We start from the raw sequence: 57110 nt of genomic DNA, 5'->3' as shown, positions 1-57110 counted from the left end.
AAGCAGGAAAAATTACCAGTGTGTGGCCTGTGTATCTATAATTGTCCCTTTGGAAAATGATCAAATCATGGTTCACGAAAATATCGCTGGTGGTATAGAACAGAAAAATAACCCATAATCGCTTATGTCATGAATGGATAACTTTTTTTAAATCAAAATTTTTAAATGGTCATCAGGAAATAATTTAGAAAAAACTATTGATAGTTGGTGAATTGGTTGGAACAAGCCAGAATATTGGTACAGGGAATAGTACAGGGTGTTGGATTTAGACCCACAGTTTACAGATTAGCCAAGAAGCTAAATTTAAATGGCTACGTTAGGAACTTGGGAAATATCGTTGAAATAATATTGGAAGGAAAAGAAAACGATATAAATCAATTCATAGTAGATTTAAAGGAAAATAAACCCCCAATTTCTGAAATAAACTCTTTAAATGTAGAATGGTTGAATGGAGATTTGACTGTTTACAATGATTTCAAGATAATTCCAAGCTCAAATAACTTTTCTGGAGCATCTGTAATACCGCCTGACGTTGCAACATGTTCTAACTGTTTGGAAGAAATGGCTGATCCTGATAATCGGAGATATAAATATCCCTTTACAGCATGCACAGATTGCGGACCTCGTTTCACAGTAATTAATTCAATTCCATATGACCGAGAACGTACATCCATGGAAGATTTTCCCTTGTGCAACGAATGTGAAGTTGAATATGAAGATCCTGAAGACAGAAGGTACCATGCAGAGGCAAGCTGCTGCGAAGTTTGCGGGCCAGAAGTGTTTCTGTACAAGGATGGGATTTTAAAAATTGAAAATCCCATTAAAAAAGCCGCAGAACTTATTGATGAAGGAAAAATTCTTGCAATCAAAGGCATTGGTGGAACTCATTTAGTTGTGAAAACCACTGAAAATGGTCCCGTTGATATTTTGAGACAAAAATTGAGAAGATTCAACCAACCATTTGCAATCATGTCCCCGAATATTGAGACTGTTAAAGGATTTGCTGAAGTGTCTGGTGTGGAATCTGATACTATCCAGTCAAGGAGAAGACCAATAGTTGTGTTGAACAAAAATTCAAACTACTCATTGGCACCATCAGTTTCACCATACCTACATAATCTAGGTGTCATGCTTCCATACTCTGGTCTTCATCATCTACTCTTCAGCTACAGCACAGAACCTGCTTACATCATGACATCAGCCAACATGCCAGGTGAGCCCATGCTCATAAACAACGAAGAAATAATTTCTAAACTGGATGGTATAGCCGATTATTTCCTCTTGCACAATCGAAGAATTATTAACAGATGTGATGATTCTGTTGTAAGATTTAGAGATGGAGAACTTGCATTTATCAGGCGTTCAAGAGGTTACGTACCAGAACCCTATGACTTTTCAGGGATAAACAAGCAACTGAAGGTTCTTGCCCTGGGTCCTGAAATAGATGTGACTTTTTCAATTTTAAAGGAAGGAAAATGTTACGTATCACAACATATAGGGGATACAACCAAGTACGACACATTCCAGTACCTTCAAAATGCCGTGGACCATATGATGGATATCACCAAGACAACTGACTTTGATGTGATTGCCTGTGATCTACATCCTATGTTCTTCACAACCAAACTCGCAGAAGAAATGGGAGACAAATTTGGTGCGGAGATCTTAAGAGTACAACACCACCATGCACATGCAGCAGCACTCTGTGTTGATAATCAGGTTGATGAAGTCATATGCATAGCTGCAGATGGTGTTGGCTACGGTGAAGATGGAACAGCATGGGGTGGAGAAATTCTTCATACTCAAGGAGCAAGTTACGAACGTGTAGCAAGTTTAATACCACAGCAATTGGTGGGTGGCGATCTAACTACCAAGTACCCAGCTAGAATGGTTATGTCAATGTTATACGGCTCCATGGATGTTGATGAATTGTCAGAACTAATGAAAACAAGCTACATCCAACAGTTCAAACATGGCGAAAGGGAAGTTGAACTGGTGATTAAACAGCTAGAAACCGGGTTTAATACCAATATCACCACCAGTACTGGAAGGGTTCTCGATGCAATTTCAGCAAGCCTTGGAATTTGCGATAAAAGGACATATGAAGGAGAACCAGCAATGAAATTGGAATCTGCAGCCTATTACAGCGAAGGCGTTGTGGATATTCCCTACGAAATAGAAAAAGACGTTTCAAACAACATGGAATATTTAAACACCTCAAAAATCCTTTTAAAATGTATTGAATTGAAACAAAATGGAGAAAATGTTAACAATATAGCATTTGGGGCCCAAAAAGCGGTGGCACTCGGTCTTGCAGATTTAGCAATAAATGCCGCGGAAAAAACTGGTGTTAACATCATCGGTGCTACTGGAGGTGTCTTTTACAACGAAGCCATATCAGTGAGTGTGCGTGATAAAGTTAAGTCTGAAGGTTACAAATTTATCCAGCATAAAAATACCTGCGCAGGAGATGGTTCTGTATCTATGGGACAAACAGCAGTTGCATCATGGAAGATGGAATGAAATAAAAAAAACAACACAACCTTCTTTTTTAAATAAATATCTAATTATCTTAAAAATTCAAATGATTTTTTATAAACTAACTTTATTGATCCTTAGATTTCTGAGACTGTGTTCCCTTATGAACTTTAACTTCAGCCAACAGTTGTTCTGCGTACTTTTTTCCATCATCATATCTTTGTATGAGATTCTCAAGTTCTTCCACAACCTCAGTTTCACCCATACGAATCTTTCCTGCAATTGCATGTAAATCTGAAAATTCTTGACCAACAACATTCATTTTAATTGCACCGGGTCCAATAAAAATTTGAATCTGTATATCTTGTGATATGTCGTAGTACTTTCTTGGTCTTCCCCTCTCAATCTTTTGGAAAGATGAACTTAAAAGTCCCAATTCTTCCATTGCCCTGAGGTGTTCTATTATGGCCTTTTGTCCCACTTCAAGTTCTTTAGAGATTTCACTCACAAATCTAGGTTCATCTGTAAGTAAATTTATGATATCTCTACGAGTTTTGCAACCCATTACATCTAATATAGCTTCTAACTCCATGATTTACCACTTACTGGTTTAATTGTTATTATATTATAAATTTGTACCCCACTTTAGTAGTTGTGCGAAAGGTTTATATAACCTTTTGTAACTATAATAGTTAAAGGTTACTATTCTTTTTATACCACACAAAAGGTGAATGAATGACTGATAAACAAGAATTAGAGAAGTTGAAAAAGGATCTGGACAGTCTTAAAACTGAAATTAAAGAGAAAGATGAGATAATTCAGAATAAAGACCAAGAAATCCAGGACTTGGGTGATAAAGCAGAAGAATATCATTCCCAATTACTGAGACTTCATGCAGACTTTGAAAATTATAAAAAACGATCCGAGAAGGATCTTAAAGAATTTATTAAGTACGCCAACGAAGAATTGATAGTTAAAATTATTGATGTCTACGAAGACCTTGAAAGAGCTTTGAAAGCAGATGATTCCCAGGACATCAAAGAAGGCGTGGTTATGATTCATAAAAAACTCAAAGATACACTAAAAAATGAAGGTCTCTGCGAAATTGAAACTTCTGGAGAACCATTTGACCCTTACAAACATGAAGCACTCATGGTTGAAGACAATGAAGATTATGAAGATGGAACAATTATTGAAGAGTTAGCAAAGGGATACAGCCTTGATTCAAAGGTAATTAAGTATTCAAAAGTTAAAGTATGTAAAAAGAAGTAACCTTTAAGATTAAATTTAAAAAATTAACAAATATTGTATTTAAGAGGTGGATATAATGGCAAAGAAAGAAAAAATTATAGGCATAGACCTTGGTACAAGTAATTCTGCTGCAGCTGCTTTGATTGGTGGTAAAGCAACCATAATACCGAGTGCAGAAGGTGCAACCCAGTATGGTAAAGCATTTCCAAGTTACGTTGCATTTACAAAGGATGGACAGCGTTTAGTAGGAGAACCTGCAAGAAGACAAGCAGTAACCAACCCCGAACATACCATTAGTGCTATAAAAAGAAGTATGGGTACAGATTACACAGTTAAAGTATTGGATAAGGAATACACACCACAAGAGATATCTGCATTCATTTTACAAAAAATTAAAAAAGATGCAGAAGCATTCCTAGGAGAACCTGTTAACAAAGCAGTTATAACTGTCCCTGCTTACTTTAACGATAACCAAAGAACAGCTACCAAAGATGCCGGAACAATAGCAGGACTTGAAGTAGTTAGGTTGGTAAACGAACCTACAGCCGCAAGTTTAGCATACGGAATTGACAAGGCAGAAGATGATGAACTTGAAATTTTAGTGTTCGATTTCGGTGGAGGTACACTGGATGTTACAATCATGGACTTCGGTGGAGGAGTATTTGAAGTCAGATCAACAAGCGGAGACACAAGTCTCGGTGGAACAGATATGGACAACGCCATCATGAACCATCTCGCAGCTGAATTTAAGAGAGATACTGGCATAGATCTCATGACAGATGATCAGGCAGTTCAGAGATTGAGGGAAGCAGCTGAAAAGGCCAAGATAGAATTGTCAACAACCTTAACCAGTGACATAAACCTTCCTTTCATAACAGCAACAGCAGAGGGACCTAAACACCTAACATCATCACTCACAAGGGCAAAACTCGAAGAACTCGTTGATCCTATCATCAAAAAATGTGCAGGTCCATTGGAACAGGCCATCAAAGACGCTAAAATGAGTAAGTCTGACATAGACAAAATCATACTCGTGGGCGGACCAACAAGAATGCCTGCAGTCCAAAAATTTGTTGAGAAGTTCATTGGAAAAACAGTTGAAACAGGAATAGACCCAATGGAATGTGTGGCCATGGGTGCAGCAATTCAGGGAGGTGTAATGGCTGGAGAGATCAAAGACCTTGTTCTATTGGATGTCACACCATTATCTCTGGGAATTGAAACCCTTGGAGGTGTTTTCACTCAGCTCATTGAAAGGAACACAACCATTCCTACTAACAAGAGCCAAATATTCACCACAGCAGCAGATAGCCAACCTTCAGTAGATATTCATGTACTTCAAGGTGAAAGGCCAATGGCTGCAGACAACACTACCCTAGGAAGATTCCAGTTAGTTGGTATTCCACCAGCCCCAAGAGGCGTTCCTCAAATCGAAGTATCATTCGATATCGATGCAAACGGATTGATAAGTGTTTCTGCAAAGGACATGGGAACAGGTAAAGAACAGAGAATAACCATCACAGCATCCAGCAAACTTTCCAAGGAAGAAATCGATAAAAAAGTCAAAGAAGCTGAAGCACATGCTGAAGAAGACAAAAAACGCCAATCAGAAATTGAAATCAAAAATAACGCAGATTCAATGATTTACACTTCTGAAAAAACCTTGGAAGAACTTGGTGACAAAGTAGATGCAGAGAAAAAATCTCAGATAGAAAACTTGGTAAAAGAACTTAGGGAAGTAGCTGCAACTGATGACTTCGATGCCATCAAAGCCAAAACCGATGAACTCACCAAAGTGGTTCAGGAAGTTGGAGCAGCAATATACCAGGAAGCTCAACAAGCCCAGGCCCAACAGGAAGCTGAAGCAGGCGCTGGTGCAGAAGAAACCAAAGAAGACAAATCTGGTGATGAAACTATAGATGCAGATTATGAAGTGAAGAAATAGGATTTATAAACGGGAACTTCTTTTCCCATCCTTTTTTTTTACTTTAATTAACTTGCAGATACAGATTTGAATAGTGGATATTATTTTATGCAAATTTACTCATACAGATTAAAGACAGATTTTTAATTAATGAATCGTTAAATAGTTTGGTTGAGATAACTTTAATTTTATTTAAAAAAAATAGTATCTAATTAAATTTAAGGAAGATTATAATGGCAGAAAAGCGTGATTATTACGAAGTCCTAGGTGTAGAAAAGGGCGCGGATAAGAAGGAAATTAAAAAAGCCTATCGTAAACTAGCAATGAAGTACCATCCAGATGTGAGCGAAGATGAGGAATCTGGAGAAAAATTCAAAGAGATCAGCGAAGCATATGCCGTTCTATCAGATGCAGAGAAAAGGCAAACCTACGACCAGTATGGACATGCAGGTATGAATGGATTCTCACAAGAAGATATTTTCAACAACGCAAACTTTGAAGATATATTTAGAGGATTTGGATTCGGTGGAGGACAAGGAAACAGACAAAGCGGCGGTTTTGAAAGTATTTTTGATCTCTTCGGATTTGGTGGAGGAAACAGGAATGGACCAGTCCAGGGAGATGATGTGTACTACGAAATGAGCATCACACTTGAAGAAGCTGCATCAGGTCTAGAAACCGATGTTGAAATTCCACATAAAAAAACATGTCCCCATTGTCATGGATCTAAAGCAGAACCCGGTACCAACACCAAAACATGTCCAGAATGTGGTGGATCTGGACAGGTAAGACAAGTTAGCAACACCCCACTGGGACAGTTTGCCACAGTTAGGCCATGCAGAACTTGTAGAGGCGAAGGTCAGATCATCGAAACTCCTTGTACCGAATGTCATGGAAGGGGTATTGTTAACCATCAGAGTACCATCCATATAAAAATTCCAGCAGGAGTGGAAGATGGAAGTAGGCTTAGAGTTCCTGGTGAAGGGGATGTCGGAGAAAAGGGCGGTGCCCCAGGTGATCTATACGTTATTATCGGTGTGAAGCAACACCAGCTCTTCCACAGAGAAGGATCAGATCTTGTTTACAATATGCCAATAAGCTTTGTTCAAGCATCCATTGGAGCCACAGTAGAAGCTCCAACACTTACAGGAGCTGTTGATCTTAAAATACCTGCAGGCACTCAAACAGGTACATCTTTCCGTATTAAGGGCGAAGGAATGCCTCATCTACGTTGGAATGGTAAAGGAAATCTGTATGTTAAGGTCAAAATCGTGACCCCCAAAAAACTCAGTCCAAAACAGAAGGAATTACTTGTTGAATTTGCTGAAGTAAGTGGTGAAGAGATCTACATCGAAGACAAAGGATTTTTTGACAAAGTTAAGGATGCAATAAATCATTGAAAATTTATTTTTTTTTAAAATTGAAAATTTGATCAATCTCCACCCCCATAAATAATGTTGAAAGCTTCTATTTTATTTAGGGTGTGGTGATGATCTACTCATTTATACATAACTATTTTTGATATAATTCAATGGCCTAGTTTTCAGTGTTGAACATCATCATCCCCTCTACATGTTCACTACACGTTTATGATAAAAAAAGAATAATTCATATCAATCCAAATTTGATTGATCCGATCCATATCAAATACAAGCCTATGGCAAGAATCACTAATCCCATTAAGATGTGTCCATTCTTTTGCATCCAAACATTGATCTTTGAGAGTAGCTTTTCAGAGCGACCTGGAAGCAAGAAGTAAATGAGTAGTGGAACTTCGCAGACCAGGAGGGTTATTAATATTAAAATTACCGAAACAGTTACTTTTCCAGTGATAGGCACAGCTGCTGTTGCTATGAGTTTTCCTGCTTCTAAAACTATTAGGGTGGTTGAAAAATTGATGAAAAACATCACAAATCCAAAAGACAGGCCTTTCAAGAACACCAAAAGGCTTGAAGAATCAGGATGTTCACCATTGAATCTGTGTTTTGGTGATTTTTGAGGGCGAAATATTCTAATGATCCCCATGATTAACAGAATTACCCCTAAAATAAGATCGATGGCAGCCAATAATGGATTTGGGTGCGGTGATTCCGAACTAACCCCATTTCCAAGTATAAAACCAACACACAACACAATCAAAACCATTAATATGGATCCGGCGTAGTAACTCATTCCAGAGATCTTTGGTTTCTTGGAAATTGATAGTAACAGAATAATTCCCATTAAAGCTGTTGGGCTCACTGCAGCACCGAATGCTAGTGGAATTATTTGTGCGAGAAGAGATACTGTTCCAGACATTCAATCACCTTGAATATGGATGTAGTTATAATTAGGTCAGCGTCTGGTTTATAATGTTTTATAATTAGTTGTATCACAAAACAGTAAGTAAAATCCTGATCAAAAAAAGATAGTATAAATTTTTCCGTTAAAATAAACATTAAATGGCATGTCGAGAGTAACCCACCTTCTGTTTTAGCAGCATTCATCTATGCGAATTACCTCTACCTCGTACAGGACTCATCAGTAGTATTTACTCTTGCATCCCGTGGAATGGCCGTTTCACCGATCCTTTTGATGTCTTCAGCATTGCTTCATTGTCATTCATCAAAAGACGTGTCGTTTCTGCTCCATTGTCACGCTTCTCAGCGCGTGCCTTATGGCACCACAGTTCTGTAGGATGGATGGAGTTTCCTCAGTTTACAAAAAACCGTTAGCTGCTCTTCGACTTGCCATTTAAAAAAGTGAAAAATAGCGGGGCCTAGATTTGAACTAGGGCTCTCGGGGTTATGAGCCCCGCGGGATCACCAGACTACCCCACCCCGCTGTACTACAACTGTTATCTTTCACAGCATATAAACCTTTGCATTGAATGGTATATTATCGAGGTATTTCTTTCTGTTTAGACAAAAATTCATTGCTTAGACAAAATATCCTTTGCTTCTTTGTCTAAAGAGTAACCCACAACGGTTCTTATTGCAACGATTACAGCAAGAACTATTACTTCGTTAAGATCGGGTCGAATAATCGTTCTTACCAGATCGGCTGCAATGAAAAATTCAAGGGCGAGAACTATCTTAGATGTAAAATCTATACGAATAGAATTGTAATCAGAAGAGTGTTTCCATAATTCAACCTTCAAAACATTGAAAATAGCTCTTAATCCCCCGTATACAATTAGAATAGCCCCAAAGATGGAAAAAAATAAGACCACATAATTGACAATATCCGAGTACATATTATCTCCTTAAAAAAAAGATTTGTAATTAGAATCTACTCTTCTGGAGATTCTAACTTATCGAGTCTTTCCTCAATTTTGTCTATTTTTTTGTTGGTGTATCCCCTGTACTCTTTGAACCTACCATCCAGTTCACCAAGATCCCGGGATACCTTACTGTATCTTTTCTCTAGATCCATCACATCATTCTTTGTTGCCAATTCCCAGTCTTTTATGAGTTGGTCACTTTTATCATCTAGGAACAGTTCTATTTTACCTGAGAGAAGATCTGTACTTTTTGGAACACCCTTTACCGTACCCTTTATCTTTTCTCCCATTCCTGCCATTTTTTCACTGACCCCATCGATCATGCTGCCGTCGATGGTGACTTTTTCACTCATTCCAGAAGTTTTAGCTGTTTCGGTTGTTCCATGATCTTCATCGGATCTGGATACTGTGGAACGTGCTTTTTCTCCTGTTTCAGCTATAATAGTACGAGCTCTTATTATGGATTGATTTCTAGAGTCTTGCATGTAGTAATAGAGCAAAACCACTATGGCACCAGCAAGAACCAGTATTGCTAGTAACTCCAAAGCAGTCATTATTTGCCTCCTTTACCCTTTCCAGATTTTTTCTCAAGTTCTTGTTCTTTTTTCTCGATGTCCATCAGTAATTTTTGGAGTTTGGCAAATTCAGTTTGGGCTTCAAGTCGGTTAACCCTCTCATTTATCTCACTGTGAAGATATCCTGCTTTATGCATCAAATCTGAAGTGTTTTCTCGTATTTGTGTCAGTTTTTCTTGTTGATCCTTTGGAAGTACTATGTCGTTCATCATTCTTTTGGATTCCAGGTCCTTCTCAACCAATTCTATCTTCTTGAGTTCCGCCTGTTTCGTAAGAAAATCGACATTTGTTTGTGCCTCCCTGACACGTCTCCACTGCATTAGTGCAACTATCAATCCAACAACTACTATGGCTGCTATTATTATATAAAATACATTTTGGTCAATTGCTACCATATTTTTACCCCTTTATTTCTAAACAAATTATGTACATAGATTTTTTTGTAAATAAACTCCAATTCATAACCATTACAATACTTTATTTCTATTTAGTCTGCTTATTCATATTCTACGTTGAAATAAGTAGACAGAATTTTTTTTGTAGTCTGATTTTTATATGATGGTTTTAATAATAAGATATTGTTCGGGATGTTATTTTAAATTTACTTTTTAAAAAATACCGAAAAGTTAGATTGTAAATTAAATTTGATAGTGTTAAATGATTATATTTTGAATTTGAGTATTATATTAAAATTTAGGTTTAGTGATTTTATGATTGAGGCGTATGAAAAGTCAGGAAAAATAGTTTCCAAGGTAAGGAAGATGGCAACAGATTACATCGAAGCCGACATGAAAATATTAGAACTCGTAGACTTCGTTGAATCAAACATAATAGAAATGGGAGCAAAACCAGCATTCCCATGCAACATATCAATAAACGAAATCACAGCCCACTACACTGCCCCGCCAGGAGATGAATCCATAATTAAAGATGGAGACCTGGTAAAAATTGACCTAGGAGCCCATGTAGATGGCTACATCGCAGACTCAGCAATAACCGTATTAGTCGGAGATAGCGACACCGTTCTCACAGAAACAGAAAACGAACTAAACCATAAACTGATACAAACAGCACAAGACGCCCTAGAAAGTGCAATAAACACCATAAAAGCAGGAGTAGAACTCGGAGAAATAGGAACAGCAATCGAAGAAACCATCACCCAAAACGGACTGAACCCTGTTTCAAACTTAACTGGTCATGGAATGGATCAGTACATTCTTCACTCGGGAATATCAGTGCCAAACATTAAGGAAGTCAATGACCACAAGGTAGAGGAGGGAGATGTGTTAGCAATAGAACCCTTCGTCACCAACGGAGTTGGTTGGGTGTCAGATATACCTGAGGTCCATATCTTCAGATTTTTAAGGGATAGGCCAATGCGTATGGTTCAGGCCAAAAAACTTCTCCACAGTATTGCAATGGACTTTAGAAATCTTCCATTTTGTCAGAGATGGTTGACAAACGAGAACAATGAAAAGCATATAAATATGGCCATGAGGCAGCTCATAAATTCCAGGGCAATTTATCCATATCATGTTCTCAAAGAAAAAAGCGATGCAAGGGTTGCTCAAGCTGAACACACTGTAATAGTAGAAGCAGATGGATGTAAAGTCATAACATTGTAATTACCCCATCTGTTACTGACTATTTTTAGAATTAATAAAATAAAAATAATAGGAAGTACAGAATTTAATCCTGTACTCAATTTTAGTTGTAGATTTTTTTTTGGATCTAGTGTTTTGTTTGTTACATTTTTGTTATTGAGAATTTACTAAAAATATAGTTGGGTGGTTACATGATCGAAGCGTATGAAAAGTCAGGAAAAATAGTTTCCAAGGTAAGGAAGATGGCAACAGATTACATCGAAGCCGACATGAAAATATTAGAACTCGTAGACTTCGTTGAATCAAACATAATAGAAATGGGAGCAAAACCAGCATTCCCATGCAACATATCAATAAACGAAATCACAGCCCACTACACATCTCCACCCGGAGATGAATCCACAATTAAAGATGGAGACCTGGTAAAAATTGACCTAGGAGCCCATGTAGATGGCTACATCGCAGACTCAGCAATAACTGTACTAGTCGGAGATAGCGACACCGTTCTCACAGAAACAGAAAACGAACTAAACCATAAACTGATACAAACAGCACAAGACGCCCTAGAAAGTGCAATAAACACCATAAAAGCAGGAGTAGAACTCGGAGAAATAGGAACAGCAATCGAAGAAACCATCACCCAAAACGGACTGAACACTATTCCAAGTCTTTCAGGTCATGAAGTGGATCAGTACTTACTTCACTCAGGCATATCAGTACCCAACAAAAAGGAAGAAAATCACCACAAAATTGAAGAAGGTGATGTGTTAGCAATAGAACCATTTGTAACTTATGGATCAGGACTTTTGAAAGATGTGAATGAAACTAATATTTTCAAATTTTTAAAAAACCGTCCAATGCGTATGGTTCATGCCAAAAAACTTCTTCATAACATAGTAAGTGACTATGGAAGTCTGGAATTTTGTCAGAGATGGTTAATAAACGATAACAATAAGAACCATATAAATATGGCCATGAGACAGCTTATCAACTCAGGGGCAATATATGCGTACCATGTTCTCAAAGAAAAAAGCGATGCAAGGGTTGCTCAAGCAGAACATACCGTAATAGTAGAAAAAGACGGATGCAAAGTCATAACATTATAATATTAATTTAAACAAAATCAGTTATTCTTTTTTTTTGAATTTAAAAAAAATAAAATATAAAGTACAGAATTTAATCCTGTACTTAATTTATTGTTTCCCTTAGACGTTTGCGAGAGGATCTTCCTTTTCGCTACTTGCCTTGAATGGAACAGGTAGACCCATTTCTTTTCGTCTGTCAATCTCCTTCATCGCTTTCTCTTTCTTCTGAGTTGCGAGTTTTGTGAGTATTTCTAGACCGAATTTGCCTGTGTCTACTGGTTTGGTTTCTATTACACCTGCTTCTACAGCTGCTTTGAAGACTGTTTCTCCAGCATCTGTTCGGGTGAATACAGTTGACCAACCGTCTGGTGAACCAACTGAACCTGTTGATACGTCTGCTAATTCAGCAACGTAGTCAAGACATACTTTACATCCGCTCTGTTCGTAACCGTGGGTTTCTTTGAGTGGGATTGAAAGTACATCATCTGCGGTGTGTACCCAGAATTTACCTTTTCCAATGTCCATTTTTTCTACTAGCTCAGGGCTAACTCCCATCTTTTCAGAAATGAATGTCTGAAGTGATGCGAATGGGAAGTTCTCCATACAGAATATACCTGTTAAAAGAGCTATTTTGTCAGCAAGGAATCTCACACCAAATGGATAAGACTGCATTTTTCTGATACCCATGGCTTGACATGGGATTGCAACGGTACCGACTTTTTCAAGTCCGTACTGCCTTACAGCTTTTTTCAGCATTAAAACGTTTGGGGAGAATGTGTATTTAGTTCCTGCTGCTGCTAATATTTCATCAGCTGTTTGAGCGACCATAGGCTCTGGTTTCCAGAAGTCCTTTCCTGGTCCTGCAACAACTGCACCATCTATGAGTTTTTCCTCGAGGGCATAGCAGAATAGAGCAGAAACAATTCCTCCGTCCTGTGCGATCTTCTGAATTTCTTTGTCAGTTGATCTTGCAGTAACAACTTCTTTGTATGTTCCTAATACCATTTTCTCGTCCTCCTATAACCCTAGATCCTGTTTTATCCTGTCTGCTGGCCACCAGCTTCTAGGACACTGGACGTAGCAGATACCACATTTCACGCATCTTGCGCTGGTGAGCTCTGGTCTACCATCGGTCATGGTTAATGCTCTGGTCTGACAGGCCATAGCACATGTTCCACATCCTATACATAGAGCTTGGTTTACAACCTTGTACTGAAGGTCGCATCCACATGCTTCTGTGTAACCAGCTAAATCTATCATTGGTTGTAGATAATCCATATCACCATTAATTACAGCAACAACTGTTTTTGCAATTATTTCTGGTGATGGTGGGCATCCTGGTATTGCACAGTCTACCTTCACAAGGTCAGCTATAGGCACGAAAGATTCGTGATCTGGGCGAGCCTGCTGTCCGCCTCTGGAATAACGAGTGAAACATCCTGTTGCTGCACAGGAACCGAAAGCTACTACTAATCCAGCTTTTTCCCTTGCTTCTTTAAGTTCTTTTACACTGTGTTCATCTTGTAGACATACGGAACCTTCAACTAATACTAGGTCCATTTCTGGCATTTCCCATACATCTGCCAGTGTTTGTCCATAAACTATATCCACCATGTTGGTGAGTAATTCGGCTAAAATGTCGTAGTTTTCACTGAGCGACATAATGTCACCGGTACATCCTGATAAGTGGACGTAACCGATTCTTGGTTTTGCTTTTTCTTCAGCCACTTTTTCAACCTCCTCTTTTGGAACTTCCTTTGGTTTTGCCCCTATCCCTAAAAATTGTTTAATTCTGGCTAACATAGGCTAAACCTCTATTTCTTTTAAAATTATTTCAATGGCCTTTGGAATTGCATTTTCCACACTTTCTGTTAAACCCAATTCTATGTTGGGGGCAGAGACCGATTCTGGTTGGACTCCAATTACCATAACTTCACATACTTTGCTAAGATCGTGCAACGGTTGGTTTACTGGCCAAGAATGCATATTTTCATACGCACCTTTAGGGAGTTCTTCTACATCAAAAACCCTGAGTGTCCCTGGTTCTGCACCGAAATCAACGATGTCCACAACGATCATCTTTTTCCAAGTTTCATGGGGTAGGGAAAATACGAAGTGTGGGCCTCCTGTTCCGGCATCTATAGTCATTGTGTTGTCAGGAAGCGGTTTTTCTTCAGAAAGCTTATCTATAGCATCTATAACTGCAGGACCAAATCCATCGTCCTGAAACAGTATGTTACCGCACCCAACAATTAATATCTCTGCTTCGTATGGCATTTTAATTCCCTTTAAATCCTGACCATTTCGTTTTTAATGACACTCCTGTCATCGTCATCCACTACTATTACGTGGGTTGCGCATGAGAGACAAGGGTCGTATGCTCTAATAACGTGAGGTCCGAATTCGTGGTGGAAGCCTTCTGTTGCAGGTCCCATGGTTGGTATGTTCCAGGTTGTTGGAACTAAACAGCTGTAGAACTGAGTTTTACCATCTGCTATCTGGGCCATGTGAACATCCATTCCTCTTGGTCCTTCGATAGCACCAATACCTAACTTGTTGGTACCAGTAACATCGTAATCAGCCATTACAGGTGCAGATGTGTCCAGTTCAGCTAGTAAATCCACAATCTTGGATACGTTGGTTTTCATTTCCATAGCTCTTGCTACGTGCTGTGCAACAACACCCTTTTCATTGTAACTACCGAATACTGCTGCCCTAGCCCTTGGGCCTACTTCTACATTCCTACCATCGTATAATGGTATGGTTGAGCATGCTCTTTTACCTACTTCAGGGTCATCGTACCATGTTTCAGGCATGATTTCAGTGAACCTGTCTAAATCGAATTTGGTTCTGTCACCGTAGAGAGGATGGGTTGCTAAAGTTGGCACGTTTACCACACCCAATCCGTCTGGTAAGTCTTTATCAGCAATTAAACCAATCATAAGGTCTACATGTGCGTCAATTTTTGGTATGAGTGCTTTGGTTCTAGCGTATAACCTTTTTCTTGCGGTTTCACTTATGTTGCTAGCCATTCCACCGATTCTTACGTCGGCTGGGTGAATTCCTTCTCCTGCAACCATATCTACTACGTACTGAACTGTTTTCCTTATTTCGGATACAGAGTTTATGGCTGTTGCCATTAAGTTTTCAGGCACAAAGTCGGTTGCAATCAAGAAGTGGTGTATTGCATGGCTGTTAACTGTGTGAGCTGCAAGTGTCATTTCCCTTAACTGTCTTGCTGCTTTTGGTATTTCAATACCTAAAGAGTCGTCTATAGCTTCTACTGATGCTAGAGTATGAGGAATTGGACAGACACCACAGATTCTCTGTACTATGACAGGTGCTGTTTCTGGTACTTTTCCAGTTACTATTTTCTCAAGACCTCTAACAGGAGTAATACTAAAGTATCGCCCCTTAGTTACGATTCCTTCATCATCGACGTCCATGACCAATTCTGCATGGCCCTCTTGCCGTGATGTTGGCGATATAACTATTTTTTCGCTCAAATGTATCACCTCTTGTTTTTAAATAATCTTTTGAACATCAATATTTCTCTTGATAATATATTATATTATAACCTTTTCTTTGAAGAGTAAAGTGCAAAATTTATATACAATGAGGAACTAATCTTCAATTTCCTTATTGAACATGTGAATTGGTGTGAAATTAAATGGTATTATAGTTATTGATTTTTGCTTAACTATAATTATACGATTTTAAGTTCAAAACAATATTACCTGCAATAGGTATAAATCCAAATAAGACAATATATTATATTAATAAATTGAAATCTGAATTTTATCAGTAAAAAGAGTTGAAACTGATGTTAGATAAAAAAATATTGATATCAATTGTTATTGTACTTGTAATTGGTGTTGCAGCAGCAAGCTACCAGGCCACGACCAAAACTCCTGGAGTTTGGCAGTCAAGTGTAGCAGAACAGCAGCTTCCGACAGAACAAGGATCAACAGGATCTGATGGTTCATCTGCACTCACATCAACAAGTTCATCATCTGGAATTGTTCAGAAGGAATCTCAAAGTTCATCGAGTTCAGGACATAGTGGATCAAATGGGATCACAACTGAACAGGCTAAAGCTTTGAGCATTGCGAAAGGCGGAATCGAAGATTCATCAGTCACAGCAGGTACCCCCGTATTAATAGGAACATCAACCTACAGAGTCACATTGTATAATGCCGATGGTGTAGATTCAGGATATTTTATTGTTGATACAAATACAGGTAAAATAACTGAGGGTGCTGGAGGTGCTCCAAATGGTTGAGATGATCGAAACTAAATCTGAATGTTGTAAAATTATATCAGAAGATGTGAAGGATGCCATTGTAATTGAAGGTTCTCCTGAGTTTGGATTAATTGGTAACATCCTAGGATGGTTACTTGTTGAAGAACTTGGCATGAAACAAATAGGTTACATTGATTCAAAGGATTTTCCACCACTTGCAGTACTTTATAAAGGAGTGGCAATTCATCCATTCAGGATATACAGTTCCAAGGGAATAGTACTTTTCCTGTCTGATTTCATTGTACCACCAGAAGTTTCCTATGATATGTCAACAGCAATAGTTGACTGGATGGAACGAAACAACAGTAAAGAATTTATAACATTTAATAGTATGGTAGTAATGGAGAAGAGTGACTCTGTTGCAGCAGCAGCAAATTCACAAGATGCTCTCAAAAGACTTGGAGATCTGGAAGTTCCAATTTTACCCTTTGGTAACATCAACGGAATATCCGGCTCTTTATTAACAAAAACAGCCACTAAAAACATTTCAGGCTCATGCCTGTTCGCTGAAGTGCTTAATCAGTATCCTGATCCTAGAGCAGCAGCAAGTTTAGTGAATGTTTTAAATAGGATGTTAGATATACAAGTCAATGCGGAACCACTCATAAAAGAGGCAGAGCAAATAGAGGAAAGACTCAAAGAATTAGCAAAACGCGTTCCAAATGAGCCAGAATCTCCAATTTACAGTTAATTCATAATGGGCCCGTAGCCTAGTTGGATAGGGCGTCGGACTTCTAATCCGAAGGTCCCGGGTTCAAATCCCGGCGGGTCCGTTGTAACTTCTTTTTAGAAGTATAGTAACTGCCATATGAGGGTTCTGTAAATTTATCATATATTCAAGGGCCCGTAGCCTAGTCTGGATAGGGCATCAGACTCCTAATCTGAAGGTCCGGGGTTCAAATCCCCGCGGGTCCGTTCTTATTTTATAATTATTCAAAAGAAGAAGTATCAAATATCTATTTTAAAAATTTATGTCCTGAATTATCAATCTTTAAAAAAAAAATAATGTGATTGATTTAATCAACTCTTAACTTCAGGTGCAACATCCTTTGAATCAGTTTCTATTCTAACTTGTGCACCAATCACTCCACCAACTACTGCCACAATTATGTAGAGTACACATGAAATTATCAGTTGTGTGGCTACGAGTCCTAAATATGCACCGTATCCATAAAGGGTATAGGTTACCACCAATATGAGGGCTACTATGAGAGCTCCAATTACTCCAAACAGTGCCCCATTTATGGCACCTGCCAAGTAATTTTCTCCGACCATGAATCCTACCAGTATTCCTATGGCTAGAAATGTGGTGATTGTAGCATCCAAGGTTGAAAGTATATTAGTAACTACATAAAATGCAATTACAGTGATTAACCCTATTATTAGGGGTTTTCTTTTGATCATTTCCTTAACCATATTATCACTCCACTTTAAGTTTATTAATACCAAATATTATCGACCATCACAATTAAATCTATACCAAAGTTGATACCAATTTTGACCAAGATCAGAACCAGTGAATACTCAATAAAAATTCCTTAGACATTAGATTACAATAAAAGAACATTGTAGAAAAAAATGGTTTTGGAGATAATAATATGAAATTGAAGTTAAAAGGTGTTCAAGAAACATTACTCATTCCACTGTGGTCAAAGGCTATGGAAGTTGAGCAACCTAATCCTATAGTAACTGATCATAAGGCAGTTGAAATTGTTAAAAATTTAGATTACAATTTTCCTAATTTGGATAAAGAATGGGCCACACAGTTGAGTGTTGTCATCAGAACCGAGTTGCTTGATAAAGCTGTTGAAAAATTTATGGCTGAACATAAAAATGGTGCTGTGATAAATCTAGGGTGTGGATTGGATACTCGATACTCAAGACTTGATAACAAAAACTATTCATGGTTCGATTTGGATCTTCCCAGCACCATCGAACTTCGAAGAAATTTTTTTGATGAAACAAACAGTTACCACATGATAGACAAGTCAGTTTTTGATTACGGCTGGTTCAATCAAATCCCTGGAGATGTTCCTCTACTGATAATCGCAGAGGGCTTGCTCATGTACTTCTCAGAGGAAGAAGTTTCAGAACTTTTTAAGGCTCTGGCAGAGAAATTTTCCGGAGCAGAAATGCTTATTGAAACAATACCATATTCCCTGGTTAAGCAAAGCCAAAATTCAAATCTCATAGAAAAACAATACAATATCAAGGCCAATTTCTCATGGGGCATTAACAATGGAAATGAGGTTGAGAAATTAAATCCTAACATTAAATATATCGAAGACTGGCATTACTTCGACTATCATAGGGATAGGTGGAAAATTATAAGATGGTTATCATTAATTCCATACTTTAAAAATAGATTTGGAAATAGAATTGTTCATTTTAAATTTTCAATGGGAACTGCATGAAAAGGGGTTCCATATTAATTTTCTAATAAAAATAAAAAAAGGGTTCTAATAAATGATCCAAAATAAAAAAATTACTGGGATTTATTAGTTCTGAGGCAAGTTTCTGCCTAAAATTTGCATCATAATTGTAACAGCTATGAATCCACCGATCATTACGAGAAAAATTGTTGTTTGATACTCCACATTATCATTTCCTTTAGATTTTATATAGACAAATGAGTGTTTATTGTTAATATGATTTTTGTTATGATCCTAGATATAATTAAAATTTCACAGATCACTACCATGAAAAAAAATTAAATTTCATCAACTGCTTGGGCACCCTTAACCATATTTATCATGGATTGGAGTTCGCTTGAAAGATTTTCAAATTCTGCTGCTGAAATTACCAGCACCACTTGGTTTTTCTCGAACATTTCCCCATCTTTGGGCACAACAACCAGCTGATCTTCGTTGTTATTTTTTAGTTTAGTACATACACCCACAGTTGCCTTGATCTCCATTTGTAACACCGTACCATAATTTTATGATCTACACAAAATATTTTGGTTGTAAATAGTTATTAAATTATTCCGGCACTATTATTTCACCGTATCTGCCGCCCCCTCCAGAACTTATTTCCAAGGTACCGTTACGGAAAGATTTTATTACAGCTGCCACTTCGGGATCAACAGCTACGACATCTTGGATAGGGGCATGGATCAATGCATTTATTTCATTTTCAAAATTGTTGATCATTTCCTTCCATATATTTTGTACAAAAACTGTAGTAACACCCTTACCATGAGTGATGCTGATTATCTCAGCCAAGGGTAATATGTGTATATATGGTGGCCTATGTGGGGGATGGTGTGGTTCTTCCCAGTTTGAAAGTTCATGTATCCTGTAATCAACACCCTTCTTTATTCTGCCACCACATGGACACTTCATCTTCATTTTAATTGCATCTTCCACAGGATATTTTACATGACATTTCGAACACGCAGTCACATGGTACTTTCCAAGTCTTGGATCAAATCCATAGTTGGCAGTTATCTTATTGTTAGCAATGGAATCTTTGATACCTGCAAATGTTAACTCATCAACATCCATTTCATTGAACTCCCTTCCAAGTCTGTGTGGCCATGGCGAATGGGCATCTGAATTTGTTAAAAATGTTAGATCCTGTAACTCCTCAATTTTATCGGCCATATCTGAATCTGCAGATAATCCAAGTTCTAGGAAATCAGGAGTTTCTCCATAACATTCTACTAAACTGTCGTGCGCTTTGTAAATACTTGTCCAAGGCGTAAATGCATGTGCAGGGCCAATGATACATCCAGTTTCATGGGCCACTTCCATGATCTCACGACCATTCATCCTTATCCTAGGCCTGCCATCAGCATCCATATTTCCCCTAAGTTTAGTTCTTGTTTCTTTAACTGCTTCGATGGACGGAAAAATAATCAGGTGATGTACCCGTTTAGTATCCTCAACCTCTGTGGTAAGTATGAACTTGGATTCAGCAGTTTCATCTTCGACTAAATCAGGTTTAATTGAAAATATTCCATCTGAAGATTCTTCAGTAGTGTCTTCAATTATCTTAAGATATTTTTGATGTAAAGCATCCCCAGTTGCCACAACATCAAGTCCCTTAAGTTTAGCTTGGGGAGCCATTACCAAAGGAGTCATATTTTTAGATGTGGCCATGGAGTAACAGCCGTGTATGTGAAGATCCGCATTGATTATCATGTTTTAGTACCCTCATTTTTTTTATAGGCCTTATATTTTTAACAGGACATAAAATTTATTAAAAAAAAATAGTAGTTGTGAAAAAAAATTGAAAAATATATGTAATGGAAAACATTTATCCGATATATCGGAGATCTTCTTCTCCTTGGACAATGTTCATCCTGTCGCTCATTTCCCTTTCCATTTGTTGAGCTTTGGATATCATTTTCCTAGTTTCTTCTGCCCTTTCTTCAAGTTTTGCAATGTCAACGTCAACATTCAATATTTTCTGAAGAATGGTTAAAACTGCCTTAGATGCTTCGGCATCAATGAAGTAACCTGGAGTTTCACCCATTAAACAAACACCGGACATGCCCTTAGACATTCCTAAACCAAGTATAAGTCCAGATGCACCAATTATCCCACCATCAGCAGTTCTCAATGTTACATCATGACCCTTTAACATTTCTGCAAGTTCAATGTTTGTTGCAGCTCCAAAAACTTTTGGTTTGTCCACAGGCTGCCCTGTACCAAGACCACCAAGGGTATAAATATTTTTAACTCCGAAATTATGGACAAAATCAATAATAGTACCACAAATTTCGTACTGTCCCTCTGGACTCAATCCCTGAGTGTTACCAACAAGAATTATGTAGTCTTGTTCAGCTTCTCCCTGGGATTTAAGATAATAAAATTCATTTTTCATTGGCTCTATGAGACCTTCCTCATCCACAAATACCTGCGGAGGGAAAGCTGGGGAATATAATTCTGCAAATTTAACTGCTCCCAATTCATGTATGAGATGTTCTGCAACTAATTTACCCACGTGCCCAATACCTGGGAGAGCTTCAATAAATATGGGTTCGCTGAGTTCTACTTCTTCTAAATTATTGATAAAAGTTTTATTCATCCAACCAACTCCTTTTAGCTCTTTGAGAGCTGTTCCTTAAGCATACGTCTATACTTTCCATACTTATCCTCAGGAGAATATTTTGGCGGATAAATAACTCCTACCTCTCCCCCGCAAGGACATTTGTCTGTGAGTGTGTATTCCCCACAGGACTTGCATTTTTTCATTTTAGGCTTCATTCGAGTTCACGTTGGAAGGTTCCCTCTCCTCCCTCTTCAATAACAACTTTTATTGCATTTTCTGCTGCTTCTTTTAGAAGAGTTTCTGCAGTAATGTAATCGGATGATTTAACCATCAGTCTGTATCTTGGTGCACCAACACACTGTACAGATATTTCATCACTGTCGATTGAACTGAGTGCTTTCTTGATTACATCCACACCATTAGGTGCGTATGATTTTAAGTCCACGTAACCTGTTATATTAACTTCAGGAGGGGAAATATTCTTTTTAGCGACTGCTTCTATGGAATTTGCCCAATCCTCATCCATTCCTCGATCTATGAGAGAGATTGCACCTTCTTCAGCTGCAGTTTCAAATGCACCGTAGAGATCTCCGAACTCTTCCATAATTCCGTAGCCAACTTCTTTATAAGCATCATCTAGGGTTTTTTCCAGACTTTTTGCAGAGAATTCCAGAAGTTTTTCAGCTTTCTGTTCAATTTTCCATTGCTGAATCTTTCTTGTACGCTGATCTTCCCTTATCCTTTTTAGTGAAACATCAACATGACCTTTTTTTGGATTAACTCGCAGAACTCTAGCCACGATTTTCTGATTTTCCCTAACGTAGTCCCTAATGTTTTTTACCCAACCAGAAGAAACCTCAGATATGTGTATGAAAGCTTCCTTACCATCATATTCTTCTAGGCTTCCAAAGGCGCCGTAGTTTAAAACTTTATGAACAGTTCCTACGACCAAATCTCCTTCATCCGGCCATTCTTTTCTCATTCTTACCATTAAAACACCTATAATATATTTACAATATATTATTTTTTAAAAAGAATTGAATTGTACTAGTTTTTGTATCGATTGATACAAAAAATAGTAACTTAATCCAAAACTTCTATGATCTGAGCTGTAATCTCAGATTTTCCGCCCTTAGGTTTAACAAGGGTCTTTCCACATATTATGCACTGTACCTGGGAAGCAGCATGATCAAAAACAACCTGCTGATTTCCACAGTCCACACACTTAACCTTTAAAAAATTACTTTTGTTAGATCTGTAGTTTGCCACTTCAATCACCCTACAACAAATTCTACTTTACCTGCTCGGAACGATGATCTCTTGATATGAGACTTTCCACATTCCTTGCACTTGTACCTGAGGTCTAATTTCTTAATTGGCTTGTTTCTTGAAGGTAATGGCCTTGGGTAACCCCTGTATCCACTTGTAACCCTTCTGAACTGCCTTTGACCCCATTTAAGTTCGCTGGCTTTTCTTCTTTTAGATTCTAATACTTCGTGAATAGTGTGTTTTTTGCAACTTGGACAATAAGTTCTCCTTTCTTTAGGAATCTTCATATAATCACCTCTTAAATGTAAAATAAGTTGTGCACTTAACTTTCTGAATTAATATGCCGTTTTTAAAACTTATTTAACGAAAATATTTATATTATTAACTTTGTACTTCTTGATAAAAGTGCAATTAATATATTAATTTGTTTATCATTAACAGTTTATTTATATGTTTGTATAAAAATCCCCTTCTTATTTTTAACTAGGATCTTTGCGTTGGGCTCGGGGATAGTAATTAAATCCTGTGGAGATACTGGCCCATATACAATTTTATCTACTCCAACTATGGATGGAAGTTCATCAAGAATCATCAAAGTTTTTATAAAAGTGCTACCTAGTTTTTCACTGGGTTTTTCTTCTTCAGCTTCGGAGGAATATTGTTCAGAATCAATGTTCTTCTTTGGTGTTTCAGCTTTATCTTCAACAGACTCAGAATCATCTGATTTGTTTTTAGCCCCTCTGGAAGGTTCTGATCCATATCTTTCAATTATCTGACTCTCAAAATCTCCATCAGGAATATCTTTAACATCGTCTTCAACTGGTTGTGGAACACCAGAAACATCAGATATAAGTGAATCTATGTCCAATGATTTTGCAGATCTCTCTGGCCTACTTTTAGATTTAACAGGCATTTTCCCATTGTTGCCATGATTCTTCTGTATGTAAGACATCAATGGAGCAGTTAATTTTCCCCTGTACTTAACAATGGATTCAACTAGTTCAAGATATAAAAATTCCTCTTCAGGAGTGGAGTTAATTGGAACTGTGATCTGATTATCAGAACTACCTTTAGCCTTTGATTCTTTGAATAGCTGATATGCTCTCTGAACGTTCATAACAGCGCTGTTGGCAATTTTATGTTCCCTTCTTTCACATATTTCTGCCACTATTCGCTGCGCATCCCTTAACAGGTATGATTCAAAGGAAAATGGATTGTCATCTATCTTCCTCATGAGCCCGTTGAGATAGTTGGAGACTTCAGTGTAGAAGTTATCTCCTACACGAGATAGACCGCTTATACTACGCTCTTTCTTTTGGATCTCCCTCAGTTTTTGGAAAAATTCATCCAACCCTATTCCTCACTTTCTATCCTTGGAGCTAGTAGGAACTTCAATTCACCATCACCTGAAACCATTTTCATGGCCAAGTTAAGGGGCATATCATTTCCAAGGCTCAATACTGCAGTTTCAGAGAATTTATCAGCCTTTAACATCTCTTTAATCTTTTCCAACGAGAACACAGACTTGGCATTTTCGTTGATCTTTTCACCATGGAGGTACTCTATCTTTGCATCACCAAATTCACCCTCAGCAGAGGCAATAAATTTGTCTGTGTCAACCATCAACGATATTTTATCAGAGACTATTCCAATATCTTGTATGGAGTTTTTAAGTAGTGAAAAGGGTATTTCGAATTCAGAGGGATAGTCAAGATCTGGTGGGCTAGGTGCCTCGTATTCTATGTCAATTAACCTGATTTTGAAGGTTCTTCTTGCTTCATCTTCAAAGGTTAGAATCAAATTACCTTCATCAACAGTTAATTCAACTAAATCATCTGATTTAGCCCTTTTAAGAACTTTCATTAGTTCTTCTGTATCTACATTGATTTTTAAAGGTTCTTCACAAGTATAAATATCAAATAAACCTGATTTAAGCTCGAGGTGTACGAATGTGATGTGGGACCTGTCAAGTGCGTCGAGCCTTAATCCATCACCGTCTGCCTTCATCTGAACTTCATCCACGATCGAGGAAATAGCTTCGAAACTTGTTTTTAATACATTTGAATCGCTTAAAACTGCTTTGAACATTTTCATCCTCCGACTTACTTTTTATCTTCTCCAACTATATTATCCTTACCATCTTCAACTTTGTTGGGATCTTTCTTTCCACTGATATCTTCAGTCTTCTCATCAGCTGCTTCGGTTTTCCCCTCTGCAATCTCCAGTTCTGAATTAATATTTTTAAGGAAGGTCTTGTTTAAAATTTTCTGTGAAAATGCACCAACAATGATCAAAAATCCCAAAAGCATTGAAAATGCTGCAAAAGATGCACCTTCACCAAAGATAACATTGTCAGCTACCTTCGTAACAGAAGCGGAAATAAGTACAACACCATAGATAATTAAAATAACTCCAATTGCAACTGCTACATATCTAAGTATTTGATCCTTCCTGGATCTGATTGATTTAAACAGATCGTGACCCATTATTTCATGAAAGTTAATTGCATGATCTTCATGATGATCCGCAGCCTTATCATGGTTTGGAGTCTGGTCAGATCCTGATTTAATATCATCTTGTTTTTCAATGATGGAAGATTTGGTTTGTGTGTCCCCATCACTCCCATTTTTTGGTTCTGAATCAGAAGCCTTGCTGGATACTTCAGATACTGTTTCAGATCCATCAACATTGTTACCAGATGAATCTGCAGTTAGTTCTGACTCTTCTTCTTTTCTTTGTGAATCTTCAACCAATAGAAAATCCTCCTACAATTTACCATGTTTTGTTAAAACATGTTTAATCATATTCCCTCCAGGTCAATGAACATTTTGTACATCTGAAAAATCTTGTTTCAGATTCATCGGCACCCCTGGTCTGGATAAGCCACCATGAAGCTTCTTTATTACCACATTTTGGACATTTAACTACTGCTGTTGGTAAGGTTTGTATTTCATCGCTTGTTACAATGATACTGTCCTTCGACTCAACTTTTTCAGAAATTTCGTATTCACTCATAGATTCTTTGGTTGCTTTGGTTGTATGTTCACAGTTTCTGCATTCAAAAATGTCACCCTTAGGAAACATCACAGCTCCACATTTAGGACAAAATTCCATTTGGTTCCCTCCCAATAAAAAGTTATAATGATTTGTTAAGATCATGTTAATAGATTAATTTTTTCATTTTGTACTACTTTCAAAATCAAAGGATTTCGCTGTTAGAATCCCGCCCAAAAATTGGGTGGTTCAACCTAGTAGTAAGTAGATATTACATCAAATTTTTAATAATTTCAAAGAGTCATGAATAATCCTCTCATGATCAAATGCCAGATCAAGCGTTTTAATTTCATTTAAATCAAAATATTTCGCATCATCTGCATCTGTTGCTGATTTGAGCATTCCTCCTATTTTACTGCCTAAAAAACAGACTGTGACAGTGTGTCCACGGGGATCCCTATCAGGATCAGAATAAACTCCCACTAATTCTTTTAATATAACATCAATACCTGTTTCTTCCTTAGTTTCTCTAACAGCAGCATCTTCCACAGTTTCTCCATACTCCACAAATCCGCCTGGTAAAGCCCATGAACCTTGATATGGATCATTTTTTCTTTTGATGAGTAGAATAGATGAATTTTGCACCACAACAGTGTCTACTGTTAAAAGAGGAGTTTTCATTGGATCACTTCCATCAAAACTTAAAATTGATGTAAAAAAATTTCATCAAGCACTTCCATGTGATTCGCCTGTTACTATACCTGCAGCTATTATATGGGCAACCCGGATTGGTTCAGGTATGGAACTTCTTGTTATGGATAGTTTAACAATTTCCATGGCATCTTCAATTTTAATTCCATGAAATTGTATGTAAATTGATTCTTTATCATCCACACGGTGTACACTTCCTGCTTCAACAACGTTGGCCCATCTATCCTTCCAGTCAGGAAATCTTTTGAGAGCCTTTTTAATGCCTTCAAAACTCGGAATTTTTCTCATTATAACTATTACTGGTACTCCTGTTGCTTCATAAAGTTCACGTATGTTTACAACATTGAACCCTGCAAATGTTATACCATCCAGCATTATGACTCCAAGCTGTCCAATATTTCTGGAATTTAACACCATCTCTGATATCTTTCGAGTGGCATCAGTACCATCTCCAAGTACGTGGGTGCTTAAGACACCGTCCAGCCAGTTACCTGCCCTGAAAACCGTGCCCACAATCATAACTTCTTCCTTGGTGTGGGTTGGAAATGGAGAATCATCCACCCCGAGGATTCGTATCTCCTGCTTTATACTTCTGAATTTTTTAATTTCAGTTCTATTTTTCATCTTCTGAAGCATTGATGAGATTTTGTAGTTCATCACATCTTGCTTTGACTGTTTCAGCAGCTAACTTAAGTGATTTTTTTGGATTTTTTGCCTTTACAACCAATTTAGGCTCACCAATAATTGGATGTTCAGTTACGTATGCTGCAGCTTCAACATCTTCATCTTCCATAAGGGTTTTTCTTATGGTGTTGCATAAAGAATGGGTTTCCCCTGTGATCTCTATCTCAAGTTCCTTCTTAGTATCCTTAATTACCTTCATATTATCCCTCATATTTTGTAGAAAGATTTCTTCTTTCTTTGTTTCCACAGTTAGGACATTTCACTTCGTTTTTACTTACTTGTTTCATGTAATGTCTGCACTTGGTACACATGGCCTTCAAAACGCCCAGTTCATCTTCAGCTGTTGTCAGGTCAACGTTGTCGACCCCTATTATTTTGGTTACCCTAGCTTCGATCAGATCTCCTATCCTAAATTCATCGGTGAGCTTGGCAACATAGCCTTTTTGAGCCTGGGATATGTGTATTCCTCCTGAAAAGGAAGTCACAAGACCCCTATTATTGTCTTTAATACTATCTAATTTTATAAGAGCTCTCTGGCCTCTTACATCTGATACCTGGCCAAACACAGCAACTCCAGATTTGAGTATTGATGGGGAACTTGTTTTAGGGACAATTGATATCTTTTTATTTTTGTTGTCCAATGAAACTGTTCCTGCAATCAATGACCTTATGCTACCATCATCTTCGTAGGTCCAGTCAGATGGAACAAACTCTTCAGTAACTCCCAGAGCATCGCCAGGTAAAACAAAATCTCCAGATTTGGTTTTCATTTATTCACCTCACTTAAAATAAGTACAGTCAACTCATCATCAAATTTTGTTAAATTCATGATTGTAGTGTAATTCAATCTCTCGTACATATCTGAGTAACTTACTATTTGGATTTCATCTTAATAAATTAGTGACATATTTAAGATTTGCATTTTTGGTTACCATTATATTTATTTGTTTTTGTTATTTAATCCACCATATTTAATTTCATCTATTTCATAGTTTTCCCATTCCCTTTTACCAATGGCAATTTCCAGCTCTTGTGGAGTTAATAAAGGTTTTTTATACCTACTAGAATCATCAATAGCTATCCTTGGACACGCAGTCATTACAAATGCATCAAGATCCATGTAGGGAAGTAATTTTTCTGGTGAAACATCATCTAAAAGAAGTATGAACCCTTCTCTTCCTTCCGCATTCAACAAATTTTTTAACTCCTTGGCAGTATCTAGCCTGTTCTGGCCCTTTTTGGTTGATACTATGATCCCGAATGTTTTAGCATCCATTGCTTTGGCTATTCTTGCAAATCGTATTCTCAGTATCCTATCCGAAAAATCAGTGATCAATCTTGCTTCATCAAGGTAGGGATCTGCTATAATTACAGGTTTATCTGTAAAAAGTGTTATTCCCAAGGCATGGAAATTACCACTTCCAACGTACAGGAAAGCCTCCACATCTAGGTTCTTTATGGATGAAAAATTGCAGCCCAAAACCTGTCCCCACGTGGTACCTGCTCCCTCATTAATAACAACTTCCTTACCATTTTGTTCTAAAAATTCAGCGACTTCTTCCAGCTGTTTAAGGTGTTGAACCGTCGTTACAAGCCCTATTTTTTTATATCCCTCTAGGAGGCTCATTGCATTCCCAACTGATCCCAGTAATTCCATTTTTGAACTTGCATCCACAAATATGACTGGCATATCATAATTGAGTGGGAGTGGTTTGTGTCCGAAGTGAACTAAAACATCAGCAACACCATTCATATCCACATCTGCCACATCGCAAGCACCGAAACATGGATCTGCAGATATTATAACTGTAGCACCTGTTTCAACTTCGATCCTCCTAGCAACTTCAACAGCGTGTAGTTTAAGTCCTTCTGGAAATTGAAGCCCAACTGTTCCTGCTTTGAGTTCCTTTACCCTTTTAATTATCTCATCTATTTCAAGTTCGTGTCCAGACATGGTAATCCTCAAACTAGTTCTCGTCACGTGATCCTTCGATCTGTACCTTTCCATCCACTACATTTACTTTAACCAGGCTTTTAACTTCGAACCCTGTTTCTCCTTCAACAATGTACTTTCCTTCGCCCTTTTCAACAATAGCAAAAACATCTACAATTTCAATGCCCATCTTTTCCATGGCCTTTAAAACTGCAATCATGGTTCCCCCTGTGCTGACAACATCATCAACCAGGATTATTTTATCTCCTTTTTTCAAACCATTGATGTAAAGTTCCCCATGGCTGTAACCCGTGATTTGATGTACGGCAACTTCACCTTCTAACCCATATTGTCTCTTTCTGATCACGACAAATGGGATGCCTGTAATTATGGACAGTGCAGTTGCAATGTGTATGCCCATTGCTTCGACACACACAATTTTATCCACATTCAAGTTACCAAATTTTTTTATCCCTTCTGCAGCCTCTTTCAAAACATCAGGATCCACGAGTGGAACTCCGTCTGTTATGGGATGGACAAAGTAGTTGTAATCGCCCTTTTTTATTATTGGTGCTTCAATTAAACTGATCTTGAGTTTTTCAAACATTCAATCCCGCCTAGTATTTCGAAATAAATTTAGTTAAACTTGATTTTCATTAGAAATAATTAGTAGCTTTTAAACAGTTCTAAAATTAACAAGCATAATTATATCTAATTTACAGTATAATACTATTAGTTATATATTGTAGTGATTTACGATCTATTTTTTTAAGTTGAATAGTAAGCAATAATAGTGAGTTTGTAAGTAGTATAATGATCAACAAAAAATTATATAAAAATTTATATAAAAAATATTAGGTTATCATGAATTCAATCAAAATTAAATGGTGAGAATAATGTTGGGCAATCTTGGAAAAAATCTTACCAAAACAATGAAAAAATTGGCAGGAATGGCCATAATAGATGAAGAAGTGGTTAAAGAAGTCATAAAAGATATTCAAAGAGCACTCATACAATCTGACGTTAATATCAAACTCGTATTAAATCTATCTAAAACCATTGAAGACAGATCTTTAAATGAAGAACCTCCAAAGGGAGTGACCCCCAAAGAGCATGTCGTTAGGATCGTCTACGAAGAACTGGTTAATCTTCTTGGTTCAAGTGCACAAGAAGTTGAGATAGATAAACGTCCCTACAAAATACTTTTCATGGGTCTTCAGGGAAGTGGAAAAACTACTTCCATAGGTAAACTTACAAAATACCTTCAGAAGAAGGGGTTCAACCCTGCAATTGTAAGCACAGACACTTGGAGACCTGCTGCTTATGAACAGTTGCTTCAGTTAACTGAGCCTATGAACGTTCCAGTTTATGGAGATCATGAAAATAAGGACGCCCTAGACCTTGCAAGAACAGGGTTGAAAGCTGCTAAAAAGAACGATGTAATAATAGTTGACACTGCAGGAAGACATAAAGAAGAGAGTGATCTCCTCGCTGAGATGGAGAGTCTCTCGACAATTGTTGACCCTGATGAAGTGATCATGGTTATAGATGGAACCATTGGCCAACAGGCAGGAGAACAGGCCCTTGCATTTAACAATGCAACCAAAATAGGGTCCATCATCATCACCAAGCTAGATGGTTCGGCCAAAGGTGGGGGTGCCCTTTCAGCAGTTGCTGAAATAGGAGCTCCCATAAAATTCATAGGAACAGGTGAGAGGGTTGAAGATTTTGAAGCCTTCGATCCAGACAGGTTCATTTCAAGACTGCTTGGAATGGGAGATATTCGAACCCTTTTAGAACGTGCCGAAGAGATTGCAGAAGAAGAGGGAGATATGGGATCTGTAGATGCCATGTTGAGTGGTAAGTTCACGTTGAAGGATATGTATTCCCAGTTTGAAATGATGAATAAGATGGGTCCAATGCAGCAAGTCATGAACATGATCCCTGGTGCTGGAGGTAAACTCCCTAAAAATGCATCACAGGTAACTGAGGAAAAACTTTCCAAGTACAAGATCCTGATGGATTCAATGACTGATCAGGAACTAGAACATCCTGAAGTGATCAAACAATCCCGTGTAAAAAGAATTGCTCGAGGTTCGGGTATGAAAAATGAGGATGTTAAAGAACTTTTAAAATATTACAACGTCACAAAAAAGGCCATGAAAGGATTTGGAAAGCGTAAAATGGGCGGCCCTCTTGGACAGATGATGAAACAAATGATGAGATAAACAGCTCATCAATTTTTTAGTGACTTTCTATTTTTTAAATTAATTAGTAGAATACTGCAATTATGGAATGATACAATATGGAAACTTTAATTCATGATAAATTAATTAGTGCAATGGACCTTACCCAAGGAAATATTTGCAACCACTGTTTAGGCAGAATCTTTTCAAAGGAGATGGAAGGTCCCGGAAATGTAATCCGTGGCGAACGCTTGAAGCAAAGCCTCGAAGATCTGGATGAAACTTATTCCAAAGAGGATAAATGCTGGATATGTGAGGATTTATTTGATAATATGGATAACATGATGCAGCAAGCCCTAAAAACCGTTGAAGATGAAGAGATAAATTTCTCCAATTTTCTTGTGGGATGTCGTGTAGATCCTGATGTTCTTGAGAGGGAAGAATACCTCCATCAAAAACTCGGGGCCAACGTTGAAAATATTAAAAAAGAAATAAACAGGGAATTTGGAAAAAAACTTGCATCAATCCTCTCTAAAGAAGTTGAATTTGACTCACCAAACCTCGTTTTTATGGCAGATTTTAAATCTGAAAAGGTTAAAATCACCATAAACCCAATATTTATCGAAAGCAAATATAGAAAATTGGTTCGAGACATTCCACAAACAAAATGGCCATGCAACCGCTGCAAAGGTCGAGGATGTGAAAAATGTAATTTCACAGGTAAAATGTATCCTGTAACAGTGGAGGAACTCATCTCAGATGTCATGATCAAAGCTGCCAAGGGGACCGGGGCCAAATTCCATGGTGCGGGAAGGGAAGATATTGATGTCAGAATGCTTGGCAGTGGAAGAACATTCGTTTTAGAGATTTTAGAACCTAAAATAAGAGAACTTGACCTCGAAACACTTCAAGAAGAAGTTAACAACTATGCAGAGAGTAAGGTGGAAATATCTGAAATGAAGTATGTTCCAAGAAATCGGAAGGCCGAAATAAAACAATCCTCCACAGATACATACAAAGTTTACAAAGCACTGGTGGAGGTGGACGATGAAATTGATCCCACAGCACTGGATTCCCTCAAATCTCTGGATATCATCAACCAGAGAACACCAATAAGAGTTTCACACAGGCGTGCAGACAAAATTCGGACCAGGAAAATAAGAAAACTTGATTATAACTGGTTAGAACCCAAAATTTTTGAGATCACACTGGAATGTGAAGGTGGATTGTACATCAAAGAACTCATATCTGGAGATGAAAATAGGAGTAAACCTAGTGTGGCTGAAGTACTTGGAACCAATGCAAGATGTGTTCAGCTCGATGTTTTGGAAGTGAATATATAAGGTATCAATGGATAGTATTATATAGTTTCAAAAAATCAAAATATATATTTACATCCCCTTGCAAACTTAATATTCAGCACGATGTATTGCTAGTATAAATTTAGTTCAAATAATCTGATTTTTCATATAAATGAATCAGGATCATGCTGAATTAAAACTGAGGATGATGAGTCAAGATCAGTGAAAAATGAATCTGATTTAAACGTTTTAGTTTAATATTTATGATATGTGACGTTAAGTCAACTCAAATTTAAATACCCAAGGGTTTTGGAGGTTAGAAATATGGTAAAAAGATCAAAAGGTTCAAGAAGTAAAACACGTTTCAAACTTAGAAAGACAATTAGGCCGGGCAGAACAAACCCAATAACCAAGAAGATACAAACTTTCGATGAAAGTGATATGGTACATATCATCATCGACCCAAGTATCCACAAGGGCCAACCACACCCACGTTTCCATGGAAAAACTGGTAAAGTGGGCGAAAGAAGAGGAAATGCTTATATTGTAGAAATAAATGATGGGAACAAACCTAAAAAATTAATAATCAGACCAGAACATCTTAAAATGCAAGAGTGATTCTGATGATTGGAAAAAAGGTAATAGAAACAGAACCCATCACTATTGCAAAAGCCAAGGATATGCTCGATGAAATTTCTGACTCGTACGAACCAACATACGAACAGAACTTAGCCATTGAGCACGTTAACAAATTTTCAAAACTCGATGCTGATAAATCTCTAGAACTTGTTAAGGAGTTAGAAGAACTCATTAAACAAACCCAGGCAATAAAAATTGCAGATCTTATGCCTGTTGATTTGGCCGATCTAAGGCTGATATTTGCAAAGGAAAGGGGTTCACATAAAAAGGAAGAATTGGAACAAATTCTTGAAATTGTGAACAAATACAGAGAGTAGATTGGACTCAGCATCTGATCAGAATTTGGACCCAAGGGTCCTTAATATATAAAAACCATCCGGGTGGTTTATAATGGAAGATAATGCAATTATCCTTGATTTTCTTCCCTTAGGTTACGTCAAGGAAGGAAAACCTTCATTTAAAAGAAAACCTATAGCTCAGGCCATAGGAACAGAAGAATTTACACTTCTTGAATTAATTCCCAAAGAACGGATTCAACTAGACATCCATGAAAGAGTTTACATCGGAGCAGGTAAGAGAGATAAGATAGCCCGTGTTAATACCAGGTTGATGTTTGATAAACTCACAGCAACTTCAAGGGTGGAGTTGGATTATGTTATTGAGGAAATAATCAAAGAAAATGAAGCCAAATTTGTTGAATTTTTCAATGAAGCCGGTCCAATATCAACCAGGTTACACCAACTTGAACTTCTTCCCGGAATTGGTAAAAAGCACATGTGGGATATTATCAATGCTACTAAAGAGGCAAAGTTTACCAGCTTTGAAGATATCAAAACTCGTGTCCCCATGCTTGCGGATCCTGTAAAGCTTATTGCAAAACGTGTTCATATGGAACTGGAAGCAGCAGGAGATAGAAGGGGAAAAATGAAGTACATAATCTTCACCAGACCACCTAAACCCCAAAAGGGCCGCTAATATCTCCATATCTATTTTTTTTATAAATAAAAAGTATTCAAATTAATATTGGTATAATAATTTTTTTTAGGAGTTAATTTATGTTGTCTGAGACCCTCAAGATTCTGAAACAGAACGGTATAAAACTTGATAAACGTAAAGGACAAAATTACCTCGTAAATCGTGATATATTATCAAAAATCATTCAAAACTCTGAACTTTCAAAAAATGACAGGGTACTCGAGATAGGCGCAGGAATAGGAACATTAACCATTCCATTGGCAAAAAATGCAGGTAAGGTATACGCAGTTGAACAGGATGGAAAAGCTGCAAATGTGTTAAAGAAACGTCTGGAAAAGTTGGAATTAGACAACGTTGAAGTGATTGTGGAAGACGCAACCAAAATGGATCTACCATCGGTAAACAAAGTCATTTCAAACTTACCTTATCAAATATCGTCACCCATAACATTTAAAATACTAGAAAATCCGTTTGAAATGGCAGTTTTGATGTATCAAAAAGAATTTGCCCAGAGAATGGTAGCTTCACCAGGAGATAGAAATTATTCAAGATTATCTGTGATGATGTACCTCTATTCAGAAGCTGAAATACTCTTCCAAGTTTCTGAAAATGATTTCTTCCCTAAACCGAAGGTAGCATCAGCAGTTATCAAAATGCAACCCAAAATTGATGTTGATATCGATCCATTCTTCGTTGATGTTACTAGGGCAATGTTCCAACACAAAAAAAAGAAGATCAGAAACGCCCTAATTGATTCGTATCATGAAATAGGAGACGTGGAAAAATCAGATTTGAAAACCATAATATCCCAATTGGATCAAACTAAGATGAATGAAAGGGTTTTTAAAATGAGTCCAGAGGATCTCTTAAAAATTTCTGGTGATATTAAGAAGTTGGTTTGACATGTTAAAGGATGTGAAGTAATGAATGAAAATCCATTTGAAATTTTGAAACAGGAATTTCCAGAAATTGCAGCTAGCTTAGGTGAACTTGTTGAGGCGCAAAAATCATTCAAGGGTATTGACAACAAAACTAAGCAGTTATTAAATCTTGCCATACAAACTGCAAACCGAAACCCCACAGGGGTTCAGTTACATGCTTCAATGGCAAAAATGGAAGGTGCCAGCCGTGAAGAGGTTTTAGGTGCTGTGGTATTAAATTTACATCATTCTGGACTTGCATCTGTTATGGAATGCTTACCAAAAGCCATTAAAGGATTTGAAAGTCATACTGAGGAACCATGAACCCCGTAAACAGTTACTCCCGGAAAATATCCAAAAAAGAAGCAGATAAAGGATTTATTTTCATATTGAAATCTAAACTATCCTATTTTCCAAAATCATCGTTTACTCTTTCAGATGGAGATATAACTGAAGTAAGAGAGATAAAATCATATCCCTGTACATGCAGAGGTCCAGACCGGCCCCATGACCATTATTATATATCATGGGACAATTTGGAAGTTGGAAATATCATAGAAATAAGAAAAAATGATTCTGGTGACTACATGATCACACAACTATGATCAAATACCAAAGAATCTGAAAATGAAGTTAAGGTAATTAAAATGATTGAATACAAAGGAATAACCATCTATACAAACGAAGAAGTTTACGAACCAGCAGAAGATACCTTTTTGTTTGCAGAAAACTTGGAACTCAACCGCAAGGATGACGTCCTTGAAATTGGGACGGGAACTGGATTGATTGCAATTTGTGCATCCCAAAATTCCAGAAAGGTAATTGCAACAGACATTAACGAAGCTGCAATTAAATGTGCCCTTAAAAATGTCATAACCCATCGCGCCTACAACGTGGAACTAAGGGAAGGAAACTTATTCGAACCAGTTGCGGAAGAAAAATTTGATTTGGTGCTGTTTAACACCCCCTACCTTCCAACTTCAGAGGAAGAACAATTGGAGGGACAAATCAACACAGCATTTGATGGTGGTTTAGATGGTAGAGAGACAATTGACGCATTCCTAGATGGTGTAAAGGATGTTCTTAAAAAAGAAGGAAGGATCCAGATGGTTCAATCTTCTTTGGCAGATAATGAAAAAACCCTCCAAAAATTGAGAGACCTAGGTTTCCAGGCAGAAATAACTGCCAAGGAAAAATGTTTCTTCGAAGAAATTGTTGTCATAACTGGAAAACTTATTTAATCTCATTTTTTTCCATTATTTCTATTTTTATTAAATCAACAGGGTAACTACCAACCCAATACTCAGCCCCATCACAATAACTGCAGTTGTGATGGCTATGAAGTTGAATAGTTTGGAGTTGACATATTCACCCATAACCCTCTTGTCGTTAATTATTAAGAGCATGAATATTAACACGAAAGGCAGTAACAGTCCATTGGCAACTTGTGACAGGTACAGTATGCTTAGAAGTGGTACATTTGGGAACATTATGATTATAACAGCCAGTATTATGAGGCCCAGGTACAAACCATGAAAAACAGGAGCTTCCCTGAAACCCTTTGAAACACCTGCTTCAAAACCTAAACTTTCACAAATGTAGTATGCAGTTGAAAGTGGAAGAATACTTGCTGCGAATAGTGAAGCATTCAAAAATCCAAATGCAAACAGTATACTTGCATATTGTCCTGCCAATGGTACCAGTGCACTTGAAACATCTGCAACATTGGATACTTGTACCCCACTAGAATAAAGAGTGGCAGCACAAGACAGCACAATGAAAAATGCCACGATGTTAACAATGATTGCTCCAAAAACCGCATCTAATTTTGAATACTTCAAATTTTTAAGGCTTATCCCCTTTTCAACAACAGAGGATTGAATGTAAAACATCATCCAAGGAGCTATGGTTGTACCAACCATACCAATAACCATGGTTATGTAAGCAGTACTCAAACTTATCTGAGGCATAATAAGACTTTTAGCAGCCATTCCCCAGTCAGGACCTGCGAGAAATCCTGCTATGATATATGAGAAGTAGAGACAGGAAGCCAGTAAAAATACCTTTTCAACACTTTTATAGGTCCCTTTAACCACAAGCAGCCATACAAACAATGCAGCAGCAGGCAATGCAAATAATTTAGGAACTCCAAAAATACCTGCACTCACTGCAATTCCTGAAAATTCTGCTAGAACATTTCCAAAGTTGGCCAGTAACAGTGCTATCATCATTAAAAATGTGATCTTGATACCTACTTTTTCACGAATGAGATCAGCCAAGCCCTTTCCTGAAACTATCCCCATCCTAACTCCCATTTCCTGAATAACAGCTAAAGCTATTATCATTGGGATAAATAACCATAGAAGATTGTAACCAAACTGTGCTCCAGCAAGGGAATAGGTGGTTATACCACCGGCATCGTTGTCCACGTTTGCTGTGATAATTCCAGGACCCATTACCGATAGAAAAATAATTATGCTCAAAAAAATAGGGCTCTTAAATAACCTACTAAACACTTTAACATCCATGGGACCACCTCATCGGCCGAACATGCGGGGAACTCTTTTTTTCCAAGCTGTGGGAAGAACAATATCGATGGCATCATCAACAGTTATGATACCCCTTAATTTGGTTTCGTCCTCAACCACAGGAAGTGCTAGGAGATTGTACTTGGCAATTGTTTGTGCAACTTCATGCTGATCTTCCAGTACATCTGCCTTAATAATATGAGTGTGCATTATTTCTGTAACCCTTGTTTCAGGATTTGAAAGTAGTATATCTCTCAAAGATAGAACACCCACCAAATCGCCATTCAATGAAATAACGTACACGTAATAAATGGTTTCAACATCGGCAGCCATTTTTCTTAGGGATTCCAAGACTTCTTTAACAGTTAACCCCTGATTAACGTAGGCAAATTCCGTTGTCATTATACCCCCCGCAGTGTTTTCGGGGTATCTAAGTAGTTTTCGCAGATCGTTGGACTCTTCAGGTTCCATTAGGTCTAAAAGTTCTTCTGCCTTTTCTTCAGGAAGATCGGCAAGTACATCTGCTGCATCGTCTGGTGACATCTCATCTAAAATCTCTGCTGCCCTCTGACTGTCCATTCCCTCTAAAATGGATACCTGTCTTTCTGGAGATACTTCTTCCAGAGTATCTGCGGCCGATTCATCATCGAGTGAGTTTAAAATATTTAATGATTCATTTAGCCCAAGTTGATCTACTATTTCAGCCATGTCTGCAGGGTGAAGTTTTTTTATTTTCTGTTTAGGAACCTTCAGTTTCACCTTGGAGTAATCGCTCTCAACAGGATCAATATCTCTCCAAGAAATGAGATCTTCGGTTGAAGTGATTCCTAAAGATTTAACAATACGATTAAGACCCAATCTCCTTAAAATACCATTAACTCCTATATCAACGCCAATTACATGGTAATGTCCATTAGTAGGCGATATTTTAATATCGTTAACTCTTCTTATTTTTTTACCCTCAATATCTACTACTTGTCTGTCCATAACATCTTTCAAAAGGAGCACATCATGTTTTTGAATTTCGTAATCCTTAATTTCCTCCAATGAACAGTTGAGCTTCACTTCCTTTCCAATTTTCTCTACACATCTCCAGGAAATATTTTTAATTTGTTTTCCTGTTACTGTTATTTCTAAAGCCTTTAGTATGGGATAGGAATGATCAGAAGAAACTACCACATCTTTCAAATTACCAATTTGTTCTCCAGATGGAGATAATACGGGTTTTTTAATGAAATCACTTAAATACAAGTTCTCACCTCCTGACTTGTGGTTAAATAATTTGAAGTTATAGAACTGGAATCACATCTTCCTTTACACGCTCTAACACTATCATCTCAGTTAAATCTTCGACTCCATCAATAGAGCGAATTTTAACGTTCATTATCTCATTGAGTTCTTCAATACCATGAGCCCAAGCTTTTATTAAAATATCATATTCTCCTGAAACTGTGTAAACTTCAGAGACTTCTTCGAGTTTAGAGAGTTCGTACTTCACATTTTCATGTTTTTCAGACTCGGTCTGTATGATTATTATGGCAGTTACAGTCAAGCCAATTTCTTCAGGGTTCACAATGAGGGTGTACTGTTTAATGACGTTATTTTCTAGTTTTTTGAGTCTGTTAGATATGGTTGCATCAGGCACATCTATTTCTTTAGACATTTGAGAGAGTGTGATTCTAGAATTCCTGACAAGGGAACGAATTATCTCCGAGTCTATATCATCCATTTCAAATTCACCACTTTACTTTATACTTAAGATTATATTGGCAGTATATATAAACATTGTGGAACATTACCACAATTTAGATGAAATTTTGGAAAATCACCCATAAATTTGAATTTTATGGGAAAAATCAAAACTTAAACCTAAAAAATTAAAATATTCCTAATTGAGATACCTAATTCCAAATTTTTAAAACGAAGTATCCCGATTTTAAACCCAAATAATTAATTTTTACATCACTTACAGGAGTTCCAGAAGGAACTCCAAGGATATACACCTTGAAGGGCATATTACGATCTGCTGATGTGTGGATGTGAAGAATCAAAACTCCATCTTTCCCCAAATCTCTGACTCTTCGTGTTACATCCATTGGACAAGCCTCAAATCTTTCTGATGTTGCAGACAAGTTATTAGGACTATCTATCATCCATAACGCCCCCTGATCCAATATGTGGGGAGGATCTGTCATTAGGTAAAAATCAGTTGAATTTAATGTATCCTGTCCAATTTTGAAAACATCACAAACCCATCCAGGTATTTTATCGTTAAAATCCGGGAGATCATGGGCGTAATGGTTAATTTCGGAATGTGGACATTTATAATGACTTTTATTTGCTTCTAAACTTTGCTCAATTGATAATTTAGAGTAAATAACGTATGAATTATAGTTATAAACAATAGTGCGGTTTGCTACGTAAATTTCTGTGTTGAAGCTATTTGTTTGGTTTACAATGGACAGTATTGGAAGTGAAGAATCAAATGGATAAATCGTAACACTGCATTTGAAACCATCCGGGATCAGTTTATCCATTAATTCTGGGTTATTTTTGAGGGCTTCAAGTTTTTTTGAGCTCAATTTATTTGTTCCTGAGCTGTTGTTGGTGTCAGCCAGTCCAGGAGATGTTCCTGAAGCTGATCTCATTTCCTCCCAATAGTCAGGAGATCCTGAAGTTTTAATGAGGATATCACACGCATCATCTGCGATTCTCTGGTGGGACTGTTCAGAATAAAAGTTATCAATTCTGTTTCCAGCAATGTCCATTGCATCGGCAGATATTCCTAAAATAAGTATCATGATCAAAAGGGATAAAAATACATCCAACGAAAATATAAAGCCTTTATGATCCATTAAATCACTTCTTCAATCACAAGGAAGTCCATATTTGTCTCTGTGCCCTTTATCAAGAAACATACCCCACTGTGGAGTATTGGAATCATAGCTCAACAGTTTTCCAAGATAAATTTCAGAAGGACTCGCCCCGAAAATAACATGATCTACAGAACAGGGAGCATATTCACAGGACAAATTTGAAGTTCCCGGCACAACAAATGTTTCAAGTCCAGTGTGATTACATACAGAGTTACCCTCAAATCTACAAAAAATACAAGGCCCAGCAGCACTTAAATGGTAATATCCGTTGTCTATACAGTTTTTAAGAGTTGAATATGAGTTTGAATGCCCGTGGAAAGGGTAGGGATCGTATGGACATCTCTTGAAGTAAAGTGGAGAACTCGCGTTATCGTAGGCCGTGCTGTTTTCTATGCCCTTGGATTTAAGGTAGTTTGAAAGTGAAGCCCCATAAAAGATCGTGTCTCCCTCTGTTTTTAAAGATCCGTAACCTTTCAGTTTAATGAATGGCAGAGGATCCTTTATTTTGCATGTTTGGGAATCTGTAAAATCTGAGCAGGCAAACTGTACATCTTGACTCATATTTTTAGCAATATACCCTTCATGGTAATTAGCGTACAAAGTGTAGTTTACACAAACTTTGTAGGGATCCTTCGAATTATCAACTGAATTTATTTTACAGGTCACATTTATTCCTGTTTCCCTTTGATATTCAAGGTATGATTCGTCAATTTTAGATTGTATCCTTGATTTGATGATGAATTTACTGTTTGGAACTGGCTCTCCTGTTCTAGAGACAGTGTCAGAAGTTTCGTTCAATATTTGAAGTGTAATTAATGAGATGTTGGACTCTACATCTCCAGATAGTTGATGGAGTTTATCTGACTTAAATGGAATTATATGGACTTCATCAGTGATAACAGCTGAAGCTAATATGTTCGCAAGGATCAAAGCAGGTATAATCAATAGAAATGCTATACCTCCCATTACATAGCCTTTGTTATCCATTGTGCTCGCTTGCCCAATTTTTGGTATTTTATATCAAACCTATTCAAATATTTTAATAGTAATATTATATTTAAAAAACTTAATAAATATTTGCAAGAAAAAAAAGAAAGTATTAAATATTCTAATAAGTATCATAAGAGTAACGTTGGAGGGTCAAAGGTTAATATATAATGAAGATTTAATAAGAATCTAAATTGAAAATATATTTTGAATTAGATCAAATTAGTTAGAACGATTTTTAAACGATTTAAAATATAGTTAACAATATATTTGTAAACTAAAGAGTTAGGAGGTTCAATATGAAAGATATCGTAAGAGGTTGGCGTCATATCCAGCAACGATACAATCTCATAGGATCGAAGTGTTCACAATGTGGAAATGTATTTTTCCCAAGTAGGGTCTTATGTCCAGAATGCAGAAGAAAGGGTAAAATTGAAGAATTTAAGTTTAGTGGTGATGGAAAGATCCACACATTCTCAGTCATACACACCCCAACTGATGAGTTCAAAACACTGGCACCATATGTGGTTGCAATAGTGGAACTCGAAGAAGGTGCAAAAATAACATCCCAGATTGTTGATTGCGATCCAGATGCCATCGAAATCGGTGATGAAGTCGAAATGGTATTTAGAAAGATCAAAGAAGAAGGCGATGACGGAGTGATATCATATGGATACAAATTCAAGCTCAAAAATTAAGACTGGTGTGATTCTGGTCGGTCATGGAAGTAGATTACCCTATGGTAAAGATGTTGTGAGTCAAATTGCAGAAATCTACCGTACTAAACAAGATTACATGGTAGAGGTAGGTTTCATGAACATGAACAAACCATCCATTCCAGAAGCAATCAACAAGTTAGCAAAGAACGGTGCAGAAAGAATTGTTGTAACTCCTGTTTTCCTTGCAAATGGAGTTCACACCACAGAAGACATTCCTAAAATACTTGGATTGAAAGAAGACACCCATGAAGAAGGACATTCCCACCATGGCCATGCACACAGCCATGATGAAGAGGAAAAAGTTGAGATCGAATTTGATGGAGAAATCATCTACACAGAACCCCTGGGTGCAGATGAAAGAATCGCAGATATCATAAACGACAGGGTCAACGATGCCCTCTGATAAACCTAAAATAACTGAACTCGGGGAGAAAAAACTCATTAAAAGACTTCTATCCAGAAGTCAAACCCCCCGAGTTAAAAATCTTTTTTTAAATAAAATACCTATTGAAAGCCTTTCAGATGATGCAGCCCTAATTGATATTGGTGAAAATTACCTTGTTCTGTGTTCGGACATGCTGATGAGATCATCACATTTCCCAGTTGAAATGTCCTTCAGACAGATTGGTCAAAAAGTCGTGGCAGTAAATGTCAGTGATCTTGCAGCCATGGGTGCTGACGCAGTGGGAATTATCATTTCCATGGGCCTTCCAAAAACCATGCTAGTGGAAGAATTTGATGACCTAGTGGAGGGAATACTCAAAGCCTGCGATAAATATGGTATGGCCCTCATAGGAGGAGATACCAACGAAGCTGCAGAATTAACCCTTAATGGTACATGCATAGGAACAGTGAAAAAAGAAAATGTTTTAATGAGATCTGGAGCACTTCCAGGAGATGTCATAGCGGTGACTGGAGATCTGGGACTTGCAGCAGCAGGATTTGAAATACTTGGATGTGACTGTCAGGATGAATTAAATGAAGAGAGTGTTAAGATCTGCCTTAAACATGCACTGGAACCCGAAGCGAGACTCAAAGAGGGAATAATTCTTTCAAAGAATGGAAACGTTAGTTCAGCAACAGATATTAGTGACGGCCTGTTAAGTGAACTGGGTGAAATCATTGATGCCAATGAATCAACCATTGGGATCACTGTACACGAAAACTGGTTTCCAATACCATCGGAAGTGTTTGAAATTGCAGAAATTACCCATAAAAATCCTTATGATTTAGCGTTGAGCTATGGTGAAGATTTTGAACTTCTTTTAACTATTTCACCGTCGGAATTTGAAAGTATCAAAACTAAACTCAAACTCAAAAAAATTGGTTTTGTGGATTCCACAGGCACAATTAAAATGATAGATAAGTCTGGAAATACAAAGGTAGTAACACCAAAAGGTTATGAACACCTCAATTAATCTAAGTTTTAAAGGATAGATTTTATTTAATTTAAACCGCTGGTGTTAAATTGAAAAAAGAAGCTATTTTATACGACAAAATTGGAAAAGGATTAAATTGTAAAGTTTGTGAAAGAAGATGTCTTATTTCTAAAGGTAAAAAAGGTTTCTGTGAAATGCGTGAAAATATTGGGGGAAAACTTTTCTCGCTAAACTACGGTGCGGCATCTTCCGTTGCCGTAGATCCCATTGAAAAAAAACCATTATTCAATTTTTATCCCGGATCAACGGTGCTGTCACTTGGATCAGTTGGGTGTAATTTTAGGTGTAAACACTGCCAGAACTGGAGCATATCACAAGCATCCCTTGAAGATATGTCTCTTCGTGAAATATTACCTGAAGATGCCGTTAAATTGGCCAAAATGTACAAGTGCAAGTCTATTGCATGGACATACAACGAACCCACCATGTGGTTGGAGTACACCATCGATTCTGCTGTACTTGCCAAGAAGCAAAACCTAAAAACAGTGTACGTTAGCAACGGCTACATGACAAAAGAAGCTTTAGATACCGTAGGACCTTATTTAGATGCTGTAAATGTGGATCTCAAGGGAATGTCCGAAGAATTTTACAAAGAACTCTGTGATGCCCGACTTCAACCAGTATTGGACAATATAAAACGTATTTATGATAAAAAAATTCATCTCGAAATAACCAATTTGATCATACCAGGCTACAACAGTTCAGAAGAAAACATCAGATCACTGGTCAGTTTCATGGTTGATGAGGTGGGTGTTGAAGTACCACTTCACTTCACAAGATTCTTCCCATATTACGAACTGAAAAATCTTCCACCAACAGCAATTGCAGACCTTGAATTGGCCTATAAAATAGCAAAAGACGAGGGTATGAAGTACGTTTATGTTGGAAATGTTTCTTCAAGTGATGGTGAAAATACTTACTGCTACAGCTGTGGCAAACTTCTCATTGGTAGGGACAGTTACACAATACAAGAAAATAATTTAAAAAATGGTCAATGTCCAGAGTGCGGAGCTGATGTTGACATCATAATGTAAAAAAAAGAGGAATTAGTAAGTTGAGGCATCAATCCTCAATTTTACTTACCCTTTCAAATTTCTCGAGTTTATCAAGAAGTTTTGTTGCATCAATTCCGACTTTTGTGGTTGTTCCATCGGGTGTTGCACGTGGATCTAATGATGATCCCCTGGCACCAGGTACTATCAACATGTCTTCATCTGCCCTGACCCTAGTTGCAATTGCATACTCGAGATCATCGGTATCAAATATGTTCACATCCTCATCAACAACAACACAATGTTTAAGGGAAGGATGTGCAGCCAATGCAGCCATTATGACATTTTTTCCATCTCCAGGAGTCTGTTTTTTTATCGAAATCGCAGCATGTAACCAGCAGCAGCCCCCCTCCGTTAACACCACATTTCTAACAGTTGGAACTGTATTTTGAACTGCTTTATATATTCTTGGCTCTTGTGGTAAGCCCTGTAATAATTTATGTTCATTCCCCGCAGGCATTATAGCATGATAGAGAGGATTTTCTTTATAATGCATCTTTTCAAGTTTTATTATGGGTTCTTGTCTTACAACATCGTAAGTATCTGTTAGATCAACAAATGGTCCCTCAGAATCCCGTTCGTGAGGTAAGATTTTACCTTCAAGCAATATTTCACAGTCAGGAACTTCTAGATCAACTGTTTCACACTTCACAAGTTTCATTTCACCATTCTGGAATGTGTTTGCTACTTCCAATTCATCAGCAGTGATTGGTATGGATGTGCATGATGCTAAAAGAGATGCCGGATTCATTCCTATAGCTATTGCAACCTCCAACGGTTCATCCATTTCTTCTGCCTTCTTGTAATAGGTGTACAGATTTCTAGGCACGATCCTAACACCGAGATGATCTTTATCCTTCACCAACATTCTGTGTATAGAAGCATTTCTAACACCTGTTTCGGGATCCTTAGCAATGATAACACCCGCTGTGATGTAGGCACCTCCATCTTTTTTGTAGTAGGTAGGTACAGGAAGTTCTCCAAGATCTGCTGATTTAGAGTAAGCAAAATTTTTCGAAATCCTTTCCACTACTTCGATGGGCATGGGTTTTTCAGTTGCTTCCACGATTCTTGCAGTTATTTCAGGTACTGTTACTGAGATGGATTTAGCAATTTTTTCCCTTGTATTACATATCCCAGAAATTATTCCCATATCACTTTCCTTTACATTGTTAAAAATTAGAACATCCTTTGGATGATCCTTCATGATCTTCGAGACTTCGTAGTGAGTGGTGACTTCATCATCAATGTTTATAACCTTAAAATCATCTTCAAGGACTTTTAAAAATTCTCTCATCGTAAACCTCCTTAGGATATTAATTCCATTAGCTTTTTGTATTATTTAGTTTAACTGACTTCAAGTTGATTTCCATCAGCTAACTTTGTCGAAGTTCTTAAACATTATAATGGGTTTTTTTATACTCGGCAGTTCATATTATCCTTAAAATTTTTCAGCGAATTTCTTATTGAAGCATCAGCCAAACCCAACATTTCAGCAGCTAATAGGGCAGCATTACTCCCCGAATCAATTCCCAAAGTTGCAACCGGCACTCCTGGCGGCATATTAACCATGGATAACAACGCATCCATCCCATCGAGTCGAATTGCACATGGCACCCCTAAGACAGGTTTTTCTGTAAAGGCAACCACCGCACCAGTTACATGAGCCGAAAGTCCTGAAATTGCAATGTAAAGTTTTACTGAGGATGATTTTTCCATGTACTCCTCAAATTTCTTTGGATGTCTGATCGGAGATATTACTGCAGAATCATATTTAACTCCCAATTTATCAAGAAACTTGGTTGTTTTGTTGGCAATTTTCATGTCTGAGTAACTACCAGCAATCACTGCTACTTCAGGATATTCTGGATCTGAATACTTATCCTCATCAGTCCTAACTGAACCTTCCAATTCGTCAATTTCAAATGAATGTCTGTTGTAGTAAGTTCCTGTCAATTTTTCTGCCAGTTTATCTTCATCATTTTTTATCTTGAAGAAAAATTCGTTTCTCATCTTCGACAGTCTGGTCCTCACTTCTGAATCATGTATTCCAATAATTTGTGATGCAAGTATGGCTCCATTTTCTCCCCTGTCAATACCTACAGTTGCAACCGGGGCTCCAACAGGCATTTGAACAGTTGCAAAAAGTGCATCTAGCCCCCCTAGTTTAACAGATACTGGAACACCTACAACAGGTTTGTATGTATTTGCAGCTATTATTCCAGGAAGATGTGCAGAAAGGCCTGCTATTCCAATAAATACTTCAACACCGTGGGCTGTAGATTCCTCTACAATTTTTTTTACCTTCTCATGTGTTCTGTGTGCTGAAGCTACCCTTACATCGTAGGAAATCTCCAGAATTTCGAGTATGTTTATGGCCTTCTCTGCCACGTCGAAATCTGAGGCGCTTCCTAATATTATCATGATCTTTGGTTCCATGGTTTCCCCCTGTGAATTTTTTAGAATCTGTTCAAAAAAATTGTATGATCTAAGAAAAGAATATATGTTAAAAATATATGCCAGTAAGATTAATAAAGTTTCTGAGATTAATTTTGCGAGATTTAATAGAAGTTTAAATACTATTTCCAACTACCCAATTTCAATAAATTAATTAGTCATTGCTTCATATAGAATATGAAAGGAAAATGAGGTGTAGCTTGTGTATTCAATTTTACTAATGTTATTCATGGTACTGGCATCAATCAAAACTGTTAGAAATAACAAGCCAATGACAGTATCAGTGATCATACCTGCATTCAACGAAGAAAAAACCGTTGCACATGTTGTTAGTGTTGTTAAATCATTGCCGTACATAGGCGAAGTAGTGGTTGTTGATGATGGATCAATGGACCAAACCTCAAAATTTGCTGAAGAAGCTGGTGCTAAAGTAATCTATCATATGAAAAATAGAGGTAAAGGAGCTGCCATTAAAACCGGGTTTAAAAACTCTAAAGGAGACATAGTGGTATTCTTAGACGCAGATCTTAAGAATCTAACACAATCCCAGGTCCGAAATATTGTAGACCCAATACTTAATGGAGAAGCAGATGTGACCAAAACAAAATTCAAAAGAGAAGCTGGAAGGGTCACAGAATTAACAGCTAAACCACTATTGAAATTCTTTTTCCCTGAGATCAAATTCGACCAGCCTTTAAGTGGTCAGTTTGCAGCGAAAAGATCATTCTTGAACAAAATTAAACTCGAAGACGACTACGGTGTGGATGTTGGTATCGTTCTCGACGCTGATGTCATGGGCATGAAAGTCAAAGAAGTTGATATTGGAAAGATCGACCATGTACTTTCTACTTTGACGGAGTTGAATGTTGTTGCAACAGAGGTTGTCAGAACCATTGTTGACAGGGCCACTGCCTACGGCAGAATAACCATGATAGATTCACTTGGCCAATACATTAGAATGGAAATTCTGGGTCTTTCACTGGCATCTATGGGTATATTCTCAATATTTTTCATACGATTTGTTTCATTCTATGTTGGCCTAGCAATTGCCATTATAGGAGTTATTATAGCAATTTATTACATCATCAAGATAGTTAGAATATCTTTCAATGTGTTTTCAAGAACTGATGGCAATATGAGGAATTTAAAGACATTTTTAAAGATGCATTCACCAATTATTGTCTCTGCAATGATACTACTTGCAATGTGCACCACATTGTTAGGTTCTGTCCATTTTGAAGGGGGTAAAGTATCAATTCAACCAGTTTCAAGAAATTTGATTATATTCAATAGCCCCACAAATAATCAAACTGTAGATGTAAGGGGGCCTTACACCGTAGACAAAGCCCTTGAAAATGAAAATACTAGTATAAGAATGCCTACTGAAGCACTTGCTACGTTAGAACTCAATTATGGCGACTCGATCTACATTAACAACGAAAAATACGTTTTAAATGTGACGCGACCTAAAGAAGATAACACCATGAGAATACCCAATGCAGCACTTACTTCCATGGGTTTAAACCCTGGTGATGTCATAAGTGACGGGGATTTGAGGAACAGATTTAACAATTTCTATGCAGAAAAGGCACTTCAAACCAATGGAAATTCCGATAACATAAACATAACCGAAGGCACGATACTGACCAACAATATGCAAAGTGGATATAACATCAATTTATATTTGAACAACACCCTTGTCTCCAGCAGTTATGGAATAATCAAAAATGGCAGTTATTCAATTTACATAAATGATGTGAAGTACAAAACCATCACTTTGAATCCGGACAATTTAAATCAACCCTACACAGTTGTTATAGGAGATGACATCTTCAAAATAGAATTTGGAACCCCTCTGATGACAGATATGGAATTTGCCAATTCTTCATCGGGAAAATTCTTAAATTTTATTTATTAAAAAATTTAAAAAAAATAATTTAATTCAATCTTTATTTTTTTAGTAGTAAACCTTGACAGCCTCTTCAAGATCGTTGTACAGACCTAGTGCTGCGAGTGCACCTATTTCACCGGGCGCTCCTGTTACTTGGATCAGTTTGACACCCGCCTTTTTAGCTACATTTTCCGCATCTTCAACAGTCATCATGGATTTTTTTGTGGCCTCACCATACTCCCTTAAAACATCAGGAACATCAAAACCATCCATAACTGCAATGGCTGTTTTATCGGACAAAGTATCTCTTTTAAGGATTTCACAAATTTTATTTATCATTTCTTCCTTCATTTCAGGTTTAACTGCAAAAACAAGTGCTATTGCGACACAATTTTGTGTTTTGTTTGGGTTGTGTGGATAAAGTTGACAGGTAACATGATCCAAATATTCAAAACCTCTTTTAGAAAGTTCAATTCCTATGTTGTTTGCCAAGGTCCACGTGGCACCTTCTTCCTTGGTATCAGTATCATCAATACCAACAATGACCTTCTGTAATTTTGGAGTTACAACTGCAGCTCTTCCTACCTTTGAACCTCCACCAATATCATAGAGCTCCACCCTTTTAACTCCTTTGGCCATTCCCCGGCACATGGCAGCACCAACACCAGCACCTGCAAGACCCGCATGGACTACTTTGACTTCATCGTCATCCACCACTACTTCTTCAATTCCCGCAGCAGAATAGCTAGGTTTGAGTTCCATATCTGCTTTCCCAACCTTGAGCTGGAAAATATGTTTATCCCCATCTCTTTTAGATTCAGTCACAAGATCACTAGTCCTCTTGTACTGGTAAACCATCCATTCAGACCCAGCTACACATGGATGGTACTCCACCAGTTCCACTCGATCCTTATCAACCATTGTGATCACCTTTTTATAAGGTGCTATCCAAGGGTCTTTAAATTTGTCTTTAAGGTTTTCAGGAGTTAATATTTCCATTTTTAATCCTCCACTATTAATTAAGAGTCATTTCTAGTTCTCTATTAATTGAACGTTTTAAAATAGTTTTATAATTCATATCATAAATCATATTATATAATTAGCAACATTTATATATATTAACTTTAAACTTTAACATTAAATTCAAACTGAGTTATATGGACATTGAACATTATTACAATAAACGAAGCTATATATTAATTTCATTGGCACTAGCACCGTTTTTGTCTAACTTTGTTATTACAGCACTTAACATAGCCCTTCCTTCCATCGCCCTGGACTTGAATATCGAAGCAGTGCCTTTAGGATGGATTCCAACATCTTATCTCATTACACTCACAATTTTTTTAATTCCCTCTGCCAAGTTAGGAGACATACATGGGCGTAAAAATCTGTTTAAATGGGGATTGATCCTTTTTACAGCTGGTTCTATAATCACTGTTTTTTCGTGGAGTTACCACTGCATCATCTTTTCTCGAATTTTACAAGGCATGGGATCAGCCATGATATTTGGCAATTTATATGCCATGATTGCTTCAATTTACATTCATCAAGATAGGATACGGGCATTGAGCATAATATTCTGCAGTATTTTCTTAGGATCATTTTTAGGCCCAATTATAGGAGGTTTATTATCTGGATTTTATAATTGGAGGGTTATTTTTGTGTTTTGCAGTTTGATTGGAATGGTGGGAATTCTACTCCTCTCCAGATTGGATGTTGAATGGTTTGGGTTAAAGGGAGAAAAATTCGATCTTGTGGGATCCTTAATGTTTGGGATCTCCTCTTTATTGATAATCCAAGGCCTTTCAAAAATCAATCAGGAATTAAACTGGATATTTTTAGTTTTAGGCATTATAGAATTAACAGTATTTATTTTATATGAAAACCAGGTTGACTACCCGTTATTTAACTTAGAAGTGTTGCATAATAGAGATTTCATCCTAAACAGTGCAGGGACCTTCATACAATATGCTCCGATAGCACCCATTGTATTCATCCTGAACATATATTTACAGAATGTGAGAGGATTTTCACCTATTCTTGTGGGTTTCATACTTGTTTTGCAGCCACTCGCAATGTTGGTTGTTTCAATCTTTTCTGAAAAACTTAATAGATTAATAAAAGCCCCTACCATGGTAACAATTGCCATGATCATAAGTTTGATGTCGGTTTTGGTATTTCTAACGTTAAAATTATCTACCCCAATTTTAGTGATCATTTTAGGACTCACACTGTCTGGAATAGGTACTTCTTTATTCTCATCCCCCAACTCCCATTTAATCATGAACTCTGTGGAAAAAAAATATTATGGGGTAGCTTCTGCATCCATCACAACAATGCGAGGTTTTGGAGGTAGTTTAGGAATGAGTATTGTTCTTGTGATACTCACCCTTGTTGTGGGAAATATTGAAATCAACCAGTTACATAGTGAAAGTTTTATAATCAGTTTAAATCTAATTTTCAGGATCTTGTGCATCCTGTACATAGCAGGCACTGTGATTATGCTTTTAAATTGGTATGATGTTAAAAATAAAAATAGAATTTAAAAAAAAAGTAATTTTATTCGAGAATTTTGTACATCTTAACAGCAGCTTCAACCGCACGTTTACCGTACTCAACACGCTGATGTGCTTCTAAACGTGTCATTCCAGGGCCAGATATGCCCAGAGCCACTGGTTTGTCGTATTCGAGTGCAAGATCTGCTATTTTCCTTGATGCATGTTGAACCACAATCTCATCGTGGGAGGTTGCACCTTCAATTACAGCACCCATGGTGACTACGGCGTCAATTTCATCGTTTTTGAGTAGTTTCTTAATGGCAAGAGGCATGTCAAACACACCCGGTACAGCTATAACTTCTGTGATTTCAGATCCCAAAAATATAGCATGCTCCTTAGCCAGTTCCAACATCATTTGAGTAATATCATAATTGAATTCAGATACAACTGCTCCTATTCTTACTTTTACCATTCATTCCACTCTCCATAATGCTAAATAAATTTACTAATTTAATTGTTTCCCAATGTTCATAAACCTTTAATGGGTAAATCATGAGTTAAATATAAGCAATAGCAATTGCTACCGAACTTACAACCATTATAAGGATTATAAAAATCGCATAGTACTGTGCTCTTTCCATATTCTAATCTCCAAAAAATTTAGAAATCTCTCTTAATGTTTCCCCGAATATCTCAATTTCTTCTACGGTGTTGTAGTAGTGTACAGATGCCCTTACTGTTCCTCCCAGTTCATAAGCACCCATATGACGGATAGCCGGAATTGCACAGTGATGTCCACTTCTAACACATATACCCTTGACTTCATCAAGTATTTTAGCTACATCGTGTGCATTCACACCATCTATATTGAAGGCAACTATCCCATAAATATTTTCTGGACTTCCATAGACTATAGTATTTTCTATATCATTTACTTCCTTGAACAGTTTGGCAGTTAGCTTTTTGCTGTGATTCTGGATTTTTTCCATTCCAATCCTTTCCAAATAATCTACAGCAGTTCCAAGTCCAATTACCCCTGCAATATTCTGAGTTCCCCCTTCAAATCTTGCAGGAACAGTTTCCAATGTAAAATCTGATTCAGTTACATCCAGAACTGTGCCTCCACCGTAGTTTGTTGGCTCTAAATCTTCAGATATTTCCTGATTACAGTACAGAAATCCTGTTCCAATTGGACCAAGCAAACCTTTATGTCCTGGAACCGAAACAAAATCTGCTTTGATATCTTTCACATCCAATGGCATGTGCCCTGCAGACTGGGCCGCATCTACGAGATATAAAACATCATTTTCATCTGCAATTTCGCCAATTTCTTTGATAGGTTGTACCGATCCAATTGCATTTGACACATGGGTGGTTGTAATTAATTTGGTGTTGGCATCAACTGCATCCAAAACATCGGAATGATCAATTATACCATACTCGTCAGCCTCAACAAGTTTCAGATTGACTCCTTTTTTCCTTAAATTTAACCAAGGAACGAAGTTTGAGTGATGTTCTATGTTGGGCACCACCACTGAGTCTCCCTTCTTGAAGTTCAACCCATTTGCAACCAAGTTAATTGCTTCTGTGGTGTTCTTGGTGAAAATTATCTCAGAGGGTTTGCTTCCAACAAATTTTGAAATTCGTTTTCTTGAGCTTTCAAATTCTTTAGTGGCCCTAACAGCAAGGTTGTAAGCACCTCGGCCTGTATTTGTGTTGTAGTTGTAGAAGTAATTGCACATCGACTCAACTACTGGTTTTGGGGTGGGAGTCGTGCTCGCAGCATCCAGGTAAATTACGTCTTCGAGCAAAGGAATATCTGCTCGTATATTAATATCTACACCATTTTCCATGTTTATGCTCCAATTATTAGCTTTAGTAAATGTACACCCATCATCATAATTTTATGATCTCTGGTTAATATAGAATATTCTAATAGAATGTTAACTATTGTTATATGTTGTTATATATAATCTGTTAAATTAAAAAAATTTTCAATAAAAATAAAAAAATAAAATAAATAGAGGTTGGTTCAAAAACTATTCATAACGCTTCTAATTTAGAACGAACCTCTTCTGCCATTTCCATTGTAGACGATTCTCCGCCAAGATCTTTGGTCACGACTTTCCCTTCATCTAAAACCTTTAAAAGGGCGTTTTCAAGTCTTCTAGCCTCATCATATTCATCAAGATATTCCAACATCAAAACAGCAGATAGGATCATTGCAGAAGGATTTGCTAATCCTTTACCTGCTATGTCTGGAGCAGAACCGTGGACAGGCTCAAATAATCCATTTGTTTCACCTATATTTGCGGAGGGTATTAAGCCCAAACCCCCAACAAGTCCTGCACCTTCATCTGACAAGATATCTCCATAAAGATTGGTGGTTACAACCACATCAAACATCTGGGGTTGGGTTATAAAGAACATTGCTGTTGCATCCACGTACCTATCATCGGTTTCAATGTGGCTGAAGTTTTCAGCAACTTTGTAAAAGCTGTCTTTGAAAACTCCATCTGTTTTTTTCAAGACGTTTGCCTTATGAACAGCTGTAACTTTACTTCTAGCTGTTTTTTCAGCGTATTCAAATGCAAATTTACATATTCTCTCAGAAGCTGCCTTGGTGATCACACGGGTTGCTGTTGCACCATCTTGAGTGTACTCTTCCAGCCCAGAGTAAAGACCCTCAGTGTTCTCCCTTACAATAACAAAGTCAAGGCCCTCAAACAGATATTTGGTTCCAGGATAGGATTTCACTGGCCTTAAATTCACGTATAAATCCAATTCTTTTCTTAATTTAACTATTACATCTGCTGCTGTTTCTCCTGCAGCCCCAAATAAACAGGCCTGAGATTGTTTAACCAGGTTCACTGTTTCTTCAGAAAGAGGTATTCCTGTTTTTTCAGCGTACTCATCACCTGCATCTGCAAAACTGTATTCAAAATCTACATTGGAGGATTCGAGAACATGCAATGTGGCCTCCATAACCTCTTTTCCTATTCCATCACCAGGTATTACTGCTATTTTGTACATATCCCACACCTTCATCTAAAATACTCATTACTCACATGATTTAATATTTTTATGAAAACTAAAGGATAATTATCCCTTAATTTCTCCAATATGATTTTTAAGATAATTTATTAAACCGCCCTCGTTCATTATTCCCAGCATAAACACTGGAAGTGGTTTAATTTCAAATTCTTCTGAAGTATCCAAATCTTTCAAAATTCCTTTATCCACATCTATTTCTATTATATCTCCCTCTGAAACACTCTTAGACACATTTTTTGCTTCAATTAATGGCAGACCTATGTTTATGGAGTTTCTGTAGAATATTCGGGCAAAGGATTCTGCAACTACGGCTGCTACTCCTGCACCTTTGATTGCAATTGGGGCATGTTCCCTCGAGGATCCGCATCCAAAGTTCTTTCCTGCAACAATGATATCCCCTTCAGACACCTTCTCGGAGAAATCAGGATCACATCCCTCCATAACACATGCTGCTAATTCCTTTTCATCCCTCAAAACCAGATATCTTCCAGGTATTATAATATCTGTATCGACATCGTCACCAAATTTCCAGACTTTTCCTTTCATTCAAACACCTATCTTTAGTTTTATTTATTAGCTCATTATTTTGGATCTGTTATTTTTCCTGTTACTGCTGATGCTGCTGCAACCGCTGCAGAGCTTAGGTAAACTTCAGCTTCTGGACTTCCTTGTCTTCCCTTGAAGTTTCTGTTGGAAGTTGAAAGGCTAACCTCTCCAGGTCCAATGAGTCCAACATGGCCCCCTAGGCAAGGTCCACAACAAGGATTACACACCAGTGCTCCAGCATCCACAAAGGTTCTTAAAAGTCCTTCGTCCAATGCCTTCGTATAAATTTCCCTTGATGCCGGAATTACAAGCATTCGAACGCCTCTGGCAACTTCTTTTCCCTTCATGATCTTGGCTGCTGTCCTCAGATCACTTATTCTTCCATTGGTACAAGATCCCAGGAAGATCTGATCGATGTGTGTGCCTTCAACTTCTGAAACAGGTTTTACATTATCAACGTTATGTGGACACGCAATTTGCGGTTCAAGATCATCAACATTGATATGTACAGTTTCCAAAGATTCTGCATCGTTGTCTGTTTTCATTATTTCATAGTTTTTGGTTGTTCTTCCCTTGAGGTAGTTTATGGTCTTTTGATCCGGTTCAACCAGCCCAGTTTTACCTCCCATTTCAATGGCCATGTTGCACATTACCATCCTATCTGATATTGACATGGCACTGGTTACTTCTCCACCGAATTCACATGCCTTGTAGGTTGCACCATCAGCACCGACTTTTCCTATTATGTTGAGTACCACGTCTTTTGCAAAGACATTGTCCTTCAGTTTACCTGTTATATCAAATTTAATTGTTTCTGGTATCTTGAACCATAGTTTTCCCGTAGCAAATACCATGGCCATATCAGTTGATCCAATACCCGTTGAAAATGCACCTAAGGCACCATGTGTACATGTGTGGGAATCAGTCCCCACAATCACTTCTCCTGGAACAACGTGTCCCTTTTCAGGGAGTACTTGATGACAAACTCCTTCTCTAACATCGTAGAAGTTGTTAATTTTTTGTTCTTCCACGAATTTTCTCATGATCATGTGATTTCCCACGGCATCTAGAGAATCTGCTGGAACTTGATGATCAAAAACTACCACAATTTTTTCAGGGTCCCAAACATCCTCCACACCTATTTTCTCAAATGATTCAACTGATAATGGTCCAGTTAAATCATGAGTCATGGCTACATCTATGTTCGCCATCACGATCTCCCCTGCTTCTACAACGCTTTTATCTGACGCTTTTGCCAGTATTTTTTCTGCCATGGTCATTCCCATCTATAATTCCTCCTAACATCAATTTATCATTAAATCAGCTGATTTGGTTGATTTTATTTACAATTTCTATGAATTTTTCGACTTCATTCTGGTCCAGTATGGTCAATATTTTCTTTATGGTGTTCCTGTGAACCTGTTTATGCATTTGCATGATCTTATCTCCTTTATCAGTGAGCTTCAGGAAATAAAACCGTTTATCTGCATCAGATTGTATTTTAAGAACTATATTTTGTTCAATTAGTTGATTTACAGCTATAGAAACTGTTGATTTTTTCAGATCAAGCATTCTGGATATTTCTGAAATACTGATATTTTCATTTTTATCAATCAATTCAATGTAGTAAAGTTGTCTGAGTGTGTATTTCTTTAATTCACCAGTTAATAGCTCCGTTTGAAATTTTTGCATGATGTTTGCAAGTTTATCCATTGATTCTACAATTTCGAGCTCCTGATTCATTTTCTTTAATCCTCCACAGAATATATAGTTTTATCTAACTAACTATTATAAAAATGTTTAGATGAGGATTGTAATAACTTATTTTAAACAAATAATACAAAATTATATTGAATACATATTGATATATAATGATAAGAAATATTTGAGTGAGGGAGCCAAATGAGCCAGGAAATTAGCCAGGAAATTAAGAGCGAATATGAAAAGATTAAGGATAAAATCTCATAC

Annotated in this window: 67 protein-coding genes, 3 tRNA genes and 1 other RNA gene (2 of these 71 only partly in view); 28 read left to right on the top strand and 43 right to left on the bottom strand. The window is 37.3% G+C overall.

Going from position 1 to position 57110, the window contains the following annotated elements; genetic code table 11:
* Both METBO_RS01185 and hypF read left to right on the top strand, forming a co-directional pair.
* Positions 1-60, top strand: partial view of a 4Fe-4S double cluster binding domain-containing protein gene (locus tag METBO_RS01185; protein ID WP_013643836.1) — the final stretch only. 636 nt of this gene lie to the left of the window's left edge; 60 of the gene's 696 nt are visible here — the last part of the coding sequence; its start codon lies beyond the left edge, outside the window; its stop codon occupies positions 58-60.
* Between the two features lie 156 nt (positions 61-216).
* Positions 217-2523 carry a carbamoyltransferase HypF gene (gene hypF, locus METBO_RS01180; protein WP_013643835.1) on the top strand — a complete coding sequence of 769 codons (2307 nt, stop codon included), beginning with the start codon at positions 217-219 and terminating at the stop codon, positions 2521-2523.
* 82 nt (positions 2524-2605) lie between these two features.
* Here the strand turns inward: hypF and METBO_RS01175 are convergent, their stop codons facing one another.
* Positions 2606-3070, bottom strand: coding sequence for an ArsR/SmtB family transcription factor (locus METBO_RS01175; protein ID WP_013643834.1), 465 nt, complete (start codon positions 3068-3070; stop codon positions 2606-2608).
* 143 nt (positions 3071-3213) lie between these two features.
* On the opposite strand from METBO_RS01175, the gene grpE reads away from it, so the two are divergent.
* The 3 genes from grpE (at position 3214) to dnaJ (ending at position 7053) form a co-directional block, all read left to right on the top strand.
* Positions 3214-3750, top strand: a complete 537-nt coding sequence (gene grpE / locus METBO_RS01170) for a nucleotide exchange factor GrpE (RefSeq protein ID WP_013643833.1) — start codon at positions 3214-3216, stop codon at positions 3748-3750.
* 55 nt (positions 3751-3805) lie between these two features.
* Positions 3806-5674 (top strand): molecular chaperone DnaK, encoded by a 1869-nt coding sequence (gene dnaK / locus METBO_RS01165; RefSeq protein WP_013643832.1) that lies wholly within the window; start codon positions 3806-3808, stop codon positions 5672-5674.
* 212 nt (positions 5675-5886) lie between these two features.
* Positions 5887-7053 (top strand): molecular chaperone DnaJ, encoded by a 1167-nt coding sequence (gene dnaJ, locus METBO_RS01160; RefSeq protein ID WP_013643831.1) that lies wholly within the window; start codon positions 5887-5889, stop codon positions 7051-7053.
* 208 nt (positions 7054-7261) lie between these two features.
* Here the strand turns inward: dnaJ and METBO_RS01155 are convergent, their stop codons facing one another.
* The 6 genes from METBO_RS01155 to METBO_RS01135 form a co-directional block, all read right to left on the bottom strand.
* Positions 7262-7951, bottom strand: a complete 690-nt coding sequence (locus METBO_RS01155; RefSeq protein WP_013643830.1) for a GAP family protein — start codon at positions 7949-7951, stop codon at positions 7262-7264.
* A gap of 146 nt (positions 7952-8097) precedes the next feature.
* Positions 8098-8383: RNase P RNA component (rnpB, locus tag METBO_RS13145), an RNA gene on the bottom strand.
* Between the two features lie 19 nt (positions 8384-8402).
* A tRNA-Met gene (locus METBO_RS01150) sits at positions 8403-8477 on the bottom strand.
* Between the two features lie 87 nt (positions 8478-8564).
* Positions 8565-8864 (bottom strand): DUF1622 domain-containing protein, encoded by a 300-nt coding sequence (locus tag METBO_RS01145; protein ID WP_227717230.1) that lies wholly within the window; start codon positions 8862-8864, stop codon positions 8565-8567.
* A gap of 59 nt (positions 8865-8923) precedes the next feature.
* Positions 8924-9469, bottom strand: coding sequence for a hypothetical protein (locus METBO_RS01140; protein WP_013643828.1), 546 nt, complete (start codon positions 9467-9469; stop codon positions 8924-8926).
* Positions 9469-9885 (bottom strand): hypothetical protein, encoded by a 417-nt coding sequence (locus METBO_RS01135; protein WP_013643827.1) that lies wholly within the window; start codon positions 9883-9885, stop codon positions 9469-9471. Before METBO_RS01135 ends, METBO_RS01140 begins: the two co-directional genes overlap by 1 nt.
* Positions 9886-10200: 315 nt before the next feature.
* On the opposite strand from METBO_RS01135, the gene map (METBO_RS01130) reads away from it, so the two are divergent.
* Complete coding sequence (gene map, locus METBO_RS01130; RefSeq protein WP_013643826.1) at positions 10201-11115, top strand: type II methionyl aminopeptidase; 915 nt, start codon at positions 10201-10203, stop codon at positions 11113-11115.
* Between the two features lie 170 nt (positions 11116-11285).
* On the top strand, positions 11286-12200 hold the full coding sequence (map, locus tag METBO_RS01125; RefSeq protein ID WP_013643825.1) for a type II methionyl aminopeptidase: 915 nt from the start codon (positions 11286-11288) through the stop codon (positions 12198-12200).
* A gap of 99 nt (positions 12201-12299) precedes the next feature.
* On the opposite strand, the gene frhB is transcribed toward map (METBO_RS01125), so the two are convergent.
* The 4 genes from frhB to frhA are packed head-to-tail and all read right to left on the bottom strand — an operon-like array spanning position 12300 to position 15685.
* A complete protein-coding gene (gene frhB / locus METBO_RS01120; protein WP_013643824.1) occupies positions 12300-13184 on the bottom strand; it encodes a coenzyme F420 hydrogenase subunit beta in 885 nt (294 codons plus the stop codon).
* 12 nt (positions 13185-13196) lie between these two features.
* Positions 13197-13982: a coenzyme F420 hydrogenase subunit gamma gene (gene frhG, locus METBO_RS01115; RefSeq protein ID WP_013643823.1), complete on the bottom strand. Its 786-nt coding sequence runs from the start codon at positions 13980-13982 to the stop codon at positions 13197-13199.
* A gap of 3 nt (positions 13983-13985) precedes the next feature.
* Complete coding sequence (frhD, locus tag METBO_RS01110) at positions 13986-14456, bottom strand: coenzyme F420-reducing hydrogenase, FrhD protein (protein ID WP_013643822.1); 471 nt, start codon at positions 14454-14456, stop codon at positions 13986-13988.
* An 11-nt stretch (positions 14457-14467) separates the two neighbouring features.
* The gene (frhA, locus tag METBO_RS01105) at positions 14468-15685 is read right to left on the bottom strand and encodes a coenzyme F420 hydrogenase subunit alpha (protein WP_013643821.1); all 1218 of its coding nucleotides are present in this window, start codon (positions 15683-15685) and stop codon (positions 14468-14470) included.
* Between the two features lie 317 nt (positions 15686-16002).
* Here frhA and METBO_RS01100 point away from each other — a divergent pair, with 317 nt between their 5' ends.
* The 4 genes from METBO_RS01100 (at position 16003) to METBO_RS01085 (ending at position 17397) form a co-directional block, all read left to right on the top strand.
* On the top strand, positions 16003-16461 hold the full coding sequence (locus METBO_RS01100) for a PepSY domain-containing protein (RefSeq protein WP_013643820.1): 459 nt from the start codon (positions 16003-16005) through the stop codon (positions 16459-16461).
* The gene (locus METBO_RS01095) at positions 16454-17173 is read left to right on the top strand and encodes a proteasome assembly chaperone family protein (RefSeq protein ID WP_013643819.1); all 720 of its coding nucleotides are present in this window, start codon (positions 16454-16456) and stop codon (positions 17171-17173) included. The genes METBO_RS01100 and METBO_RS01095 overlap by 8 nt, the downstream gene beginning before the upstream one ends.
* 8 nt (positions 17174-17181) lie before the next feature.
* Positions 17182-17255 (top strand) — tRNA-Arg (locus tag METBO_RS01090).
* A 67-nt stretch (positions 17256-17322) separates the two neighbouring features.
* Positions 17323-17397: transfer RNA gene (locus METBO_RS01085), tRNA-Arg, on the top strand.
* Between the two features lie 105 nt (positions 17398-17502).
* Here the strand turns inward: METBO_RS01085 and METBO_RS01080 are convergent.
* The gene (locus METBO_RS01080; protein WP_013643818.1) at positions 17503-17898 is read right to left on the bottom strand and encodes a DUF5518 domain-containing protein; all 396 of its coding nucleotides are present in this window, start codon (positions 17896-17898) and stop codon (positions 17503-17505) included.
* A gap of 182 nt (positions 17899-18080) precedes the next feature.
* Between METBO_RS01080 and METBO_RS01075 the strand changes: the two genes are divergently transcribed.
* Complete coding sequence (locus tag METBO_RS01075; RefSeq protein ID WP_013643817.1) at positions 18081-18896, top strand: class I SAM-dependent methyltransferase; 816 nt, start codon at positions 18081-18083, stop codon at positions 18894-18896.
* A gap of 296 nt (positions 18897-19192) precedes the next feature.
* Here the strand turns inward: METBO_RS01075 and METBO_RS01070 are convergent, their stop codons facing one another.
* From METBO_RS01070 to hpt, 17 genes are all read right to left on the bottom strand, one after another.
* On the bottom strand, positions 19193-19399 hold the full coding sequence (locus METBO_RS01070) for a hypothetical protein (RefSeq protein ID WP_013643816.1): 207 nt from the start codon (positions 19397-19399) through the stop codon (positions 19193-19195).
* A 64-nt stretch (positions 19400-19463) separates the two neighbouring features.
* On the bottom strand, positions 19464-20627 hold the full coding sequence (locus METBO_RS01065) for a TIGR00375 family protein (protein WP_013643815.1): 1164 nt from the start codon (positions 20625-20627) through the stop codon (positions 19464-19466).
* A 115-nt stretch (positions 20628-20742) separates the two neighbouring features.
* Positions 20743-21516 carry a proteasome assembly chaperone family protein gene (locus tag METBO_RS01060; RefSeq protein WP_013643814.1) on the bottom strand — a complete coding sequence of 258 codons (774 nt, stop codon included), beginning with the start codon at positions 21514-21516 and terminating at the stop codon, positions 20743-20745.
* Between the two features lie 14 nt (positions 21517-21530).
* Positions 21531-21695 (bottom strand): RNA-protein complex protein Nop10, encoded by a 165-nt coding sequence (locus METBO_RS01055; RefSeq protein WP_013643813.1) that lies wholly within the window; start codon positions 21693-21695, stop codon positions 21531-21533.
* Positions 21692-22471: a translation initiation factor IF-2 subunit alpha gene (locus METBO_RS01050; protein WP_013643812.1), complete on the bottom strand. Its 780-nt coding sequence runs from the start codon at positions 22469-22471 to the stop codon at positions 21692-21694. The genes METBO_RS01055 and METBO_RS01050 overlap by 4 nt, the downstream gene beginning before the upstream one ends.
* A 92-nt stretch (positions 22472-22563) precedes the next feature.
* On the bottom strand, positions 22564-22749 hold the full coding sequence (locus METBO_RS01045) for a 30S ribosomal protein S27e (RefSeq protein ID WP_048186304.1): 186 nt from the start codon (positions 22747-22749) through the stop codon (positions 22564-22566).
* 5 nt (positions 22750-22754) lie between these two features.
* Complete coding sequence (locus tag METBO_RS01040; RefSeq protein WP_013643810.1) at positions 22755-23036, bottom strand: 50S ribosomal protein L44e; 282 nt, start codon at positions 23034-23036, stop codon at positions 22755-22757.
* A gap of 155 nt (positions 23037-23191) precedes the next feature.
* On the bottom strand, positions 23192-24100 hold the full coding sequence (locus METBO_RS01035) for a DNA replication complex subunit Gins51 (RefSeq protein WP_013643809.1): 909 nt from the start codon (positions 24098-24100) through the stop codon (positions 23192-23194).
* Positions 24101-24102: 2 nt separating this feature from the next.
* Entirely contained in the window at positions 24103-24837 is a 735-nt protein-coding gene (gene pcn / locus METBO_RS01030; protein WP_013643808.1) for a proliferating cell nuclear antigen (pcna), read from the bottom strand.
* Between the two features lie 14 nt (positions 24838-24851).
* Positions 24852-25502 carry a hypothetical protein gene (locus tag METBO_RS12560; RefSeq protein WP_013643807.1) on the bottom strand — a complete coding sequence of 217 codons (651 nt, stop codon included), beginning with the start codon at positions 25500-25502 and terminating at the stop codon, positions 24852-24854.
* A 43-nt stretch (positions 25503-25545) separates the two neighbouring features.
* Positions 25546-25863, bottom strand: coding sequence for a transcription factor S (locus METBO_RS01020; RefSeq protein ID WP_013643806.1), 318 nt, complete (start codon positions 25861-25863; stop codon positions 25546-25548).
* Positions 25864-26019: 156 nt separating this feature from the next.
* Positions 26020-26424, bottom strand: a complete 405-nt coding sequence (locus tag METBO_RS01015) for an NUDIX domain-containing protein (RefSeq protein WP_013643805.1) — start codon at positions 26422-26424, stop codon at positions 26020-26022.
* Positions 26425-26469: 45 nt separating this feature from the next.
* Positions 26470-27078: an endonuclease dU gene (locus METBO_RS01010; RefSeq protein WP_013643804.1), complete on the bottom strand. Its 609-nt coding sequence runs from the start codon at positions 27076-27078 to the stop codon at positions 26470-26472.
* Positions 27068-27337, bottom strand: coding sequence for a DNA-directed RNA polymerase subunit L (locus METBO_RS01005; RefSeq protein WP_013643803.1), 270 nt, complete (start codon positions 27335-27337; stop codon positions 27068-27070). The genes METBO_RS01010 and METBO_RS01005 overlap by 11 nt, the downstream gene beginning before the upstream one ends.
* Position 27338: 1 nt before the next feature.
* Positions 27339-27908, bottom strand: a complete 570-nt coding sequence (locus METBO_RS01000) for an exosome complex RNA-binding protein Csl4 (protein ID WP_013643802.1) — start codon at positions 27906-27908, stop codon at positions 27339-27341.
* Between the two features lie 170 nt (positions 27909-28078).
* On the bottom strand, positions 28079-29092 hold the full coding sequence (gene dph2 / locus METBO_RS00995; protein ID WP_013643801.1) for a diphthamide biosynthesis enzyme Dph2: 1014 nt from the start codon (positions 29090-29092) through the stop codon (positions 28079-28081).
* Positions 29093-29105: 13 nt separating this feature from the next.
* Positions 29106-29678: a hypoxanthine/guanine phosphoribosyltransferase gene (gene hpt, locus METBO_RS00990; protein WP_013643800.1), complete on the bottom strand. Its 573-nt coding sequence runs from the start codon at positions 29676-29678 to the stop codon at positions 29106-29108.
* Between the two features lie 289 nt (positions 29679-29967).
* Between hpt and METBO_RS00985 the strand changes: the two genes are divergently transcribed.
* The 9 genes from METBO_RS00985 (at position 29968) to METBO_RS00945 (ending at position 36333) form a co-directional block, all read left to right on the top strand.
* Positions 29968-31299 (top strand): signal recognition particle protein Srp54, encoded by a 1332-nt coding sequence (locus METBO_RS00985; protein ID WP_048186303.1) that lies wholly within the window; start codon positions 29968-29970, stop codon positions 31297-31299.
* 77 nt (positions 31300-31376) lie between these two features.
* Positions 31377-32600, top strand: coding sequence for a tRNA pseudouridine(54/55) synthase Pus10 (locus tag METBO_RS00980; protein ID WP_013643798.1), 1224 nt, complete (start codon positions 31377-31379; stop codon positions 32598-32600).
* Positions 32601-32882: 282 nt separating this feature from the next.
* Positions 32883-33176, top strand: coding sequence for a 50S ribosomal protein L21e (locus tag METBO_RS00975; protein WP_013643797.1), 294 nt, complete (start codon positions 32883-32885; stop codon positions 33174-33176).
* A 5-nt stretch (positions 33177-33181) separates the two neighbouring features.
* The gene (locus METBO_RS00970; RefSeq protein ID WP_013643796.1) at positions 33182-33514 is read left to right on the top strand and encodes an RNA polymerase Rpb4 family protein; all 333 of its coding nucleotides are present in this window, start codon (positions 33182-33184) and stop codon (positions 33512-33514) included.
* 73 nt (positions 33515-33587) lie between these two features.
* Positions 33588-34172 carry a DUF655 domain-containing protein gene (locus tag METBO_RS00965; protein ID WP_013643795.1) on the top strand — a complete coding sequence of 195 codons (585 nt, stop codon included), beginning with the start codon at positions 33588-33590 and terminating at the stop codon, positions 34170-34172.
* Between the two features lie 80 nt (positions 34173-34252).
* Entirely contained in the window at positions 34253-35074 is an 822-nt protein-coding gene (gene rsmA / locus METBO_RS00960; protein WP_013643794.1) for a 16S rRNA (adenine(1518)-N(6)/adenine(1519)-N(6))-dimethyltransferase RsmA, read from the top strand.
* Between the two features lie 21 nt (positions 35075-35095).
* On the top strand, positions 35096-35416 hold the full coding sequence (locus tag METBO_RS00955; protein ID WP_013643793.1) for a carboxymuconolactone decarboxylase family protein: 321 nt from the start codon (positions 35096-35098) through the stop codon (positions 35414-35416).
* On the top strand, positions 35413-35697 hold the full coding sequence (locus METBO_RS00950) for a hypothetical protein (protein WP_013643792.1): 285 nt from the start codon (positions 35413-35415) through the stop codon (positions 35695-35697). Before METBO_RS00955 ends, METBO_RS00950 begins: the two co-directional genes overlap by 4 nt.
* A gap of 42 nt (positions 35698-35739) precedes the next feature.
* The gene (locus METBO_RS00945; RefSeq protein ID WP_013643791.1) at positions 35740-36333 is read left to right on the top strand and encodes a HemK2/MTQ2 family protein methyltransferase; all 594 of its coding nucleotides are present in this window, start codon (positions 35740-35742) and stop codon (positions 36331-36333) included.
* Positions 36334-36363: 30 nt separating this feature from the next.
* Here METBO_RS00945 and METBO_RS00940 read toward each other — a convergent pair whose 3' ends face one another.
* The 5 genes from METBO_RS00940 to METBO_RS12555 form a co-directional block, all read right to left on the bottom strand.
* On the bottom strand, positions 36364-37620 hold the full coding sequence (locus METBO_RS00940) for an Nramp family divalent metal transporter (protein ID WP_013643790.1): 1257 nt from the start codon (positions 37618-37620) through the stop codon (positions 36364-36366).
* 9 nt (positions 37621-37629) lie between these two features.
* Entirely contained in the window at positions 37630-38871 is a 1242-nt protein-coding gene (locus METBO_RS00935; RefSeq protein WP_013643789.1) for a magnesium transporter MgtE N-terminal domain-containing protein, read from the bottom strand.
* Positions 38872-38908: 37 nt separating this feature from the next.
* Complete coding sequence (locus METBO_RS00930) at positions 38909-39349, bottom strand: Lrp/AsnC family transcriptional regulator (RefSeq protein ID WP_013643788.1); 441 nt, start codon at positions 39347-39349, stop codon at positions 38909-38911.
* A 172-nt stretch (positions 39350-39521) separates the two neighbouring features.
* Positions 39522-40475 carry a hypothetical protein gene (locus tag METBO_RS00925; RefSeq protein WP_013643787.1) on the bottom strand — a complete coding sequence of 318 codons (954 nt, stop codon included), beginning with the start codon at positions 40473-40475 and terminating at the stop codon, positions 39522-39524.
* Between the two features lie 12 nt (positions 40476-40487).
* Positions 40488-41483, bottom strand: a complete 996-nt coding sequence (locus METBO_RS12555) for a hypothetical protein (RefSeq protein ID WP_013643786.1) — start codon at positions 41481-41483, stop codon at positions 40488-40490.
* Between the two features lie 299 nt (positions 41484-41782).
* Between METBO_RS12555 and METBO_RS00915 the strand changes: the two genes are divergently transcribed.
* From METBO_RS00915 to amrS, 4 genes are read left to right on the top strand one after another with little or no spacing between them, the layout of a single operon-like run.
* Positions 41783-42181: a Zn-ribbon domain-containing OB-fold protein gene (locus METBO_RS00915; RefSeq protein WP_013643785.1), complete on the top strand. Its 399-nt coding sequence runs from the start codon at positions 41783-41785 to the stop codon at positions 42179-42181.
* A complete protein-coding gene (gene cfbA / locus METBO_RS00910; protein WP_013643784.1) occupies positions 42153-42605 on the top strand; it encodes a sirohydrochlorin nickelochelatase in 453 nt (150 codons plus the stop codon). The genes METBO_RS00915 and cfbA overlap by 29 nt, the downstream gene beginning before the upstream one ends.
* Complete coding sequence (gene thiL / locus METBO_RS00905) at positions 42595-43620, top strand: thiamine-phosphate kinase (protein WP_013643783.1); 1026 nt, start codon at positions 42595-42597, stop codon at positions 43618-43620. Before cfbA ends, thiL begins: the two co-directional genes overlap by 11 nt.
* Positions 43621-43670: 50 nt before the next feature.
* Positions 43671-44675, top strand: a complete 1005-nt coding sequence (gene amrS / locus METBO_RS00900; RefSeq protein WP_013643782.1) for an AmmeMemoRadiSam system radical SAM enzyme — start codon at positions 43671-43673, stop codon at positions 44673-44675.
* A gap of 28 nt (positions 44676-44703) precedes the next feature.
* On the opposite strand, the gene METBO_RS00895 is transcribed toward amrS, so the two are convergent.
* Both METBO_RS00895 and purE read right to left on the bottom strand, forming a co-directional pair.
* Entirely contained in the window at positions 44704-45990 is a 1287-nt protein-coding gene (locus tag METBO_RS00895; protein ID WP_013643781.1) for a UbiD family decarboxylase, read from the bottom strand.
* 119 nt (positions 45991-46109) lie between these two features.
* Positions 46110-47132, bottom strand: a complete 1023-nt coding sequence (gene purE, locus METBO_RS00890) for a 5-(carboxyamino)imidazole ribonucleotide mutase (protein ID WP_013643780.1) — start codon at positions 47130-47132, stop codon at positions 46110-46112.
* A gap of 247 nt (positions 47133-47379) precedes the next feature.
* On the opposite strand from purE, the gene METBO_RS00885 reads away from it, so the two are divergent.
* On the top strand, positions 47380-49068 hold the full coding sequence (locus METBO_RS00885) for a glycosyltransferase (RefSeq protein ID WP_227717229.1): 1689 nt from the start codon (positions 47380-47382) through the stop codon (positions 49066-49068).
* Positions 49069-49107: 39 nt separating this feature from the next.
* Here the strand turns inward: METBO_RS00885 and mmp11 are convergent, their stop codons facing one another.
* On the bottom strand, positions 49108-50040 hold the full coding sequence (mmp11, locus tag METBO_RS00880; RefSeq protein ID WP_013643778.1) for a methanogenesis marker protein 11: 933 nt from the start codon (positions 50038-50040) through the stop codon (positions 49108-49110).
* A 158-nt stretch (positions 50041-50198) separates the two neighbouring features.
* On the opposite strand from mmp11, the gene METBO_RS00875 reads away from it, so the two are divergent.
* The gene (locus METBO_RS00875; protein ID WP_013643777.1) at positions 50199-51590 is read left to right on the top strand and encodes an MFS transporter; all 1392 of its coding nucleotides are present in this window, start codon (positions 50199-50201) and stop codon (positions 51588-51590) included.
* 13 nt (positions 51591-51603) lie between these two features.
* Here the strand turns inward: METBO_RS00875 and ribH are convergent, their stop codons facing one another.
* The 6 genes from ribH to METBO_RS00845 all read right to left on the bottom strand — a co-directional run bounded on the left by ribH (position 51604) and on the right by METBO_RS00845 (position 56885).
* Entirely contained in the window at positions 51604-52014 is a 411-nt protein-coding gene (gene ribH, locus METBO_RS00870) for a 6,7-dimethyl-8-ribityllumazine synthase (RefSeq protein ID WP_013643776.1), read from the bottom strand.
* 172 nt (positions 52015-52186) lie between these two features.
* The gene (locus tag METBO_RS00865) at positions 52187-53395 is read right to left on the bottom strand and encodes a cysteine desulfurase (protein WP_013643775.1); all 1209 of its coding nucleotides are present in this window, start codon (positions 53393-53395) and stop codon (positions 52187-52189) included.
* Positions 53396-53585: 190 nt separating this feature from the next.
* On the bottom strand, positions 53586-54575 hold the full coding sequence (locus METBO_RS00860; RefSeq protein WP_144017501.1) for an isocitrate/isopropylmalate family dehydrogenase: 990 nt from the start codon (positions 54573-54575) through the stop codon (positions 53586-53588).
* Between the two features lie 69 nt (positions 54576-54644).
* A complete protein-coding gene (locus METBO_RS00855; RefSeq protein WP_013643773.1) occupies positions 54645-55142 on the bottom strand; it encodes a 3-isopropylmalate dehydratase small subunit in 498 nt (165 codons plus the stop codon).
* A 35-nt stretch (positions 55143-55177) separates the two neighbouring features.
* Entirely contained in the window at positions 55178-56428 is a 1251-nt protein-coding gene (hacA, locus tag METBO_RS00850; protein WP_013643772.1) for a homoaconitase large subunit, read from the bottom strand.
* Between the two features lie 34 nt (positions 56429-56462).
* A complete protein-coding gene (locus tag METBO_RS00845; RefSeq protein ID WP_013643771.1) occupies positions 56463-56885 on the bottom strand; it encodes a MarR family winged helix-turn-helix transcriptional regulator in 423 nt (140 codons plus the stop codon).
* A gap of 159 nt (positions 56886-57044) precedes the next feature.
* Between METBO_RS00845 and METBO_RS00840 the strand changes: the two genes are divergently transcribed.
* Positions 57045-57110, top strand: the 5' portion of a protein-coding gene (locus METBO_RS00840) for an OB-fold nucleic acid binding domain-containing protein (RefSeq protein WP_013643770.1). It continues 2316 nt past the right edge of the window; 66 of the gene's 2382 nt are visible here — the first part of the coding sequence; its start codon is at positions 57045-57047; its stop codon lies off the right edge, out of view.

This window comes from Methanobacterium lacus (assembly GCF_000191585.1).
Classification (GTDB): Archaea; Methanobacteriota; Methanobacteria; order Methanobacteriales; family Methanobacteriaceae; genus Methanobacterium_B; species Methanobacterium_B lacus.
Note: the sequence above shows the minus strand (reverse complement) of the source record. Positions and strands in the feature narration are given on the sequence as shown.

Bases quoted from the DNA above. Each gene is read 5' to 3' on its own strand.
- purE (WP_013643780.1), bottom strand. From the start codon at position 47,132: ATGGAACCAAAGATCATGATAATATTAGGAAGCGCCTCAGATTTCGAC.
- METBO_RS01060 (WP_013643814.1), bottom strand. From the start codon at position 21,516: ATGAATAAAACTTTTATCAATAATTTAGAAGAAGTAGAACTCAGCGAA.
- METBO_RS01095 (WP_013643819.1), top strand. From the start codon at position 16,454: ATGGTTGAGATGATCGAAACTAAATCTGAATGTTGTAAAATTATATCA.
- ribH (WP_013643776.1), bottom strand. From the start codon at position 52,014: ATGGTAAAAGTAAGAATAGGAGCAGTTGTATCTGAATTCAATTATGAT.
- dph2 (WP_013643801.1), bottom strand. From the start codon at position 29,092: ATGTCTGGACACGAACTTGAAATAGATGAGATAATTAAAAGGGTAAAG.
- map (WP_013643825.1), top strand. From the start codon at position 11,286: ATGATCGAAGCGTATGAAAAGTCAGGAAAAATAGTTTCCAAGGTAAGG.
- METBO_RS01005 (WP_013643803.1), bottom strand. From the start codon at position 27,337: ATGAAGGTAATTAAGGATACTAAGAAGGAACTTGAGATAGAGATCACA.
- METBO_RS00955 (WP_013643793.1), top strand. From the start codon at position 35,096: ATGAATGAAAATCCATTTGAAATTTTGAAACAGGAATTTCCAGAAATT.
- frhB (WP_013643824.1), bottom strand. From the start codon at position 13,184: ATGGTATTAGGAACATACAAAGAAGTTGTTACTGCAAGATCAACTGAC.
- METBO_RS01175 (WP_013643834.1), bottom strand. From the start codon at position 3,070: ATGGAGTTAGAAGCTATATTAGATGTAATGGGTTGCAAAACTCGTAGA.
- METBO_RS00950 (WP_013643792.1), top strand. From the start codon at position 35,413: ATGAACCCCGTAAACAGTTACTCCCGGAAAATATCCAAAAAAGAAGCA.
- METBO_RS01040 (WP_013643810.1), bottom strand. From the start codon at position 23,036: ATGAAGATTCCTAAAGAAAGGAGAACTTATTGTCCAAGTTGCAAAAAA.
- METBO_RS00940 (WP_013643790.1), bottom strand. From the start codon at position 37,620: ATGGATGTTAAAGTGTTTAGTAGGTTATTTAAGAGCCCTATTTTTTTG.
- METBO_RS01155 (WP_013643830.1), bottom strand. From the start codon at position 7,951: ATGTCTGGAACAGTATCTCTTCTCGCACAAATAATTCCACTAGCATTC.
- METBO_RS00945 (WP_013643791.1), top strand. From the start codon at position 35,740: ATGATTGAATACAAAGGAATAACCATCTATACAAACGAAGAAGTTTAC.
- METBO_RS01010 (WP_013643804.1), bottom strand. From the start codon at position 27,078: ATGAAAAATAGAACTGAAATTAAAAAATTCAGAAGTATAAAGCAGGAG.
- METBO_RS01050 (WP_013643812.1), bottom strand. From the start codon at position 22,471: ATGGTAAGAATGAGAAAAGAATGGCCGGATGAAGGAGATTTGGTCGTA.
- METBO_RS01020 (WP_013643806.1), bottom strand. From the start codon at position 25,863: ATGGAATTTTGTCCTAAATGTGGAGCTGTGATGTTTCCTAAGGGTGAC.
- METBO_RS01065 (WP_013643815.1), bottom strand. From the start codon at position 20,627: ATGATAATCAATGCGGATCTTCACATACACGGCTGTTACTCCATGGCC.
- METBO_RS00860 (WP_144017501.1), bottom strand. From the start codon at position 54,575: ATGTACAAAATAGCAGTAATACCTGGTGATGGAATAGGAAAAGAGGTT.
- cfbA (WP_013643784.1), top strand. From the start codon at position 42,153: ATGGATACAAATTCAAGCTCAAAAATTAAGACTGGTGTGATTCTGGTC.
- METBO_RS01075 (WP_013643817.1), top strand. From the start codon at position 18,081: ATGAAATTGAAGTTAAAAGGTGTTCAAGAAACATTACTCATTCCACTG.
- frhG (WP_013643823.1), bottom strand. From the start codon at position 13,982: ATGTTAGCCAGAATTAAACAATTTTTAGGGATAGGGGCAAAACCAAAG.
- hacA (WP_013643772.1), bottom strand. From the start codon at position 56,428: ATGGGAATGACCATGGCAGAAAAAATACTGGCAAAAGCGTCAGATAAA.
- METBO_RS00985 (WP_048186303.1), top strand. From the start codon at position 29,968: ATGTTGGGCAATCTTGGAAAAAATCTTACCAAAACAATGAAAAAATTG.
- METBO_RS00980 (WP_013643798.1), top strand. From the start codon at position 31,377: ATGGAAACTTTAATTCATGATAAATTAATTAGTGCAATGGACCTTACC.
- METBO_RS00885 (WP_227717229.1), top strand. From the start codon at position 47,380: ATGGTACTGGCATCAATCAAAACTGTTAGAAATAACAAGCCAATGACA.
- METBO_RS01140 (WP_013643828.1), bottom strand. From the start codon at position 9,469: ATGACTGCTTTGGAGTTACTAGCAATACTGGTTCTTGCTGGTGCCATA.
- METBO_RS00965 (WP_013643795.1), top strand. From the start codon at position 33,588: ATGGAAGATAATGCAATTATCCTTGATTTTCTTCCCTTAGGTTACGTC.
- METBO_RS00925 (WP_013643787.1), bottom strand. From the start codon at position 40,475: ATGGATCATAAAGGCTTTATATTTTCGTTGGATGTATTTTTATCCCTT.
- METBO_RS01070 (WP_013643816.1), bottom strand. From the start codon at position 19,399: ATGGAGATCAAGGCAACTGTGGGTGTATGTACTAAACTAAAAAATAAC.
- METBO_RS00915 (WP_013643785.1), top strand. From the start codon at position 41,783: ATGAAAGATATCGTAAGAGGTTGGCGTCATATCCAGCAACGATACAAT.
- METBO_RS00970 (WP_013643796.1), top strand. From the start codon at position 33,182: ATGATTGGAAAAAAGGTAATAGAAACAGAACCCATCACTATTGCAAAA.
- rsmA (WP_013643794.1), top strand. From the start codon at position 34,253: ATGTTGTCTGAGACCCTCAAGATTCTGAAACAGAACGGTATAAAACTT.
- METBO_RS12555 (WP_013643786.1), bottom strand. From the start codon at position 41,483: ATGGATAACAAAGGCTATGTAATGGGAGGTATAGCATTTCTATTGATT.
- grpE (WP_013643833.1), top strand. From the start codon at position 3,214: ATGACTGATAAACAAGAATTAGAGAAGTTGAAAAAGGATCTGGACAGT.
- METBO_RS00975 (WP_013643797.1), top strand. From the start codon at position 32,883: ATGGTAAAAAGATCAAAAGGTTCAAGAAGTAAAACACGTTTCAAACTT.
- pcn (WP_013643808.1), bottom strand. From the start codon at position 24,837: ATGTTCAAAGCAGTTTTAAGCGATTCAAATGTATTAAAAACAAGTTTC.
- METBO_RS00895 (WP_013643781.1), bottom strand. From the start codon at position 45,990: ATGAGAGAATTTTTAAAAGTCCTTGAAGATGATTTTAAGGTTATAAAC.
- thiL (WP_013643783.1), top strand. From the start codon at position 42,595: ATGCCCTCTGATAAACCTAAAATAACTGAACTCGGGGAGAAAAAACTC.
- map (WP_013643826.1), top strand. From the start codon at position 10,201: ATGATTGAGGCGTATGAAAAGTCAGGAAAAATAGTTTCCAAGGTAAGG.
- METBO_RS01000 (WP_013643802.1), bottom strand. From the start codon at position 27,908: ATGAAAACCAAATCTGGAGATTTTGTTTTACCTGGCGATGCTCTGGGA.
- dnaK (WP_013643832.1), top strand. From the start codon at position 3,806: ATGGCAAAGAAAGAAAAAATTATAGGCATAGACCTTGGTACAAGTAAT.
- METBO_RS01100 (WP_013643820.1), top strand. From the start codon at position 16,003: ATGTTAGATAAAAAAATATTGATATCAATTGTTATTGTACTTGTAATT.
- dnaJ (WP_013643831.1), top strand. From the start codon at position 5,887: ATGGCAGAAAAGCGTGATTATTACGAAGTCCTAGGTGTAGAAAAGGGC.
- frhD (WP_013643822.1), bottom strand. From the start codon at position 14,456: ATGCCATACGAAGCAGAGATATTAATTGTTGGGTGCGGTAACATACTG.
- METBO_RS01135 (WP_013643827.1), bottom strand. From the start codon at position 9,885: ATGGTAGCAATTGACCAAAATGTATTTTATATAATAATAGCAGCCATA.
- hpt (WP_013643800.1), bottom strand. From the start codon at position 29,678: ATGTTTGAAAAACTCAAGATCAGTTTAATTGAAGCACCAATAATAAAA.
- METBO_RS01015 (WP_013643805.1), bottom strand. From the start codon at position 26,424: ATGAAAACTCCTCTTTTAACAGTAGACACTGTTGTGGTGCAAAATTCA.
- METBO_RS01055 (WP_013643813.1), bottom strand. From the start codon at position 21,695: ATGAAGCCTAAAATGAAAAAATGCAAGTCCTGTGGGGAATACACACTC.
- METBO_RS00855 (WP_013643773.1), bottom strand. From the start codon at position 55,142: ATGAAAGGAAAAGTCTGGAAATTTGGTGACGATGTCGATACAGATATT.
- METBO_RS01080 (WP_013643818.1), bottom strand. From the start codon at position 17,898: ATGGTTAAGGAAATGATCAAAAGAAAACCCCTAATAATAGGGTTAATC.
- METBO_RS00845 (WP_013643771.1), bottom strand. From the start codon at position 56,885: ATGAATCAGGAGCTCGAAATTGTAGAATCAATGGATAAACTTGCAAAC.
- METBO_RS00865 (WP_013643775.1), bottom strand. From the start codon at position 53,395: ATGGAAAATGGTGTAGATATTAATATACGAGCAGATATTCCTTTGCTC.
- METBO_RS00930 (WP_013643788.1), bottom strand. From the start codon at position 39,349: ATGGATGATATAGACTCGGAGATAATTCGTTCCCTTGTCAGGAATTCT.
- mmp11 (WP_013643778.1), bottom strand. From the start codon at position 50,040: ATGGAAATATTAACTCCTGAAAACCTTAAAGACAAATTTAAAGACCCT.
- METBO_RS00875 (WP_013643777.1), top strand. From the start codon at position 50,199: ATGGACATTGAACATTATTACAATAAACGAAGCTATATATTAATTTCA.